The sequence below is a fragment of the Micromonospora sp. WMMD735 genome (assembly GCF_049178995.1).
In the GTDB taxonomy this organism is placed as follows: domain Bacteria; phylum Actinomycetota; class Actinomycetes; order Mycobacteriales; family Micromonosporaceae; genus Micromonospora; species Micromonospora wenchangensis.
In genome coordinates this window covers 6,684,570-6,742,240 of sequence record NZ_JBMHMJ010000002.1, presented here as the reverse complement: position 1 = coordinate 6,742,240, position 57,671 = coordinate 6,684,570, and the positions used below count along the sequence as shown (strand labels likewise).

The 57,671-nt window shown below is 74.7% G+C and carries 48 protein-coding genes and 1 riboswitch (2 of these 49 cut by a window edge); of the genes, 14 read left to right on the top strand and 34 right to left on the bottom strand.

Annotation, left to right across the window (positions count from 1 at the left end; translation table 11 throughout):
- The 7 genes from mnhG to ACN268_RS29530 form a co-directional block, all read right to left on the bottom strand.
- On the bottom strand, positions 1–281 hold the 5' portion of the coding sequence (mnhG, locus tag ACN268_RS29560; RefSeq protein ID WP_421487028.1) for a monovalent cation/H(+) antiporter subunit G. Its footprint begins 67 nt before the window's first position; 281 of the gene's 348 nt are visible here — the first part of the coding sequence; the start codon lies at positions 279–281; its stop codon lies off the left edge, out of view.
- Positions 282–423: 142 nt separating this feature from the next.
- Positions 424–687, bottom strand: a complete 264-nt coding sequence (locus tag ACN268_RS29555; RefSeq protein WP_204923926.1) for a monovalent cation/H+ antiporter complex subunit F — start codon at positions 685–687, stop codon at positions 424–426.
- On the bottom strand, positions 684–1,265 hold the full coding sequence (locus ACN268_RS29550) for a Na+/H+ antiporter subunit E (RefSeq protein ID WP_421486294.1): 582 nt from the start codon (positions 1,263–1,265) through the stop codon (positions 684–686). Before ACN268_RS29550 ends, ACN268_RS29555 begins: the two co-directional genes overlap by 4 nt.
- Positions 1,262–2,767: a Na+/H+ antiporter subunit D gene (locus ACN268_RS29545; RefSeq protein ID WP_421486292.1), complete on the bottom strand. Its 1,506-nt coding sequence runs from the start codon at positions 2,765–2,767 to the stop codon at positions 1,262–1,264. Before ACN268_RS29545 ends, ACN268_RS29550 begins: the two co-directional genes overlap by 4 nt.
- Positions 2,764–3,234: a Na(+)/H(+) antiporter subunit C gene (locus ACN268_RS29540; protein WP_204923923.1), complete on the bottom strand. Its 471-nt coding sequence runs from the start codon at positions 3,232–3,234 to the stop codon at positions 2,764–2,766. Before ACN268_RS29540 ends, ACN268_RS29545 begins: the two co-directional genes overlap by 4 nt.
- On the bottom strand, positions 3,231–6,065 hold the full coding sequence (locus tag ACN268_RS29535; RefSeq protein WP_421486291.1) for a Na+/H+ antiporter subunit A: 2,835 nt from the start codon (positions 6,063–6,065) through the stop codon (positions 3,231–3,233). Before ACN268_RS29535 ends, ACN268_RS29540 begins: the two co-directional genes overlap by 4 nt.
- Before the next feature lie 106 nt (positions 6,066–6,171).
- A complete protein-coding gene (locus ACN268_RS29530) occupies positions 6,172–6,549 on the bottom strand; it encodes a hypothetical protein (protein ID WP_363652117.1) in 378 nt (125 codons plus the stop codon).
- 179 nt (positions 6,550–6,728) lie between these two features.
- Between ACN268_RS29530 and ACN268_RS29525 the strand changes: the two genes are divergently transcribed.
- A complete protein-coding gene (locus ACN268_RS29525) occupies positions 6,729–11,474 on the top strand; it encodes an Lhr family helicase (protein ID WP_421486289.1) in 4,746 nt (1,581 codons plus the stop codon).
- Positions 11,475–11,540: 66 nt separating this feature from the next.
- Here the strand turns inward: ACN268_RS29525 and ACN268_RS29520 are convergent, their stop codons facing one another.
- Positions 11,541–12,086, bottom strand: coding sequence for a hypothetical protein (locus ACN268_RS29520; protein WP_421486288.1), 546 nt, complete (start codon positions 12,084–12,086; stop codon positions 11,541–11,543).
- A 100-nt stretch (positions 12,087–12,186) separates the two neighbouring features.
- On the opposite strand from ACN268_RS29520, the gene ACN268_RS29515 reads away from it, so the two are divergent.
- Together ACN268_RS29515 and ACN268_RS29510 are read left to right on the top strand one after the other, a co-directional pair.
- Positions 12,187–12,981: an SAM hydrolase/SAM-dependent halogenase family protein gene (locus ACN268_RS29515; RefSeq protein ID WP_421486287.1), complete on the top strand. Its 795-nt coding sequence runs from the start codon at positions 12,187–12,189 to the stop codon at positions 12,979–12,981.
- 42 nt (positions 12,982–13,023) lie between these two features.
- Positions 13,024–13,266 carry a CPCC family cysteine-rich protein gene (locus ACN268_RS29510; RefSeq protein WP_088645607.1) on the top strand — a complete coding sequence of 81 codons (243 nt, stop codon included), beginning with the start codon at positions 13,024–13,026 and terminating at the stop codon, positions 13,264–13,266.
- A gap of 43 nt (positions 13,267–13,309) precedes the next feature.
- Here the strand turns inward: ACN268_RS29510 and ACN268_RS29505 are convergent, their stop codons facing one another.
- The gene (locus ACN268_RS29505) at positions 13,310–14,590 is read right to left on the bottom strand and encodes a hypothetical protein (RefSeq protein ID WP_421486285.1); all 1,281 of its coding nucleotides are present in this window, start codon (positions 14,588–14,590) and stop codon (positions 13,310–13,312) included.
- Positions 14,591–14,699: 109 nt separating this feature from the next.
- Here ACN268_RS29505 and ACN268_RS29500 point away from each other — a divergent pair, with 109 nt between their 5' ends.
- The gene (locus tag ACN268_RS29500; RefSeq protein ID WP_421486284.1) at positions 14,700–15,530 is read left to right on the top strand and encodes a DNA-formamidopyrimidine glycosylase family protein; all 831 of its coding nucleotides are present in this window, start codon (positions 14,700–14,702) and stop codon (positions 15,528–15,530) included.
- 152 nt (positions 15,531–15,682) lie between these two features.
- Complete coding sequence (locus tag ACN268_RS29495) at positions 15,683–19,288, top strand: hypothetical protein (RefSeq protein WP_421486282.1); 3,606 nt, start codon at positions 15,683–15,685, stop codon at positions 19,286–19,288.
- A gap of 61 nt (positions 19,289–19,349) precedes the next feature.
- Here the strand turns inward: ACN268_RS29495 and pspM are convergent, their stop codons facing one another.
- The 11 genes from pspM to ACN268_RS29440 form a co-directional block, all read right to left on the bottom strand.
- Entirely contained in the window at positions 19,350–20,138 is a 789-nt protein-coding gene (gene pspM / locus ACN268_RS29490) for a phage shock envelope stress response protein PspM (RefSeq protein WP_421486280.1), read from the bottom strand.
- Between the two features lie 22 nt (positions 20,139–20,160).
- Complete coding sequence (locus tag ACN268_RS29485; protein WP_421486279.1) at positions 20,161–21,033, bottom strand: PspA/IM30 family protein; 873 nt, start codon at positions 21,031–21,033, stop codon at positions 20,161–20,163.
- A gap of 186 nt (positions 21,034–21,219) precedes the next feature.
- Positions 21,220–21,663 (bottom strand): helix-turn-helix domain-containing protein, encoded by a 444-nt coding sequence (locus tag ACN268_RS29480; protein ID WP_145918449.1) that lies wholly within the window; start codon positions 21,661–21,663, stop codon positions 21,220–21,222.
- 166 nt (positions 21,664–21,829) lie between these two features.
- Positions 21,830–22,405 (bottom strand): CinA family protein, encoded by a 576-nt coding sequence (locus ACN268_RS29475; RefSeq protein ID WP_420118093.1) that lies wholly within the window; start codon positions 22,403–22,405, stop codon positions 21,830–21,832.
- 181 nt (positions 22,406–22,586) lie between these two features.
- Entirely contained in the window at positions 22,587–23,252 is a 666-nt protein-coding gene (locus ACN268_RS29470; RefSeq protein WP_421486278.1) for a response regulator, read from the bottom strand.
- The gene (locus ACN268_RS29465; protein ID WP_421486276.1) at positions 23,249–25,513 is read right to left on the bottom strand and encodes a sensor histidine kinase; all 2,265 of its coding nucleotides are present in this window, start codon (positions 25,511–25,513) and stop codon (positions 23,249–23,251) included. Before ACN268_RS29465 ends, ACN268_RS29470 begins: the two co-directional genes overlap by 4 nt.
- A gap of 45 nt (positions 25,514–25,558) precedes the next feature.
- On the bottom strand, positions 25,559–26,020 hold the full coding sequence (locus tag ACN268_RS29460; RefSeq protein WP_421486275.1) for a hypothetical protein: 462 nt from the start codon (positions 26,018–26,020) through the stop codon (positions 25,559–25,561).
- 351 nt (positions 26,021–26,371) lie between these two features.
- The gene (locus ACN268_RS29455) at positions 26,372–29,563 is read right to left on the bottom strand and encodes a hypothetical protein (RefSeq protein ID WP_421486274.1); all 3,192 of its coding nucleotides are present in this window, start codon (positions 29,561–29,563) and stop codon (positions 26,372–26,374) included.
- A 195-nt stretch (positions 29,564–29,758) separates the two neighbouring features.
- Positions 29,759–30,346, bottom strand: coding sequence for a CDP-diacylglycerol--glycerol-3-phosphate 3-phosphatidyltransferase (gene pgsA, locus ACN268_RS29450; protein WP_402892389.1), 588 nt, complete (start codon positions 30,344–30,346; stop codon positions 29,759–29,761).
- Positions 30,347–30,423: 77 nt separating this feature from the next.
- Entirely contained in the window at positions 30,424–31,962 is a 1,539-nt protein-coding gene (gene rimO / locus ACN268_RS29445; RefSeq protein WP_421486273.1) for a 30S ribosomal protein S12 methylthiotransferase RimO, read from the bottom strand.
- An 87-nt stretch (positions 31,963–32,049) separates the two neighbouring features.
- Positions 32,050–32,973, bottom strand: a complete 924-nt coding sequence (locus ACN268_RS29440) for an ornithine cyclodeaminase family protein (RefSeq protein ID WP_421486271.1) — start codon at positions 32,971–32,973, stop codon at positions 32,050–32,052.
- A 92-nt stretch (positions 32,974–33,065) separates the two neighbouring features.
- A riboswitch (guanidine-III (ykkC-III) riboswitch) is annotated at positions 33,066–33,131 on the top strand.
- Between the two features lie 56 nt (positions 33,132–33,187).
- Here ACN268_RS29440 and ACN268_RS29435 point away from each other — a divergent pair.
- Entirely contained in the window at positions 33,188–33,502 is a 315-nt protein-coding gene (locus ACN268_RS29435) for a DMT family transporter (RefSeq protein ID WP_204923907.1), read from the top strand.
- 42 nt (positions 33,503–33,544) lie between these two features.
- Positions 33,545–33,844 (top strand): hypothetical protein, encoded by a 300-nt coding sequence (locus tag ACN268_RS29430; RefSeq protein ID WP_421486269.1) that lies wholly within the window; start codon positions 33,545–33,547, stop codon positions 33,842–33,844.
- A gap of 101 nt (positions 33,845–33,945) precedes the next feature.
- Here ACN268_RS29430 and ACN268_RS29425 read toward each other — a convergent pair whose 3' ends face one another.
- Entirely contained in the window at positions 33,946–36,417 is a 2,472-nt protein-coding gene (locus ACN268_RS29425; protein WP_421486267.1) for a DNA translocase FtsK 4TM domain-containing protein, read from the bottom strand.
- 113 nt (positions 36,418–36,530) lie between these two features.
- Here ACN268_RS29425 and ACN268_RS29420 point away from each other — a divergent pair, with 113 nt between their 5' ends.
- Positions 36,531–37,007 carry a YbjN domain-containing protein gene (locus ACN268_RS29420; RefSeq protein ID WP_421486265.1) on the top strand — a complete coding sequence of 159 codons (477 nt, stop codon included), beginning with the start codon at positions 36,531–36,533 and terminating at the stop codon, positions 37,005–37,007.
- Positions 37,004–38,608, top strand: a complete 1,605-nt coding sequence (locus ACN268_RS29415) for a YbjN domain-containing protein (protein WP_421486264.1) — start codon at positions 37,004–37,006, stop codon at positions 38,606–38,608. The genes ACN268_RS29420 and ACN268_RS29415 overlap by 4 nt, the downstream gene beginning before the upstream one ends.
- Before the next feature lie 108 nt (positions 38,609–38,716).
- On the opposite strand, the gene ACN268_RS29410 is transcribed toward ACN268_RS29415, so the two are convergent.
- Positions 38,717–39,916, bottom strand: a complete 1,200-nt coding sequence (locus ACN268_RS29410; protein WP_421486262.1) for a S1 family peptidase — start codon at positions 39,914–39,916, stop codon at positions 38,717–38,719.
- A 183-nt stretch (positions 39,917–40,099) separates the two neighbouring features.
- Here ACN268_RS29410 and ACN268_RS29405 point away from each other — a divergent pair, with 183 nt between their 5' ends.
- Both ACN268_RS29405 and ACN268_RS29400 read left to right on the top strand, forming a co-directional pair.
- Positions 40,100–40,978 (top strand): helix-turn-helix domain-containing protein, encoded by an 879-nt coding sequence (locus ACN268_RS29405; RefSeq protein WP_421486261.1) that lies wholly within the window; start codon positions 40,100–40,102, stop codon positions 40,976–40,978.
- 203 nt (positions 40,979–41,181) lie between these two features.
- A complete protein-coding gene (locus tag ACN268_RS29400) occupies positions 41,182–42,174 on the top strand; it encodes an SMP-30/gluconolactonase/LRE family protein (RefSeq protein WP_421486259.1) in 993 nt (330 codons plus the stop codon).
- 73 nt (positions 42,175–42,247) lie between these two features.
- Here ACN268_RS29400 and ACN268_RS29395 read toward each other — a convergent pair whose 3' ends face one another.
- From ACN268_RS29395 to ACN268_RS29375, 5 genes are all read right to left on the bottom strand, one after another.
- On the bottom strand, positions 42,248–43,936 hold the full coding sequence (locus tag ACN268_RS29395; protein ID WP_363652156.1) for a ribonuclease J: 1,689 nt from the start codon (positions 43,934–43,936) through the stop codon (positions 42,248–42,250).
- Positions 43,937–43,988: 52 nt separating this feature from the next.
- On the bottom strand, positions 43,989–44,915 hold the full coding sequence (gene dapA / locus ACN268_RS29390) for a 4-hydroxy-tetrahydrodipicolinate synthase (protein ID WP_421486258.1): 927 nt from the start codon (positions 44,913–44,915) through the stop codon (positions 43,989–43,991).
- A 46-nt stretch (positions 44,916–44,961) separates the two neighbouring features.
- Positions 44,962–45,705, bottom strand: a complete 744-nt coding sequence (thyX, locus tag ACN268_RS29385; protein WP_204957321.1) for an FAD-dependent thymidylate synthase — start codon at positions 45,703–45,705, stop codon at positions 44,962–44,964.
- Positions 45,706–45,853: 148 nt separating this feature from the next.
- Positions 45,854–46,525: a DUF2752 domain-containing protein gene (locus ACN268_RS29380; protein WP_421486256.1), complete on the bottom strand. Its 672-nt coding sequence runs from the start codon at positions 46,523–46,525 to the stop codon at positions 45,854–45,856.
- A 4-nt stretch (positions 46,526–46,529) separates the two neighbouring features.
- Positions 46,530–47,759, bottom strand: a complete 1,230-nt coding sequence (locus tag ACN268_RS29375) for a winged helix-turn-helix domain-containing protein (RefSeq protein WP_421486254.1) — start codon at positions 47,757–47,759, stop codon at positions 46,530–46,532.
- 78 nt (positions 47,760–47,837) lie between these two features.
- On the opposite strand from ACN268_RS29375, the gene ACN268_RS29370 reads away from it, so the two are divergent.
- Positions 47,838–48,389 carry a GNAT family N-acetyltransferase gene (locus tag ACN268_RS29370; protein WP_421486252.1) on the top strand — a complete coding sequence of 184 codons (552 nt, stop codon included), beginning with the start codon at positions 47,838–47,840 and terminating at the stop codon, positions 48,387–48,389.
- Here ACN268_RS29370 and ACN268_RS29365 read toward each other — a convergent pair.
- Positions 48,288–49,625, bottom strand: a complete 1,338-nt coding sequence (locus tag ACN268_RS29365) for a glycosyltransferase 87 family protein (RefSeq protein ID WP_421486250.1) — start codon at positions 49,623–49,625, stop codon at positions 48,288–48,290. The genes ACN268_RS29370 and ACN268_RS29365 overlap by 102 nt on opposite strands.
- 36 nt (positions 49,626–49,661) lie before the next feature.
- Between ACN268_RS29365 and ACN268_RS29360 the strand changes: the two genes are divergently transcribed.
- Together ACN268_RS29360 and ACN268_RS29355 are read left to right on the top strand one after the other, a co-directional pair.
- Positions 49,662–50,243: a GNAT family N-acetyltransferase gene (locus ACN268_RS29360; protein ID WP_421486248.1), complete on the top strand. Its 582-nt coding sequence runs from the start codon at positions 49,662–49,664 to the stop codon at positions 50,241–50,243.
- Positions 50,244–50,360: 117 nt separating this feature from the next.
- Positions 50,361–50,741 (top strand): VOC family protein, encoded by a 381-nt coding sequence (locus ACN268_RS29355; protein ID WP_421486246.1) that lies wholly within the window; start codon positions 50,361–50,363, stop codon positions 50,739–50,741.
- A gap of 12 nt (positions 50,742–50,753) precedes the next feature.
- Here the strand turns inward: ACN268_RS29355 and ACN268_RS29350 are convergent, their stop codons facing one another.
- From ACN268_RS29350 to ACN268_RS29325, 6 genes are all read right to left on the bottom strand, one after another.
- The gene (locus tag ACN268_RS29350) at positions 50,754–51,224 is read right to left on the bottom strand and encodes a GNAT family N-acetyltransferase (protein ID WP_421486245.1); all 471 of its coding nucleotides are present in this window, start codon (positions 51,222–51,224) and stop codon (positions 50,754–50,756) included.
- 102 nt (positions 51,225–51,326) lie between these two features.
- Entirely contained in the window at positions 51,327–52,094 is a 768-nt protein-coding gene (gene dapB / locus ACN268_RS29345; protein ID WP_421486243.1) for a 4-hydroxy-tetrahydrodipicolinate reductase, read from the bottom strand.
- 181 nt (positions 52,095–52,275) lie between these two features.
- Positions 52,276–53,562 (bottom strand): M16 family metallopeptidase, encoded by a 1,287-nt coding sequence (locus tag ACN268_RS29340; RefSeq protein WP_421487027.1) that lies wholly within the window; start codon positions 53,560–53,562, stop codon positions 52,276–52,278.
- Between the two features lie 203 nt (positions 53,563–53,765).
- Positions 53,766–56,141 (bottom strand): polyribonucleotide nucleotidyltransferase, encoded by a 2,376-nt coding sequence (locus ACN268_RS29335; RefSeq protein WP_357758742.1) that lies wholly within the window; start codon positions 56,139–56,141, stop codon positions 53,766–53,768.
- Positions 56,142–56,364: 223 nt separating this feature from the next.
- Entirely contained in the window at positions 56,365–56,634 is a 270-nt protein-coding gene (rpsO, locus tag ACN268_RS29330; RefSeq protein ID WP_067302624.1) for a 30S ribosomal protein S15, read from the bottom strand.
- 218 nt (positions 56,635–56,852) lie between these two features.
- Positions 56,853–57,671 carry the 3' portion of a bifunctional riboflavin kinase/FAD synthetase gene (locus ACN268_RS29325; protein ID WP_421486240.1) on the bottom strand. The gene runs 108 nt beyond the window's last position, so 819 of the gene's 927 nt are visible here — the last part of the coding sequence; its start codon lies beyond the right edge, outside the window — the gene reads right to left on this strand; the stop codon is at positions 56,853–56,855.

The following is a 57,671-nucleotide window of genomic DNA, read 5'->3' as shown; positions in this document are numbered from 1 at the left end:
CCGGACCGGTAGGCGGCCCGGCCGATCATCTGGGCGGCCACCGGGGCGGTGGCCAGCTGGAAGACCCCGACCAGCAGGATCATGCCCAGGTCGGCCGCGGTACGCAGCCGCAGCACCAGCCCCAGCAGCAACAGCAGCACCCCGAGCACCTGCGGTTTGGTGGCGGCGTGCATCCGGTCCAGCACGTCCGGGAAGCGCAGCACGCCGATCCCGGCGGCGAGGCTGAGCAGCGCCCCGGAGACGAGGGCGACGGCGCCCAGCCAGTCGATCACCGCACCCACGCTCACGGCCGCCCTCCCCCGGCCGGAACCGGCGCGATCCGGCCGGGAGCCGGCATCAGGCCCCGACCCGGCGTGCGGTGGCGGACCGGCGACCGGTCGTGGCCGGGCCCGGGATGACGGCCCGACCCCGGGACGGGCCGGGTCACGGCTCCTCCCGGGCGGCGAAGCGGACCAGGGCGACCGAGCCGACGAAGCCGAGTAGGGAGAGCACCACCAGCACCGGCAGCGTGGTGGCGTGCCGGTTCACCGCCGCCTCCGCGCCGACCGCGCCGAGCATGGTGGCGAGCAGCAGGTCGGCGGCGATGACCCGGTCCAGCAGCGACGGGCCCCGGTAGATCCGGGCCAGCGCCAGCAGGGCGGTGGTCGACAGCAGCACGGTCAGGACGACGGCGAGGACGACGGTCACGGGGCCTCCGTGGGTTCGGTGGTGAGCTGCCGCAGCTCGGCGGCGGAGCCGACGGCCCGCACGATCCGTTCCTCGACGGCGAGGATGCGGTCGCGGCTGCCGGTCAGGTCGGCCGGGGACCGCACGTCGAGCACGTGCACGTAGAGGACGCCGGCATCCCGGTCGACCTCGACGATCAGGGTGCCCGGCACCAGGGAGAGCAGCTCGGCGGTGAGCGCCAGGTTCAGGTCGGTGCGGACCCGCAGCCGCACCCCGATGATCGCGCCGCGCGGGCGGAAGCCGGGGCGTACGGCGATGGCGGCGACGTGGATGCTGGCGCTGACCAGCTCGACGACGAACCCCCCGGCGAGCCGGAGCAGCGCCCGGGGCCGCAGCCGACCCCCGAAGGAGACCGGTGGGAGCGGGAAGAACACCAGCACCGCCCCGCCGACCACCAGGCCGGCGAGCAGATTGGCCGGGGAGAAGTTCCCCCAGAGCAGGTTCCAGACCAGGACCAGCCAGCCGAGGGCGATGAGCTGGTCGCGGCGGCGTCCCGTACGCGGCGGCGTACCGGCCCGGCGACGCGTCCGGCCGGTCACGACGGGCCGCCGGGCAGGACGGCCCGCACGTACGGGGTACGCAGTCGCAGGTCGTCGGCGGCGTCGGCGGTGACCTGGAACAGCGGGCCGGCGGCGACGGTGAGGGCCAGCCCCAGCACCACCAGGGCGGCGGTCGCCCCGATCATCAGCGCGGGCAGCCGGGGAACCGGGTCGGCGGTGGCGAGCCGCGGGGCCCGCCAGAACGCGATGTTCCACACCCGGGAGGCGGCGTAGAGGGTGAGCAGGCTGGTCAGCGTGCCGGCGACGACCAGCGCCCAGGGCAGCACGCCACCGTGTGCCACCCCGGCCTCGAGCAGGCCGACCTTGCCGAGGAAGCCGGAGAACGGGGGGATGCCGGCCAGGTTCATCGCGGGGACGAAGTAGAGCACCGCCAGCAGCGGGGCGATCCGGGCCAGCCCGCCGAGCCGGCGCAGGTCGGTGCTGCCGGCCCGCTCCTCGACCAGGCCGGCGACCAGGAACAGGGTGGTCTGGATGGTGATGTGGTGCACCACGTAGAAGATCGCGCCGGAGAGCGCGGCGGTGGTGCCCAACGCCACCCCGAAGATCATGTAGCCGATGTGGCTGACCAGGGTGAACGAGAAGAGCCGCTTCATGTCCGACTGGGCGACCGCGCCGAGCACGCCGACCACCATGGTCAGTCCGGCCGCCACCATCAGCAGGGTGGACGCCGCACCGCCGGGGAAGAGCAGCGTCTCGGTCCGGATGATCGCGTAGACGCCGACCTTGGTGAGCAGGCCCGCGAAGACGGCGGTGACCGGTGCCGGGGCGGTCGGGTAGCTGTCCGGCAGCCAGGCGGACAGCGGGAAGAGCGCCGCCTTGATGCCGAAGGCGAGCAGCAGCGTCAACTGCAACGCCAGCCGTACGCCGTCGGGCAGGGCGTCGAGCCGGCCGGCGAGCTGCGCCATGTTGAGGGTGCCGGTGGCCGCGTACACCAGTCCCACGGCGGTCAGGAAGATCATCGAGGAGAGGATGCTGACCACCACGTACGTCGAACCGGTGCGGATGCGGGCCTCGGTGCCGCCCAGGGTGATCAGCACGAAGCTCGCCGCGAGCAGGATCTCGAACCCGACGAAGAGGTTGAACAGGTCACCGGCGAGGAACGCGTTGGTGATCCCGGCGGTCAGCACCAGGTAGGTGGGGTGGTAGATGCTCACCGGCGCGGACTCGCTGGTCTCGGCGCGGCCCTGGCCGATGGAGTACAACAGCACGCAGAGCGTGACCGCCGACGAGACCACCAGCATCAACGCGGCGAGCTGGTCGGCGACCAGCACGATGCCGACCGGCGCGGGCCAGCCGCCCACCTCGGTCACCACCGGCCCGTCCCGGTGGGCCCGCACCAGCAGCAGCACCGCGACCACCAGGTTGGTGGCGAGGGCGACCACGCTGACGGTGCGCTGCAACCGGGGCCGGCTGACCAGGATCAGGGTGAGGGCGGCCCCGAGCAGCGGCACCACCACCGGCAGCGGCACGAGGCGGTTCACCGGATGCCGCCCGGTCGGCGGGGCGGTTCCGGGTCCACCTGTTCGGGGTCGTCGCCGGGCCCCTCGCCGCCGAGGTCGGCGTTGGGCACCTCGTTGCGGGCGGCGAGCGCGACGATCTGCTGGTCCTCCACGTCGTCCTGGACCTCGTCGTCGCCGCCGAGATACCAGCTCCGGTACGCCACGGCGGCGAGGAAGGCGGTCAGCCCGAAGGTGATCACGATGGCGGTGAGCACCATCGCCTGCGGCAGCGCGTCGCTCATCGCGTCGTCCGGGCCGGCGCCCACCACCGGCGCACCGCCGGAGCGACCACCGACCAGGATGAGCAGGTTCACCCCGTTGCCGAGCAGGATGACGCCGAGCAGGATGCGGGTGAGGCTGCGCTCCAGCAGCAGGGTCACCCCGGTGGCGGTGAGCACGCCCACGGCGATCACCAGCACCAGCGTCGGGCCCGCCCCGCCGTCCCTCACCGCCGGTCCCCCTCGTGGTCGACGACGAGCCCCCGGTCGGACTTGCCGGCCGCCTCGATGTGCCTGTCGATCTCGGCGCCGAGACTGCGCAGGATGTCCAGCATCAGCCCCACCACGATCAGGTAGACGCCGATGTCGAAGAAGAGCGAGGTGACCAGGTACGGCCCGCCGAGGCCGGGCAGCGGCAGGTCGACCCGGGTGCTCGCCAGCACGGTGCCGGTGGTCAGCAGGGAGACCACGCCCCCGCCGACGGCGATCGCCAGCCCCGCGCCGAGCACCGTGCCCGCCCCGACCGGGGCCGCCTCGGCCAGTTCGTACCGGCCACCGGCGAGGTAGCGCACGGCCAGCGCCAGGCTCGCCACGAGGCCACCGGCGAAGCCGCCGCCTGGCGCGTTGTGGCCGGAGAAGAGCAGGAACAGCGAGAAGAGCACGATCGTGTGGAACAGCAGCCGGGTCACCACCTCGAAGACGATGGACCGGCGGCGCGCGTGCAGGGTGGTCCCGCCGCGCAGCCACACCGGTCGGTCGCCGTGGCCGGCGGTGGCGGGTTCCACCCGACGCGGTCGCGGCCCGGTGCGGGACCGCTCGAAGATCAGGCTGGCCACCCCGGTGGCGGCCACCACCAGCACCGACAGCTCGCCCATGGTGTCCCAGGCCCGGATGTCCACCAGGGTCACGTTGACCACGTTGCGGCCGTGCCCCTCGGCGACGGCGAGCACCGGGAAGGCGGTCGAGATGGACACGGCGGTCCGGGCCCCGGACGCGACCAGCGCCAGCCCGGCCAGCACCACGCCCACGGCGACGCCGAGCACCCGGCGGGCCCACCGGCTGCGGCGCAGCGGCCGGGCCGAGAACCGTTCCGGCAACCGGCGCAGCACCAGCACGAACACGGCGATGGTGGCGGTCTCCACCAGGAACTGGGTCAGCGCCAGGTCGGGTGCCCCGTAGAGGACGAACAGCATGGCGGTGCCGTAGCCGGTCACCCCGACCAGCAGCATCGCGGTCAGCCGCCGTCGGGCGTTGACCGCGAAGAGCGCCGCGACCCCGATGACCAGTCCCACCACCAGTTGCAGCGGGCTGTCCCAGACCGCGAGCCGGGTCCGCCACGGGCTGGTGCTGAGCAGGGCCGCGCCCGGCACCAGCACCAGGGCCAGCAGGACGGTGCCCAGGTACAGCGGCAGCGAGCCGCGCTGGGTGGCCCCGGTGACCTCGATGGCGAGCCGGTCGAACCGGTGGGTGACCCACTCGTACCCCTGGTTGCCGGTGAACGGCAGCTTCCACCGGGCCAGCGCCGGGGCGAGCGGGCCGCGCGCCGCGTGCAGCACGGCCCCGCCGGCCAGGGCCAGCGCGGACAGGCCGAGGGCGGGGGTCAGGCCGTGCCAGAGGGCGAGCGTGTCGTGCGGCGGGCCGAAGAGTTCCGCGTACGGGTCGAGCAGGCCGTTCAGCGCGGCGGCGGCCGGGCCGGCGACCAGCCCGGCTGTCGCGAGCAGGGCGGGTGGGGCGAGCATCGGCCACGGGACCGGCTCCGGTGCGGCCTCGGCGACCCCGGGGCGGGTGGCGAAGGCGCCCCAGAGGAAGCGGATGCTGTAGGCGACGGTGAGCACGGTGCCCAGGACCAGCCCGACGAGCACCACCGGACGGGTGGCCAGGGCGGTGAAGACCGCCTCCTTGGCGACGAAGCCGAGCAGCGGCGGCACGCCCGCCATCGACGCGGCGGCGAGCGTGGCGATCACCGCCAACTCCGGGGCCCGGCGGCCGAGACCGGAGAGTTCCCGCAGGTCGCGGGTGCCGACGTCGTGGTCGATGATGCCGACGACGAGGAACAGGGCGGCCTTGAACAGGGCGTGGGCGAGCAGCATCGCGACCCCGGCGAGCGCGGCGTCGGCGCTGCCCGTACCGATCGTCACGGTCAGCAGGCCGAGCTGGCTGACCGTGCCGTAGGCCAGCAGCAGTTTCAGGTCGCACTGGCGCAGCGCCGCCCAGCCGCCGGCGAGCATGCTGACCAGGCCGAGGGTGAGCAGCACCGGCCGCCACGGGCCGGTGTCGGCGAGCACCGGGGCGAGCAGGCCGATCAGGTAGACACCGGCCTTGACCATCGCCGCCGCGTGCAGGTAGGCGCTGACCGGGGTGGGTGCGGCCATCGCCACCGGCAGCCAGCCGTTGAACGGCACGATCGCCGACTTGGCCAGCGCGCCGGTCAGGATCAACAGCACCGCGGCGACCAGCGTCCCGCCGCCGGGCAGTGGCGCGGCGGCGATCTCCGACCAGCGGTAGCTGCCGGCGTGCCCGCCGAGGATCAGGAAGCCGAGCAGCATGGCCAGGCCGCCGAGGGTGGTGACGGTGAGCGCCTGGGCCGCCGCCCAGCGGCTGGAGCGGCGCTCGGTGCTGTGCCCGATGAGCAGGTAGGAGAAGACGGTGGTGAGTTCCCAGAAGACGTAGAGCAGCAGCAGGTCGTCGGAGAGGACCAGGCCGAGCATGGCCCCGGCGAAGGCGACCAGCACCGCGACGAACCGGGGCAGGCCCGCCGCGCCGGGCGCGAAGTACCTGCCGCAGTAGACCAGGACGAGCGCGCCGACCCCACCGACCAGCAGGGTCATCAGCCAGGACAGCGTCGTCATCCGCAACGCCACGTCGAGGTCGAGCTGGCCGATCCAGTGGTACGTCTCGACGACCGCGCCGCCGTCGTGGACGGCCGGGGTGCGGGTCAGCGCCCAGCCGAGGGCGGCGGCGGGCACCAGCGCCAGCGGGTAGCAGGCGCGTGGGCCCCACCAGCGGACCAGCAGCGGCGCGACTAGCGCCGCCACCAGGTGGAGGAGCAGCAGTACGAGCACGCGTCCTCCCCGTCGAACTGGCGGCGCGCGCCGGGCGAGTTGTCCGGCCAGCACCGATCACACGCCAGTTCCGCCCCCTATGGGGCGTTTTCGGGAAATCGTCCGGTCAGCCGGTGACCGTGTCACCACCGGGAAGCGCGGGCGTCAGGGCACGCCGGGGCTCGACGAGCAGGTCGGGGCGGCCGAGCTGGAGGGCGACCTTGTCGACCACCCGCTGGGCGACGGCGAGCGAGCGCACCGGCAGCATGGCGCCGCGACTCTCCCGGCGGAGCACGAAGTAGTGCACGGCGACCCGCACCTGCCCCCGGTCGGCGGCGCTGGACTGCGCGGTGGAGACGACCAACTCCCGCAGGCTGTCGGCGAGACGCTCGGCGAGCGCCAGCTCGGGGCCGCGCAGACTGGTCCGCAGGGCGGTGAGGTGACCTTCGACCTTGCGGATGAGCACGTCGGTGCCGGGCGTCGGGCCACGCTCCTCGACGAACATCCGATTCCTTTCACCTGGTGCGGCGTTCCGGGAGAAGTTACTTTATGTTGTGGGCCACAAGCAAGCAGTTAAGTAAGACTTAAGTAGTAAAACGTACAATCAGCGCGCAATTTGCCCTTAGTTGGATAGAACACCGGCGGCTCCGGCGGAATGTCACACCGCCGGGGCAGGATGGGGACGTGACGGGGCGGAAGAACGCGAGGGGGCAGGAGGACGCGACGGGGCAGGAGGACGCGACGGGCGGAGCGACGGTCCCGGCCGGGTTCGGTCCGGCCACCCGGGAGTGGTTCACCGCCGCCTTCGCCGCTCCCACCGCCGCCCAGACCGGCGCCTGGCGCTCGATCGCCGCCGGCCGCAACGCCCTGGTGGTCGCGCCCACCGGCTCGGGCAAGACCCTCGCGGCGTTCCTCTGGTCGCTCGACCGGCTGGCCGACGCGCCACCCCCGGACGACGCCCGGCACCGCTGCCGGGTGCTCTACGTCAGCCCGCTCAAGGCGCTCGCGGTCGACGTCGAACGCAACCTCCGCGCCCCGCTCGCCGGCATCCGGCAGGCCGCCACCCGGCTCGGCGTGACACCACCGGACATCACCGTCGGCATGCGTACCGGCGACACCCCGGCCGACGAGCGGCGGGCCTTCGCCCGCACCCCGCCGGACATCCTCATCACCACCCCCGAATCGTTGTTCCTGCTGCTCACCTCCGCCGCCCGGGAATCACTGCGCGGTGTCGAGACGGTCATCCTCGACGAGGTGCACGCCGTCGCCGGCACCAAGCGCGGCGCCCACCTGGCGCTCTCCCTGGAACGCCTCGACGGGCTGCTGGCCCGGCCCGCCCAGCGGATCGGCCTGTCCGCCACCGTCCGGCCGATCGACGCGTGCGCCCGCTTCCTCGGCGGCGCCCGCCCGGTCGACGTGGTCCAGCCGGCCACCCCCAAGACGATCGAGGTGAGCGTCCAGGTCCCGGTGGAGGACATGACCCGGCTCGACGAGACCGAGCAGCCGCCGGACGACGCTCCCGGCGGCCCCGGCCCCCGCCGGGCGTCCATCTGGCCGGCCGTCGAGGAACGGGTCTTCGCGCTGATCCGGGCGCACCGCTCGACCATCGTGTTCACCAACTCGCGGCGCAGCGCCGAGCGGCTCTGCGCCCGGCTCAACGAGCTGGCCACCGAGGAACGGGAAGCAGCCGGAGCCACCCCGCCCGCCGGGACGGGCGACGGGCCGGGCAGAGCCGACGGGCCGGGCGGAGCAGGCGACGGGCCGGGCGGGGCGGACGAGCCGGGCAGGGCCGACGAGCCGGGCAGGGCACAGCGGTGGGGCGGCCCGGTGGGGCCGTTGCGGACACCCCGCCCGCCGGCCGAGGCGATGGCCCAGTCGGGCACGGCGGCCGGCGCGGAGGCGGTGATCGCCCGTGCCCACCACGGCAGCGTCTCCCGGGAGGAACGCAAGCAGATCGAGGAGGCGCTCAAGTCCGGCCGGCTGCCCGCCGTGGTCGCCACCTCCAGCCTGGAGTTGGGCATCGACATGGGCGCGGTCGACCTGGTGGTGCAGATCGAGGCCCCGCCGAGCGTCGCGGCCGGCCTGCAACGGGTCGGCCGCGCCGGGCACCAGGTGGGCGCGGTGTCCCGGGGCGTGGTGTTCCCCAAGCACCGGGGCGACCTGCTCTCCTGCACGGTGGTCGCCGAGCGGATGGCTGCCGGCGCGATCGAGGAGCTGCACTACCCGCGTAACCCGCTCGACGTGCTCGCCCAGCAGATCGTCGCCATGGTCGCCCTCGAACCCTGGTCGCTCGGCGACCTGGCGGTGCTGGTCCGCCGGGCCGCACCCTTCGCCGAGCTGCCCGACTCGGCGTTGCACGCGGTGCTCGACATGCTCTCCGGCCGCTACCCGTCGACCGCCTTCGCCGAGCTGCGTCCCCGGCTGGTCTGGGACCGGGCCACCGACGTGCTCACCGGCCGGCCGGGGGCCCAGCGCCTCGCCGTCACCAGCGGCGGCACCATTCCCGACCGGGGCCTGTTCGGGGTCTTCCTGGCCGGGGCGGAACGCGCCGCCCGGGTCGGTGAGCTGGACGAGGAGATGGTCTACGAGTCCCGGGTCGGCGACGTCTTCCTGCTCGGCTCGTCGTCCTGGCGGATCGAGGAGATCACCCCCGACCGGGTGCTGGTCTCCCCCGCGCCCGGCCAGGCAGCCCGGATGCCCTTCTGGAAGGGCGACCAGTTGGGCCGGCCGGTCGAGCTGGGCCGGGCCATCGGCAGCCGGGTCCGGGCGTTGCTGCGCCAGGACGACGCCACCGCCCGCGACGCGCTGCGCGCCGGTGGCCTGGACGACTGGGCGGCCGACAACCTGCTGGCCTACCTGCGGGAACAGCAGGCCGCCACCCGCTCGCTGCCTGACGACCGCACGGTGCTGGTGGAGCGGTTCCGCGACGAGCTGGGCGACTGGCGGCTGGCCGTGCACAGCGTGCTCGGGGCCCGGGTCAACGGCCCCTGGGCGTTGGCGATCGGCCGCCGGCTGGCCGAACGCTACGGGGTGGACGCCCAGGTCATGCCCTCCGACGACGGGATCGTGGTGCGGCTGCCGGACACCGCCGACGAGCCGCCCGGCGCCGACGTGGTGGTGTTCGCCCCCGACGAGATCGCCCAGCTGGTCGAGGACTCGGTGGGCACCTCCGCGCTGTTCGCCGCCCGGTTCCGCGAGTGCGCCGCCCGCTCGCTGCTGCTGCCCCGGCGGGACCCGCGCCGCCGACAGCCGCTGTGGCAGCAACGCCAACGCGCCGCCCAGCTCCTCGACGTGGCCCGCGAGTACGCCGACTTCCCGGTCACCCTGGAGGCCGCCCGGGAGTGCCTGCAGGACGTCTTCGACCAGCCCGCCCTGGCCGAGCTGATGCGCGACCTGGCCAGCCGGAAGGTCCGCCTGGTCGAGGTCGAGAGCGAACGCCCCTCGCCGTTCGCCAGGTCGCTGCTCTTCGGCTACGTCGGCGCGTTCCTCTACGAGGGGGACGCCCCGCTGGCCGAACGCCGGGCCGCCGCGCTGGCGCTGGACTCGGCGCTGCTCGGCGAGCTGCTCGGCCGGGTCGACCTGCGCGAGCTGCTCGATCCGGCGGTGCTCGCCGAGACCGAACAGCAGGTGCGCTGGCGCACCGAGCAGCGTCGCCCCCGCGACGCCGAGGACGTGGTCGAGCTGCTGCGGGTCGTCGGCGACCTGACCGCAGCGGAGCTTGCCGAGCGGGGCGTACCGGAGGGCTGGCTGACCGAGCTGGCGGCGGCCCGCCGGGTGCTGCGGGTCCGCATCGCCGGTGCGGAGCGCTGGGTGGGCATCGAGGACGCGGCCCGGCTGCGCGACGCGCTCGGGGTGGCGTTGCCGGTGGGGGTGGCCGAGGCGTACCTGACGCCGGTGGCCGACCCGCTCGGCGACCTGGTCGCCCGGTACGCCCGCACCCACGGGCCGTTCGCCGCCGCCACCTGCGCCGCCCGGTTCGGGCTCGGGGTGTTCGTGGTGGAGCAGGCGTTGCGCCGGCTCGCCGCGACCGGGCGGGTGGTCTCCGGCGAGTTCGCCCCCGACAGCGTCGGCACCCAGTGGTGCGACGCCGAGGTGCTGCGGCTGCTGCGCCGCCGGTCGCTCGCCGCGCTGCGCCGGGAGATCGAGCCGGTGCCGCCCCGCGTGCTGGCCGGCTTCCTGCCCCGCTGGCAGCAGGTCGGCTCGTCGGCGCGCGGGGTGGAGGCGGTGGCCGCCGCCGTCGAGCAGTTGCAGGGCACGGCGGTGCCGGCGTCGGCGTGGGAACGGCTGGTGCTGCCCGCCCGGGTCGCCGACTACTCCCCCGCCCAACTCGACGAGCTGTGTGCCGGCGGTGAGGTGGTCTGGGCCGGTTCGGGGGCGATCTCCGGCGGCGACGGGTGGATCACCCTGGCGTACGCGGACGTCGCACCGCTGCTGCTCCCCCCGCCGGACGACGGCTTCGCCGGCACCCCGCTGCACGACGCCGTGCTGGACGCGCTCGCCGACGGCCAGGCGCTGTTCTTCCGTTCCCTCGCCGACCGGGTGGGCTCCACCGACGACGCCGCCCTGAGCGCGGCCATCTGGGATCTGGTCTGGGCGGGTCAGCTCACCAACGACACCCTGGCCCCGCTGCGGGCGGCGCTCGGCGCGGGCGGGGCGCACCGGTCCCGCCCGGCGGCCCCCCGGACCCGGTACCGCCGCCCGGGTCGGGTGGCGCTGCCCAGCCGGGGCGGTCCGCCCACGGTGGCCGGACGCTGGTCGCGGCTGCCGGAGCGGGACACCGATCCGACCCGGCGGGCCGCCGCCCTGGCCGACCTGCTGCTCGACCGGCACGGGGTGGTGACCCGGGGCGCGGTGGTGGCCGAGCAGGTGGTGGGCGGGTTCGCCGCCGTCTACCCGGTGCTCGCCGCGCTGGAGGAACGCGGCGCGGCCCGGCGCGGCTACTTCGTGGAGGGGCTGGGCGCGGCGCAGTTCGCGGTGCCCGGGGCGGTGGACCGGCTGCGGGCGCTGGCCGAGCCGGCCGACTCCGGGCGCGGCGACGGGCCGACCACGGTGCTCGCCGCCACCGACCCGGCCAACCCGTACGGCGCGGCGCTGCCGTGGCCGGAGCGGGCCGTCGACTCCGGTGACGGCACCGCCCCGGCCAGCGGGCACCGGGCCGGGCGCAAGGCCGGGGCGGTGGTGGTGCTGGTCGGCGGCGGGCTGGCCCTCTACGTCGAGCGGGGTGGCCGGACGATCCTCTCCTTCACCGACGACGCCGACGCGTTGGCCGCCGCCGGTAAGGCGCTCGCCGACGCGGTGCACTCCGGCGCGTTGGGGGCGATGTCGGTGGAGCGTGCCGACGGCGGGGCGGTGCACTCCTCGCCGCTGCACGACGCGCTCACCGCCGCCGGTTTCCGGGCCACCCCCCGGGGCCTGCGGCTGCGCGGCTGACCGGCCGGGCCACCCCGCGTCGCCGGCCGGGTCGTCCCGACCGGCGGCGGCCGGAGCCGGGCGGGCTCAGCCGAGCTTCGCCAGGACGTCGTTGTAGCGCTTCTGCTCGGCGGCGCTGGTCCGGGTGCCCAGGTAGTTGAGCACCACCGCACCGGCCCGGTACGCCTTGGTCCCCCACACCTCGGTCTGGTTGGTGGCGCTCGCCTCGTCGGGGAAGACGTACACCGAGACGGCGTCGGTGACCATCAGTTGGGCGCAGCCGACACCCGTACCGTTGGGGCCGCAGTCCTTGGAACGGTCACGCGGGTCGGGCACCTTGAGGCCGGCGGCCGTGAACGCGTCGACCACCTTGCGGGCGGCGGGGGCGCTGGTCTTCTTGGTCGGCAGCACGAACGGCGGGGTGGAGGGGCTCTCCCGGGGGGTGCTGCCCGACTTCTCGGCCTTCGGCGCACCCTCGGCCGGGGGCGCCTCGCTGGTGGCCGGGGCCTTCGACCGGCCGTCGGCCCACGCCCCGCCGTCGCGTTCGTCGCCGGGGTCGTCGCCGCAGCCGGCGAGGGCCAGCGCGAGCAGGACGGTGGTGGTCACGGGCAGGAGGCGGAGGCGTTTGGTCACCCCGGCAGTCTGCCGAACCGGGTGCGCGCCCGGCACCGGCCGGTCGGTCGATCGGGGTGTCCGGTCAGTGATAGGGCGGTCACCGCACTAGCCTGCCGGCATGACCCCGACCCCCTGGATCTCGCTGACCACCGACTACGGGCTCACCGACGGGTTCGTCGCCGTCTGCCACGGGGTGATCGGCCGGATCGCGCCGGCCGCCCGGGTGATCGACGTGACCCACCTGGTGCCGGCGGGGGACGTCCGGCGCGGTGCGGCGGTGCTCGCCCAGGCGGTGCCGTACCTGCCGTACGGGGTGCATGTGGCGGTGGTGGACCCGGGGGTGGGCACCGCCCGGCGCGGGGTGGCGCTGGTGACACCGGGCGGGCTGCTGGTCGGGCCGGACAACGGGCTGCTGCCGGCGGCGGCGCAGGCGTTGGGCGGGGTCACCGCGGCGGTCGAGTTGACCTCGCCGGGGTGGGTGGCGGCGGAGGTGTCGGGCACCTTCCACGGCCGGGACGTGTTCGCCCCGGTGGCGGCCCGGCTGGCGCTCGGCGACCCGCCGGCCGACGCGGGCCCGCCCGTCGATCCGGCCGACCTGGTGACGCTGCCCGCGCCGGTGCTGCGTCGGGAGGCCGACGGGTTCACCGCCGAGGTGCTCACCGTGGACCACTTCGGCAACGTGCAGCTCGCCGCCGGCGCCGACCTGCTGGCGGCGTTGCCCGGCACGGTCCGGGTCGACGGTCACCCGGCGGTGCGGGGCGTGACGTTCGGGGACGTGCCGGCCGGGGAACTGGTGGTGCTCGTCGACTCCGCCGGCCTGGTGGCGGTGGCCCGCAACGGCGGTCGGGCGGTGGACCTGCTCGGGGTCGCCCCCGGTGCGACGGTGACGGTGCGGGGACGCCCCGGAGGGTGAGCTGCGCTCCCTGTCGGGCGTCCGGTGTGGAATGCTGCTGCGGTGGGTGAAGTGTGGGTTCCGGTGGGCTGTCCCTGTTGTGCGTCCCGGACGGGTGGGGGCACCTGTCCGGTCTGTTTCTGGACCGACGACGGCCAGGGCGACGCCGATGCCGACGTGGTGCGGGGCGGTCCCAACGGTGACCTGAGCCTCACCCATGCCCGGCTGAACTTCGCCGTGTACGGCGCCAGCCACCCCCGCTACCAGGACATGGTCCGCCCGCCCCGCCCGGACGAGCGGCCCTGAGCCGGTCCGCCCCCCGACCCGGCGGGGTCGGGGGGCGGACCGGTCAGCAGCGGGACACGGTGCCGCCGTACACCGTGGACACGTACGCGTGGCTGACGTACTGGCCACCGGCCAGCCGGTTCCACCGGTTGGTGGTCCGGTACGTCCCGGCGACCGTCTGCCCGGTGACGTAGCACTGGATGGGTACGTTGGCGTGGGTGGCGGCGAGTCCCCGCACCGGGTACGAGGTGCCGGGGCCGGTGCGGATGTTGAGCGGCCCGGAGCCGATGACGCCGCGTGGTCCGCTGCCGGTCCACAGGTACGTCACGTCGACCCAGGCGTTGTCGGTGAGCAGCAGGCCGTCCCAGAAGGTGCCGTCGGCGAGGTCGATGCCGGCGGGGTTCAGCACGGTACGCCCGAACTGGTCCTTGCCGCCGTTGTAGCCGTACTGGTAGGCGGCCTGCGCCTCGGGTCGCCCCTGCGGCAGGTCCTTCCAGTTCTCCCGGACGGCGGCGGGGTTCCAGTAGTCGTCGCGGGTGTTCCACGGGCCGACGTCCCAGACGGGTGCGTACTCGCAGCGGCTGCCGCTGGTGGTGCAGACCCGCACGGTGTAGTCGCCGGTGCCGATCGGGGACAGTCCACGCCGGGACGGCAGGGCGACGAAGTGGTCCCGGGTTCGGATCGTGTGCCCGTTGGCGGTGACCCCGCCGACCTCCCCCTCCCGGGTGGCGAAGACCCGGTAGCTGCGTACGGCGGTGGGGGCCGGGGCGGCGGTGGTGGCGGTGTCGGCGGTGAGCCGCACGGCGCGTACCGATGCGGCGGCGTGCGGGTCGCGGGTGGTGAGCAGCACCCGGGCCTGGACCCGGGTGACCGGGCGGTCGAAGACGGCCGGGCCGGTGCCGGCCTCCCGCCACTCGGTCCAGCCGGTGGCCCGCCAGCCGCGCACCTGGACGCCGACGGTGGCGCCGGTGGCCGCCTCGGCGGTGAGGTCGACGCGGACCCGGTTGGCCGGGCCGGTGAGGGTGCGCGCGGGGGCGAGCAGCACCCCCTCGGCGACCGGCGCGCCCAGGGCGGCGGGCCGGGTGCGCCGGGCCGGGTGCGGGTCGGCGAGGCGCAGCAGGCCGGCACCGAAGCGGACGTTGACGTCGTCGCCGCCGGCCACGGCGAGGTCGACGGTCCAGTGCTCCCCGCCGGTGGGTGCGGCCGGGGCGGCGGCGTGGCCGGTGCTCTGGCCGGGGGTACGGGGTGCGGCGGTCGCGGCGGTCGGGACGAGACCACCGGCCAGGGTCAGGGTCAGCAGACCGACCAACAGGGACGACAGGGGACGACAGGGGCCAAAGGCCATAATATTCTCCTCAAGACCACCCTATAGTGCAATTTTTCGTAGATCGACAGGAAGCACGCTACAAATAGCGATACATGCGAATTCTGTTCGGACGAGGGAGAATGCTGGGGTGCCCGAGGGAGACACTGTCTGGAACACCGCCCGCGTCCTGCACCGCGCGCTCGCCGGCGCGCGGCTCACCGGCAGCGACTTCCGGGTGCCCGCGCTGGCCGCCACCGACCTGACCGGCTGGACGGTGACGGAGTCGGCCAGCCGGGGCAAGCACCTGCTGCTGCGGCTGACCGCACCGGCCCCGGTGACGTCCACCACCGCCTGGACGCTCCACTCCCACCTGCGGATGGACGGCGTCTGGCGGGCGTACGCCCCGGGGGAACGCTGGACGGCCCGGCCGGCCCACCTGATCCGGGCGGTGCTACGCAGCGCCGAGGCGGTGGCGGTCGGCTACCACCTGCACGAGTTGGCCCTGCTGCCCACCGCCGAGGAGGAGCGCCTGCTCGGGCACCTCGGCCCCGACCTGCTCGGCACCGACTGGGACCCGGCCGAGGCGGTCCGCCGGCTGGCCGCCGCACCCGGGGTGACCATCGGCGAGGCGCTGCTCGACCAACGCAACCTGGCCGGGGTGGGCAACCTCTACAAGTGCGAACTGCTGTTCCTGCGCGGCATCTCCCCGTGGACGCCGGTCGGCGCGGTGCCCGACCTGCCCGGCACGGTGGCCCTGGCCCAGCGGCTGCTCGCGGCCAACCGGGGCCGGTGGACCCAGAGCACCACCGGTTCGCTGCGCCGGGGCCAGACCAGCTACGTCTACGGCCGGCGGGCCCAGCCGTGCCGCCGCTGCGGTACCGCCATCGCCAAGGAGGACCTGGGTGACCGGGTCACCTACTGGTGCCCCACCTGCCAGCCGGCGCCACCACCGGCCGACCCGGGAACCCCTCCCGTCTGACGGGACAATCCGCAGACACGGACGAATGGGTAATTCCTATCCGGTCGCCGACGTCGCATGCTGCGGTGGAGTGCTCACCGTTCGTGACCATCGGACGCGACCGCCCACCACGCCGGGGTGGGGGCGGCGGGTCCCCGTGCCCGGGGAGAGCCATGACCCTGTTCCGCAGACTGCGACCGCCCTGGACGACCCGGGTCGTCCGCCTCCACCGGCCCGACCGGCCCACCGTGCCGGCCGCCCGCACCGGCGAACCCGATCCCGCCCCGGCGACCCTCGACCCGGCCGCCGTGCCGCGCTGCTTCGGCCCGGTGCCCAACTTCGCCGGCAGCCCGCTGCCCGTGCGCGACCCGCAGGGCCGGGTGGTCACCGGCACCGGACTGCGCAAGTTCGTCGACGCGCTGCCGCTGCCCGGCCCGGCGGGCCGCACCGAACTGGGCGGACACCTGCCGGTCGCCACCCCGGACACGGTGAGCTGGCCGGGCTGCGACTACTACGAGATCGGGCTGGTCGAGTACACCCAGCGGCTGCACCGGGACCTGCCCACCACCCGGCTGCGCGGCTACCGCCAGCTCAACCTGGGCACCGACCCGGACGGCCACAACACCGTCGCCCCACCCGAGCGGCCGTACCACCTCGGGCCGCTGATCATGGCGCGGCGGGGCCGACCGGTCCGGGTCAAGTTCATCAACCAGCTCCCCACCGGCCCGGCCGGGGACCTCTTCCTGCCTGTCGACACCAGCCTCCCCGGGGCCGGGGCGGGGCCGCTGGAGGGGCCGGCGCCCTACCCGCAGAACCGGGCCGTGCCGCACCTGTCCGGCGCGCACACCGGGTGGATCAGCGCCGGCAACCCGTGGCAGTGGGTGACCCCGGCCGGGGAGATCACCCCGTACCCGACCGGACCGGGCCTGACCCACGTGCCGGACATGCCGCCGCCCGGGGCGGGGGCCACCACGCTCTACTACCCGAACGCGCAGAGCGGTCGGCTGATGTGCCTGCACGACAACACCCTCGGCCTGTCCCGGTTGACCGTCCTGTCCGGTCAGTTCGCCCTCTACCTGCTCACCGACCCGGTCGAGGAGGAGTTGACCGCCGACGGGGTGCTCCCCGCCGACCAGGTCCCGCTGGTGATCCAGGACCGGACCTTCGTCCCCGACGACGCCCAACTCGCCGCCGAGGACCCCACCTGGGACCGGGACCGCTGGGGCACCCGGGGCAACCTGTGGCACCCGCACGTCTACCAGCCCCGGCAGGACCCGTACCGGGAGCACGGGCGCAACCCCACCGGCCGCTGGGACTACGGCCCGTGGCTGCCCGGCACCGACGGTGGGGACGGGCCCCGGGTCGGCCCGGTGGACAACCCGCACCACGACCCGGTGGCCGCCCCGCAGGAGCCGCCGCAGGCCCCCGGGGTGCCGCACCCCAGCGCCGTGCCCGAGGCGTACGGGGACACCATGCTGGTCAACGGGGTCGCCTACCCGTACCTGCGGGTGCGGCCGACGGCGTACCGGTTCCGGATCGTCAACGGCTGCGCCGACCGGTCGCTCAACCTGCAGCTCTACCGGGCCCGCTCCGACGGGCCGATGTGGCAGGCCGACGGGAGCCTCGCCGACGCCGACGCCGGTGAGGTGCCGATGGTGGACGCGGTCCGCGCCCCCGGCCGGCCCGCCGACTGGCCCACCGACGGACGCGACGGCGGGGTGCCCGACCCGGCCGCCGCCGGCCCGCCCATGATCCAGATCGGTAACGAGTGCGGGCTGCTCCCCGCCCCGGTGGTGCTGCCCAACCGGCCGGTCGGCTACCGCTACGACCGCCGCGACCCCACCGTGCTCAACGTGGACTCGGCCGCGCTGCTGCTCGCCCCCGGCGAACGGGCCGACGTGATCGTCGACTTCTCCACCCTGCCGCCCGGCGCGACGGTGCTGCTCTACAACGACTGTCCGGCCCCGCTGCCCGGCTTCGACCCCCGCTACGACCGGCACACCGCCGCCGGGGACCAGCGCGCCGCGGGCGGCGGCCCCGGCACCCTGCCCGGGTACGGCCCGAACACCCGTACCGTGCTCCAGTTCCGGGTGGCCGGCACCCCCGGCCGCCGGTACGACCTGGACCGGCTGGCCGAGCGGCTGCCCGCCGCGTACGCCGCCAGCCAGCGACCGCCGGTGGTGCCGCACCCGGTGTACGACCGGGCGTTCGGCACCACCGGCGGGCGGGCGATGGCCGTCTCGGCGCAGGCCACCTCGCTCACCTTCACCCCGCCGGGCGGCACCGCGCCGGTCACCCTGCCGATCCAGGTCAAGACCGTGGGGACCGTCTTCGAGCCGGAGTACGGGCGGTGGGCCGGCCGCCTCGGCGTACCCCATCCGGGGGCCGGCCCGCTGGGTCCGGTGACCCTGCCGCTCGGCCCGACCGACCCGGCGACCGAGATCCTCGTCGCCGCCGACCCGACGGTGGGGCCGGCCGACCCGGCCGACGGCATCCAGGTGTGGCGGATCAGCGGGACCGGCCGGCAGACCCACCCGGTCCGCTTCGACGGCTGCGACGTGCAGGTGGTCAACCGGATCGGCGGGGACGGCACGGTCCGCGACCCCGACGGCGGGGAGCGGGGCTGGAAGCAGACCGTCCGGGTCAACCCGGCCGAGGACGTGGTGGTGGCGCTGCGGCCCGAGGTGCCGCCGCTGCCGTTCAAGGTCGCCGACAGCCTGCGGCTGCTCGACCCGACCCGACCCGCCGGGGTACGCCTCGACGCCACCGGCGTCAGCCCCTGCGACGGCCGGCCGGCGATCGTGGTCAACCAACAGGTCAACCTGGGCTGGGAGTTCCGCTGGGCAAGCGGCGCGGCCGGGCTGCGGGACCTGGGCATGAGCCGGCCGCTGGTGCTGCGGGTCTCGCCCCGCGCGCCGACCGGGCTGACCGCTACCCCGGTGCCCGGCTCGGCGACGGCGCTGCCGGCGATCGCGCTGGCCTGGACGGGCAACGGCAGCCGGCCGGCGGCCACCGGTCACCTGCTCCAGCGGGCCACCGACGCCGGTTTCACCGCCGGCCTGACCACCATCACCGTGGCGGCGACCGCGACCCGGTACACCGACGCCAGCATCACCCCCGGCGTGACCTACCACTACCGCATCCGGGCCGAGAACGCGGCCGGCTGCTCGGCCTGGTCGAACAGCAGCCCGGCGTCGGTACGCCTGCCCGCGCCGGGCGGGCTGGCCGCGACGGTGCCACCGGCGGCCCCGCTGCGGGTGGCGTTGCGCTGGGTGAACCGCTCCTTCGCCACCGGGCTCGACGTGCAGCGGGCCACCAACCCGACCTTCACCAGCGGTCCGGGCACCACCGCCGTGCCGGTGGCCGACCACCACCTCGATCCGGCGGTCGCCCCGGACACCACGTACTACTACCGGGTCCGGACCACCTACCTCGGTGCGGCGTCTCCGTGGTCGACGGTGGCGACGGTGACCACCCCACCGGTGCCGGAGCTGCCGACGAGGGTCGCCGCGACGGTGGGCGTCCCCGCGCCGGACACGGCGACGGTGTCGGTGAGCTGGGCGGCGGACGTCCCGACCGGGCCGGGAGCCGGGTTCGTGGTGCAGCGCGCGGTGGACCCGGCGTTCGACCGGGAGGTGGCCAGCTTCACCGTGACCGGCCGCAGCTTCACCAACACCGGCCTGGCCCGGGGGGTCACCTACCACTACCGGGTCCGCGCGTTCAACGTGGTCGGCAGCTCACCGTGGACCGGCCCGCTGCCGGTCCACACACCCGACTGAGGTCACCCGGTCCGGTCGTGGGCAGCCGCGCGGCAGGCCGGGCCGGCCTGCCGCGCGGCGCTCAGCGGGTGGGGGTGCGTTGCGGTTCGCCCACGGCGCGCAGCTCGGCCAGGGCGGAGGCGACGCCGTGCAGCAGGTCCGTCGCCTCCATCAGGCGGGCGGCGGACGGGTCCGCGACGACCTCCGGGTGGGCGTCCTCGGCGACGTAGCCGGCCGCGGCGGCGACCAGCCCCTCGTAGGCGGTCACCCCGGCGGCCAGCTGGTCGAGCAGGGCCCGGTGGGCCTCTTCGAGCCGGGGCCGGGCCTCGGGTGGGGCGAGCCGCAGGGCGCGTTCCACCCCGGCCGTGCGGTCGGCCAGGTCGCGCAGCGAACGGTCGGCGGCGGCGGCCTCCAGCACGGCCGGCTCGGCCAGGCCGGTCAGCCGGGGCGCGATCCCGGCCAGGGTGAGCGCGGCACGGTCCAGCCGGGCCCACGACTGCGCGGCGGAGGTGCCGCGCAGCGCGAACCGGGAGCGGAACCGGCGGGCCTCGGCCAGCACGCCGGGGCCCACCGGGAGGCGTTCGACGGCGGCGACCAGCCGGGCCCGGGAACGGGCGGCGGCCTCGGCCGGGTCGAGGGCGGGCGGCACCGGGCGGGCCGCGAACGCCCGCAGGTCGATCCAGCGCCAGGCGGCCAGCGCGACGGCGCTGCCCGCGGCGCCGGCCCAGGCCGCGTCGGGCAACCCCAGCCCGGCGTACGGGGTCAGCACCGCCGCCGCGCCGGTGAGCCCACCGGCCAGGACGCTCCACCGGCGGGCGGAGCGCCGCAGCCGGCCCAGTCGACGGAAGTGTCGCGTTCGCTCGTCGGCCACCCGTACCTCCTCGTGCCGGCGGTCAGCCGGCGGTGGTGTCCCCCACGCCGCGGTCGCGGCTCATGCTGGCCCGGAGCTCGTCCAGCCGGGCGGCGGCGGCCGGGTCGGCCGTCGGGGCGGCCGGTTGGGCCTGCTGCTGCACCGCCGGCTGCTCCTGCCGACCGCCGAGCTGGTCGCCGGCCATGCTGGCCCGGATCTGCTCCAGCCGGGACGACCCGGCGCTGTCCAGCGTCGACTTCTGGATCTCCAGCATCCGTCCCTCGACGGAGTTGCCGGCCAGCTCGGCGCGGCCCATCGCATTGGCGTAGCGGCGCTCGATGCGGTCCCGCACCTCGTCCAGGGAGGGGGTGTTGGCCGGCGCGGCCATCGACGACATCGACTCCAGCGACCGGGCCACGCTCTCCTGCATCTTGGCCTGTTCGAGCTGGCTGAGCAGCTTGGTGCGTTCGGCGAGCTTCTGCTGGAGGATCATGGAGTTGTTCTCGACCGCGCGGCGGGCCTGCGCGGCAGCCCCGAGCGACTGGTCGTGCAGGGTCTTGAGGTCCTCGGTGGCCTGCTCGGCGGAGACCAGCTGGGTGGCGAGCACCTGGGCGGACTGCTCGTAGCGGCCGGCCTCGGCCTCGTCGCCCTTGGCGCGGGCCTGGTCGGCGAGGACCAGCGCCTGCCGGGCGTTGCCCTGGAGCCGCTCGACCTCGGTCATCTGCCGGGAGAGCTTCATCTCCAGCTGCCGCTGGTTGCCGATCACCGCCGCCGCCTGCTGCACCAGCGCCTGGTGCTGACGCTGCGCGTCCTCGATGGCCTGCTGGATCTGCACCTTGGGATCGGCGTGCTCGTCGATCTTGGCACCGAACAGCGCCATCAGGTACTTCCAGCCCTTGACGAACGGGTTCGCCATCTCCGCGGTATCCCCTCAGTAGCGTCGCTGCGCCCCGGCCACACCCGGGACCGGGCGGGCCGCACGGCGCTCCCCCATCGTCGCAGGCGGACGCCAGCAGGGCCGTTCGTACCGCGGGGTGCTCCGGCGGCCTGCGATCAACACTACGCGGCGTCGGCCAGCCCGGCCACGGGACGGACGGCGGGGTCAGGCGGCGCAGACCACGTCACGGTCACTCGGGCGGACCCGGGCGCTGCGCAGGGTGGCCTTGAGGGGGGAATCCTGGCGGACCGAGACGGCGACCGCACCATCGGTGGTCACCTGGCGCACGCCGCGCCCGGTGGCCTTGCGCACCCCGGCGGCCGGACCGGCGGCGGCCGGCTCGTCCTGCACGGGCATGAGCACGCCCGGCAGCTGCTCGGCCAGCGCCACGGTGTCGCTCACCTCACGCAGCAACTCGGACAGGCGGGCGCCGAGCGCGTCGCAGATGGCGGCGAGCAGCTCGCTGGAGGGTTCCTTCTGGCCGCGCTCGATCTCGGACAGGTAACCGAGGCTCACGTTGGCGGCGGTGGAGACCTCGCGCAGGGTGCGGTGCTGACCCTGGCGGCGCGCCCGAAGTGCGTCACCGATCACCCGGCGTAGCAGGACCATCGCACCTCCCCCTGACGGGATTTCACGCTCCGGGCGGATGGTCGCCCGCGCCGGACGCGATGGACCGCGCCGCCGCCGACGCCGTACGCCGGAGCCTTCCCGCAACCGTACCCGTTGGTCGGCCCGGCGACATCCCACCCCGCCTGTCGGATCTGGACAACGCCGGTCAGCGCCGACCCGCGCCGGCCGGGGGCACCACCGCCGCCGGCCCGGGGCGCGGGCCGGGCCCCGGCTCGGGAAAGGCCCTGTGGATACGCGTCGCGAGCAGGCGTAACGCCTCGATCACCGCCGCCGCGCGGATGTGGTCGCGACCCCCGTCGAGGTCGAGCCGGCGGACCACCGGGCCGCCCGGCCCGGCCACCGCGACATAGACCAGGCCGACCGGCCTGCCGTCCTGCGGCTCGGGACCGGCCACCCCGGTGGTCGACAGCCCCCAGTCGGCGGCGCAGCGCCGCCGGCCCCCCTCCGCCAGGGCGATGGCCACGTCCGGATCGACCGGCCCGCGTTCGGCCAGCAGGTCCTCGGGTACGTCGGCCAGCCGCGCCTTGAGTTCCGTGGCGTAGGTCACCAGGCCGCCCCGGTAGACGGCGCTCACCCCGGCGATCTCCACGATCGCGGCGGCCAGCAGCCCGCCGGTCAGGGACTCGACGGTGGCCAGGGTCTGCTGCCGTTCGTGCAGGCTGTGCACCACGCCCGCCGCCGGGCTGCCTGCGGGTCGCTCGTGCTGTGCATCGGTCCCCATGTCGTCCTCCTTCCCCGAGGTCATCCTGCTACTCATCCCGACCCGACCGATCGTCGTGTCCGCTCCCGACCCGACGGTGCGGCGGGTCCCCGGGCGGACACCGGTGGGTCCGCTCCCGCCCCGACGGTGCGACGCGCACCCCGTGGCGGGCAGCCGGTGCGTCCGCTCCTGACCCGCCGGGTCAGCCGGTGAGGCCGGCGTCCCGGGCGAGCAGGGCGGCCTGGACCCGGTCGGCGACACCGAGCTTGGCGAAGACGGCCGAGAGCTGGTTACGGACCGTCTTCTCGCTGAGCCCGAAGTGGCGGGCGATCCGGGCGTTGGTGTCACCGCCGGCCAACCGGCGCAGGATGTCCCGCTCGCGCGGGGTGAGCCGGTCGAACGGGGGCGGTAGCTCGACCGGCTGGCGACGCAGGCTGGTCAGCACCTGCGGGCCGACCCGGGGGCCGAGGACGAGCCCGCCGCCGGCCACCGTCCGCAGCGCGTCGACGATCACGTCCGGGTCGGTGTCCTTGAGCACGTAGCCCCGAGCACCAGCCCGCAACGCCCGGCCGACCACGTCCTCGTCGTCGGTCATGGTCACCATCAGCACCCGGGTCTCGGGCCGGCCCTGGACGATCCGCCGGGTCGCCTCCACGCCGTCGCCGTCCGGCAGCGCCACGTCCATCGCGACCACCCCGACGGGCTCGGTCGACGCGATGCCGATCGCCTCGGCACAGGTGGCGGCCTCCAGCACGCCGTCGACCCAGGGCTCGCCCTCCAGCATCGTCCGCAGGCCCCGGCGGACCACCGGGTGGTCGTCCACGATCAGCACCCGGACCGCCCCGCCACGGGCCCCCTCTGCCGTCACTGCCCTCCCCCTCCCGCAGCACCGTCCGCCACCCGACCGCCGTCCGCCCCACCCCGCACCGACTCCCCGGACCCCCCGGCGATCGGCCGGGACCCTCCGGTGGCCACCCGGGAGCCCTCGGTGATCAAGAGGTTCGCGTCATCCTCCGGGCGGATTCTGACGCGAACCTCTTGATCACCGGAAGCGGGCGGGGCGAGGGCGGGGGCGGGCGGGGCGGGGGTGGGCGGGGCGGAGGGGACAGAAGCGGGCGGGGCGGGGGCGGAGGGGGCCGAGCCGGGCGGGGCGGCGGGCGGTGGGGCGGGGGGTAGGGGCAGGCGGACCCGGATCAAGGTGCCGTGCGGGTCCCGGTCGACGATGTCGCTGCCGCCGCCCAGCTCGGCGGCCCGCTCCCGGATCGAGTCCAGGCCGACACCGCCGGGCCTGCGGGCGACGATGCCGGTGCCGTCGTCGGACACCTCCACGACCAGCGCCCGGCCCCGGCGCACCACCACGTCGCAGCAGGTCGCCCCGGCGTGCCGGGCCGTGTTGGCGAGCGCCTCGCCGACGATCCGGTACGCCGCCACCTCCACCGCCGCCGGCAGCCCGTGCAGCGGGTCCGCCACGCTCAGCCGCACGGTCAGGCTCGGGCCGTCGAAGCGCTGGCACTCGGCCCGCAACGCCGACTCCAACCCCCGGTCCAGGGCCGCCGGGCGGAGCTGGTCGACCAGTTGGCGTACCTCGCCGGTGCAGGTGAGCAGGTCGTCGGCGAGCCCGTCGAGGATGCGGGCCAGCCGGGCCTGGTCGACGGCGGCGAGCTTGCGGGCCGCGCGTACCTGCATCGACATGCCGGCCAGGGTCGGGCCGAGCCCGTCGTGCAGGTCCCGGCGCAGCCGGCGGCGCTCCTCCTCCCGGGCGGTCACCAGGCGTTCCCGGGAGTCGCGCAGGTCGCGGATCAGCCGGGCGGTCGCGGCGGCCACCGAGGCGTGCAGCGCGACGTCACTGAGCAGCCGCCGTTCCACCGGGGTGAACCGGGTGCCGGGTGCCCGGCGGGCCACCACCAGCCGCCCCACCCACTCGCCGTGGGTCACCATGTCGAAGCGTTCCAGCTCGGTGGTGGCGTGGCCGTGCGCGGCGTGCACCCGGGTGGGCCGCCCGTCGTCGGGCTCCCCGCCGAGCTCCACCGCCACGTACGGCACCTGGAGCGAGCGGGCGATGGTGCCGGTCAGCAGCGGCAGCACCGCCTCCGGCTGGACCGTCCGCTCCAGCAGGTCACCGAGACGGGCCAGCACCGCGTACGGCTCGTCGCGGTCGCCGTAGAGCAGCCGGTTCACCCCGCGCTGCACCCGCCGCCGCAGCGGTTCGAAGGTCACCGCGATCAGCCCGGTGGCCACCAGCGAGGCGTTCGAGGTGTCCCCGCGCAGCACCAGATCCCGCAGCAGGGCGACCACCCCGACGAACGCGGCGATCACCAGCAGGCTCATCACCAGCCAGACCAGGGTCCGGTTGATCACCTGTTCCAGGCCGTAGAGCCGGTAACGGAGCACCGCCACCGTCATCGCGGCCGGGACCGCGATCACCATCAGCACCCACGCGCCGGAGAGGTTGAGCCAGTCCAGCAGGAAGCCGAGCAGGAACAGCACCCCGGCGGCCAGCAGGCAGGCGAGTTGCTGGCGGGCCTCGCCGACGGCCCGCCGAAAGCGTCGGGCGAGCCCCACCAGCACGGCGGCCACCAGCAGCGACTGCACCCCGACGGTCACCAGGGCGACCCGGACCAGCAGCCGCGCGGTCGGGTCGGTAGCCGTCGTCGCGGACAGCAGCAGCCCCCGGGGGTCGCTGGTCGCGGCCACCGCCAGCGCCACGGCCGCCACCACCGTGGTGACCACCAGCCCGACCGCGACCAGCCGGAAGCCCCGGCCCGGCAGCCGGCCGTCCGGGAAGACCAGCAGGGCCAGGAAGACCAGCCCGTACGGCGGCCACCAGAGCCACTGCCCCAGCCAGGCCAGCGGGGTGACCACGGGCCAGCTCAACGCCAGCACCGCCGTCCCGGCGACGAGTCCGGCGGCCAGCATCAACCGGCCGACCGGGTGACCGGGCAGCCCGGCGAGGACCAGCGCGCCGAGCGCGGTGAACGCGACCGCGATCGTGCCGGTCAGCGCCGCCGGCCCGAGCGCCGCCGGCTGCGGATACCACCACTGCCCGGCCAGGACGAGCCCGGCGACGACCAGGCCCGCCCCGGCCAGGATCCGGCGGGACGGGGACAGCGCGGCGATCGGCGACGGCACGGCGGGCCCTCCCGGGGTTGGTCGTCGGTGGTGGAAGCGGCTGGGTCAGTCGGCCCAGCCGGCGGCGTGCATGGCGTTGTGCAGCCAGTTACCGGTGTCGTGTTCGAGGTGTTCCGGCAGGGCGCCGATGATCTCGGACAGGTCCGGGTCGTCGAGGCGGGGCAGCTCGGACAGCGCCCGCTCCAGCGAGATGCGGGACCGGGCGAGCACGTCCGGATGGTCGTGGATGTACCGCGTCACGTGCGCGATCACCGTGGTCAGCCGCTGCCGGACGACGTCGGGCACCGCCGGGCCGGTGCCGGCCTGCAACTCCTCCAGCCGCCAGTCGGCGGAGAAGACCGGGTGCAGCCGTCGGCCGGTGACGTCGAAGAACTCGACCGCCCCGGCGAGCTTCTCGCCGTGGTCGGCGGTCGACAGCAGGTCGGACAGGTCCTGGTAGACGTGGCAGAACGTGTCGTCGGCCGCGATCAGCACGATCCGTCGGTCGTCGCCAGCGGTCAGGGTCATGATCACTCCTCGGGTGCCGTACGCGGACGGACGGGGCCGGTCCCCCCGGCACCCGTCCGCCGCAGCGTAGGTGGTCGACCGTCCACAGTGGCACCGCCGGGCGGGCCGGCGGGGTGGACGGTCGAGCCATCGTCACCCGCCGGCTGTCCCGCCGACCCGGGTCGGATGTCCCGCCCCGGCGGGACCGATCGGACGGCGACCCCGGCACCCGACGCGGGGGCTCCGGCCGGTGACGCGCGGGAGGGGCCCCGGCCGGCCCGCGATGCGGGGGAAGGGCCCCGGCCGGCCCGGCGGGCGGGGGAAGGGTCCCACCCGTCCGGGCCGACGGGGCCCGTCCCGGTCGACGCGCGGTCAGCCCGCCGGGTGCATGCTCACCGTGGTCGCCCGGGTCATGTCGGTCGCCGCGGTCACCTCCGGCAGCCCCTCGGTGTGCCCGCCGGAACGCACCCGGGACGACCAGTGGTCGTACCGCTGGCCGAGCTGGCCGACCCGGACGAACGCCGCGCTGGCCAGGCAGGCGCTCAGCGGGTCGCGCGGCTTGTCCGGCACGCTGGCCTGGACGCAGGCGGCGCCGTACTGGCCCTGGTCACGCAGCGGGTCGAAGCCCGACCGCTCCCCGTCGCACGGGTTCCAGTCGAACGTCTGGACGCAGTCGGCGTAGTTGGCCACCGCCTGCGTCATCGCGTTGCGCAGGTGCTGGTGGGGCGACTGGTCGCCGTCGCTGCGCGGGCGGCTGTAGTCGGCGGGCAACCCCTGGCCGCCGAAGAGCAGGCCGACGAGGCTATCGTCGAGTTCCAGCGCGGTGCCCCACCCCAGTTCGGTGTACGCCTGGAGCAGCCGCAGCGCGTCCGAGACCGCCTTGCCCTTCTGCCAGAGCACCCGGGACACCTCCCAGGTGTCGCTGCTCGGCGGGTTCGGCCCGGTGCCGGCCCGCATCACCCGGTAGAAGTACTTCTGCCGGCCGGACAGCATCGCGGCGGCCTTGCTGCGGGCGGACGTCGTCTGGCTGGCGACGACCGGGATCGCCGCCGACTCGAACGCCGGCTTGTACGTCCCCGCCCACCGCTCGGTGAGGTACTTGTTCTCGTCGTAGCAGTAGCCCTGCGGGACGGGGGAACGGACGTCCCACGAGCAGAACGTGCCGATGGGGAACACGCGGGTGGCGGTCTGCACCTCCTGCCAGTCCCCGCCGGCCCACTTGACCCGCGACCGCAGGGTGATCTGGAGGTCGCCGGTGGTGGTCTGGAACCGGGGTCCCTCGTGCTCCTCCACGTTGACGAAGTTCGCGTCGTAGCAGGTGGAGAACGCCGGGGCGTGCCCCGGTGGCATCGCGTGGTGGGCCAGGTGGAACGCGTTGGGCAGGTTGCTACGGCGCACCGTCGACGGGATCGGCCGGCTGACCCGGGTCGGGCCGCAGCCGCCGATCGACTCGGTCTCGGGAATCCGGTTCGCGGCCGGGAGTTCCTGGTCCGGACTGCCCCACATGTCGTGCACCGGCAGGGCGTCGCTGCCGTTCCAGACCACCGCCTTACGCACGTTCTCCACCTGGGCGTTCCAGCCGGCGACCGCGGTGCGGTAGTCGGCCATCAGCGCGGTGAACAACGGGTTCGTGCTGCCGTCGGCGGCCGGCTGGCTGAACTGCCGCACCCGCTCGTTGATGGTCCGGCCGGTCTGGGCGACGGCGTCGCCACGCCCGGCGGCCACCTGGGCGGCGAACTGCGGGTTCTCCAGTTGCAGGATGTTGTAGACCCGGGCGGCGGTGGTCCAGGCGGCGGCGTTGGCGACCGGGCCGACGGTCCAGGTGCCACCGACCCGGTTACGCGCCCACTGGCCGAGGTAGTTGATCGAACCGGCGGGCAGGTGGGTGTCGAGCACGCTGACCGGGTCGGCCAGGCTGGTGCCGGCCGGCGCGGTGAAGGTGCCCTCGTCGGAGGCGTTGACGGTGGCGAAGGTGAAGGTGGGCGACTCCGCCTTCGGGTAGTAGGTGCCCAGGTAGTCCGGGATCGGCTGCCCGGTGATCTCCCTGTGGTGCACGTACGTGGTGATCACCTGGTTGAGCTGGCTCTTGGCGATGTTCTCCAGGGCCACGTGGGTGGCGAGCGCCATCGAGTCGACCTTGCGTTCGATGGTCTGCAACTGGGTGGCGATCCGACCCAGGTTGGCGCGTACCTCGTCGAGGCCCTTGGTGAGCGCGTCGAGCTGGGCGACCAGTCCGGCGTACATCTCCTTGAGCGCCGACTCGATCCGGTCGAACCGCTTGTCGATCCCCTTGGCCAGCCGGTCGATCTGCTGGCGCAGCTTGCCGATCTCGGCCTGGATCGCGGCGTTCGGGTCACCGCCCCCGGCGAACAGGCCGATCAGGCTCACCGCCGCGCCGAGCAGGTTGCCGGTCAGCACCGCCGTGCCCATCGCCGTCGCGGCCATGGTCAGCCCCTGCCCGAGCACCGTCGTCACGTACGTGTTGATCGCGGTCACCGAGGTCACCACGGCCTTGCCGATGGTTTCCAGCTGCTTGCCGAACTTCTTGTCGACGAAGCCGACCAGGGTGGACAGCACCGTGACGGTCGAACCGAGACCTTCGAAGATCTTGCGGTTCGACTCGGTCTTCGCCTTCTCCGCGTCGATGACCGCCTGGCTCGGCTTCGGGTCCTGGTTGAGCGGGTACGTGTTGGCGTAGCCGACCACCTCGGTGATCCGGTTGTTGCCGTCGGTGTCGAGCACCTTCAGCGTCGCGTACGCCCGCTCCTGCACCAGCGCCTTGAAGGCGGTCGCGTCACCGCGGACGTCGCGGATCGCGGACAGCGGCACGTAGTAGCCGAGGGTGCCGGTGTTGCCGTCGGCGCGCGGCTCGTGGATCCGCGCGGCCAGCAGCCCGTCGACCGGGGTACGCACCCCGGTGCCGGTGCGCCCGGCGAACGCGCTGTCCCAGCCGGTGGCCAGCGCGTCGTCGGTGGCGGCCCGGCGGTGCAGCTCCCGCCAGGTGTCCTGGACCAGGTCCCGGGAACGGGCGTTCCACGCCGCGTCCTGGTAGCCGCCCCGGACCAGGTTCAGCGCGTCCGGCACCACGTTCGCGCCCTCCGCGCCGACCGTGCTGGTCAGGAACGCCCGCACCGCCGGGCCGGTGGTCACCGCGCCACTGGACTCGCCGAGCCGGGCCAGCACCGCCATCGCCACGGCGAACCGGGACCGGTCCTCGGCCCGCGCGTCGCCGACCGCCGCGTCGGCGACCGCCCGGGTGGTGGCCACGTGCCCGGCCACCTGGGTCGCGTCGGCACCCGGCTGGGCGCTACGCCAGTCCAGCAGCTCGGCGGTGAGCAGGGCGTCCTTCAGCCCGGCCGCCCCGGCGTCGCGCAGCTGCACCACCGCCCCGAACAGCGCCCCGTGCACCGCCTGCTCGTCGAACGGCACCGGGTCGGCGGCACGGGCCGGACTCTGGTGCATGGTGACCGCCAGCACCGCCGTCAGGCCCGCCGCCCACAGCCGGCGGCTGCGCCACCCGCCGCCCGGGGACCGCCCCCGGGTGTGTCTCGTCGCTGTCCCCACCGCTGCTCCTCCCGCCACCGGGCGCAACCCCGCCCGCCGTCACCGGGCGTCGACCCGGCCGGGTCGACGCCGCACCGGGCACAGGGGCCGGTGCGGTGACGACTCTGCGGGGCGGGACGTCCCGACCGGCAGGGACAGCCGTCCCGCCGCACCGGGATTCCGGCGCGGCGGTTCAGCGGGAGCGGTGCGGGCCGGTCAGGGCCGGGGGCGGCGCAGGCGCAGGGCCTGGGCGACGTAGTCGAAGCCGGTGACCACGGTGACCAGCACGGCGGCCGCCATGATCCAGGGCCCGACGGCGGCCAGGGCCGCCGGCATCGGCCACAGGTACCAGGCGATGGCCAGGATCTGCAGCGCCGTCTTGAGCTTGCCGCCCCGGCTGGCGGCGATCACGCCGTGCCGGATCACCCAGAACCGCAGCCCGGTGATGCCCAGCTCGCGGACGAGGATCAGCACCGTCACCCACCAGGGCAGCCGGTCGTAGACGGACAGCAGCACCAGGGCCGCGCCGGTGAGCGCCTTGTCGGCGATCGGGTCGGCCACCTTGCCGACCGAGGTGACCAGGCCGAAGCGGCGGGCGATCCAGCCGTCCACCAGGTCGGTCATCGAGGCGAACGCGAAGATCAGGCAGGCGGCGATCCGCCACCCGCCGTGGGTCATGCCGGAGGCGACCACCGACGCGGCGAAGACCGGCACCAGCACCAGCCGCAGCAGGGTCAGGCCGTTGGCCGCGTTGAGCACCGGCACCCGGGCCACCGGCGGCGCGGACTCCGCCGCCCCGGTCACCGCCGCGCCCCGCTCCGGCCGTCGAGGCCCACCTGGCACCGCCCCACCTGGCTCCCCCGCTCCGTCCGGGCCCACCGTCACCGTTCCGCGCCGGGCGCCGCCGAGATCATCTCATCCGGCACGGCCACCAGGTCGACGCCCTCGGTCGCGGTGACCGTGGCCCGGACGAGGTCGCCGGGGCGCAACGCGGCCAGGTCGACCCCGCCGCCGACCGGGGCGACCAGGGTGGTCGAGCCGTCGACCTCGGGGGCCTGGTGCGCCGCCCGCCCCTCCACCACGCCGTCGTCGACGGTGTCGACGAGCACCTCGACGGTGCTGCCGAGCCGTTCCTCGGCCCGCTGCGAGCACAACTCGTCGGCGAGCGCGGCGAGCCGGTCGTAGCGGCGCTTGACGGTGGCGGCGGAGAGCTTGCCGGGCAGCCCGGCGGCCTCGGTGCCGTCCTCGTCGCTGTAGTCGAACACGCCTATCGCGTCGAGCCGCGCCTCGGTCAGGAAGCGGGTCAGCTCGGCCACGTCCTGCCGGGTCTCACCGGGGAAACCGACGATGAAGTTGCTCCGCGCGCCCGCCTCCGGGGCCAGGGCACGGGCGCTCGCCAGCAGCTCCAGGAACCGGTCGGTGGAGCCGAACCGGCGCATCCGGCGCAGCACCGGCTCGCTGGAGTGCTGGAACGACAGGTCGAAGTAGGCGGCCACGCCGGGGGTGGTGGCGATCGCCTCGACCAGGCCGGGCCGGGTCTCGGCGGGCTGGAGGTAGCTGGCCCGCACCCGGACGATGCCGTCGATCGCGGCGAGTTGCGGCAGCAGCTTCTCCAGCGCCCGCGGGTCGCCCAGGTCCTTGCCATACGACGTCGAGTTCTCGCTGACCAGCACCAGCTCGCGGACGCCCGTCTTGGCCAGCCACTCCGCCTCGGCCAGCAGCTCGTCGGGGGTACGCGAGACGAACGCGCCCCGGAACGCGGGGATCGCGCAGAACGCGCACCGCCTGTCGCAGCCGCTGGCCAGCTTCAGCGAGGCCACCGGGCCGGTGTCGAGCCGGCGGCGCAGCACCTGCCGCAGGTGCGCCGGGGTGTGCGCGTCGGTCTCCGGCGCGACCCGGGTGGGGGTGCCGTGGCCGGGCAGCGACACCGCCGACTCCCGCCGGGCGACCGGGGTCAGCGGCAGCAGCTCACGGCGGTCGCGGGGGGTGTGCGCGCCGATCGCCTCGCCGGCCAGCACCGAGTCGAGCCGGGCGGCGATGTCGGGGTAGTCGTCGAAGCTGAGCACCGCCTGCGCCTCGGGGAGGCTGTCGGCCAGCTCCCGGCCGTACCGCTCGGCCATGCAGCCGGCGGCGACCACCTTCGCCCCGGTGTCGGCGGCGGCGAGCAGGGTCTGGATCGAGTCCTGCTTGGCCTTCTCCACGAACCCGCAGGTGTTGACGACCACCACGTCGGCACCCTCGCCGTCGGTAGTGACCTGCCAGCCGTCGGCGTGCAGCCGGGCGGCCAGCTCCTCCGAGTCGACCTCGTTGCGGGCGCAGCCCAGGGTCAGCAGGGCGACCCGGCGGCCGTCGGCGGGCGACGGCGCCGGGGCGGGCCGCGATGGGCCGGCGTTGTCAGGCGTGGGGGTGGCGGACACCATCCGAGGGTACCGGGCGACGTCGCGGGCCCGACCGACGGCGGCGTGCGGTGTCGGCCGGTTAACGCCGCCGCCCGGCCCGGCCAGCGGTCAGACCGTCGTCGCGCCCACCCGGACCAGGCGGTCCAGCAGGGCGACCTCGGTGCCGGCCAGGCCGGTGGAGCAGAACACCGACACCTGGTCCGCGCCGGTGCGGCCGGGGACCGCGCCGGCCAGCACCGCCCCCAGGTCGCGCAACCTGCCCGGGTACGGCCCGACGGCGGTCAGCATCGGGGGGTCGTACGCCGCCGCCTGGGCCGGCGAGTCGGTGACCAGCACGTCGGCGGCGTCGAGCAGGTCGGTGCCGAACTCGTGCCGGTGCACCTGCTTGAAGCCGACGGTGTTGACGTGGGTGCCCGGGGCGAGGTCGGTGGCAGCCAGCACCGGGGTGACGCTGGTGGTGGCGAGCACCACCACGTCCCGGTCGCGGACCGCCCCGGCGGCCGAGCCGACGGCGCGGGCGGGTATCCCCAGCTCGGCGCGGACCCGGGCGGCGAACGCCTCGCGGCGGGCCGCCGAGCGGCTGTGCACGGTCACCTCGCGCAGGGGCCGGACGGCGGCGGTCGCCCAGACCTGCGTCCACGCCTGCCCGCCGGAGCCGATCACGCCCAGGGTGGCGGCGTCCGGGCGGGCCAGGGCGTCGACGGCCACCGCGCCCAGTCCGCCGGTACGCCGGGAGCCCAGCTCCGCGCCGACGGCGATGGCCCGTACCGCCCCCGTCCGGGCGTCGTGCAGCACCACGAGCTGCTCGCCGGCCGGGTGGCCGAGGGTGTCGTAGGAGCGGAAGCCGTACCACTCGTCGGTGAGCTGCCCGGCGGTGAGCACCATCCGCCCACCGGCCAGCGGTGCGGAGGCCCGGGGTGGGGCGACGAGCCGGCCGGCGTGGGCGGCCAGCAGGGCGTCCCGCATCGCCGCGACGGTGGTCGGCGCGTCCAGGGCGGCGGCGACCTGCCGGTCGTCGAAGAGCAGCGTCATGCCCCCCATGCTGCAACCTCAAGCTGACTTCAACTCAAGGTGTGGTGGGGAGGATCACCCCACCCCGCCGACCGGCGGTGCTAACGTCGGTCGTGGTGGCCCGCGCGGCCGCCCCGGACGAGTCGCGGGCGTACCCGGTCAGGCCAAGACGCCCCGTACCGAACCGACTCGTCCCCGGCCGACGGCCCGGGACCGACCCCCGAGGTGATGCCCGATGGCCTGGATCGTGCTGGTGCTCTCCGGACTCCTGGAGACCGCGTGGGCGGTCTCCCTCGACCGCAGCGCCGGATTCACCAGGCCGCTGCCCTCGGCCGTCTTCGCGGTCACCCTGGTCGCCAGCATGGCCGGCCTGGCGTACGCGCTGCGCGACATCCCCGTCGGCACCGGCTACGCGGTCTGGGTCGGCATCGGGGCGGTCGGCACCGCCGTGGTCGGCATGGTCGCCCTCGGTGAGTCGACGAGCCTGCCCCGGCTGCTCAGCCTGCTGCTGGTGGTGGCCGGTGTGGTCGGTCTCAAGCTCTTCCACTGAGTGGCCCGGCCCCCGCCGGGGTCGATGCGTAGTTTCCGTCCGGTGTGGGTAGTGATCGACCACCACAGCAACCAGCCCCCGACCACGGAGGACGTCATGGCCGACACCCACGCCCCCGCCCGCCCGCGTACCAACGCCGCCCGCATCTGCACCATCCTGGCGTTCGTCTTCGCCGTCGTCGCGCTGCTGATCGCGCCGGTCATCTTCGGCATCATCGGTCTGGCGCTCGGCATCGTCGGCGCGGTGCTCGGCGACAAGCCGCTGGGCTGGTACGCCGCCGCCGCGAACGTGGCCGCCATCGTCCTGAGCCTCGTGCTGATCAGCGCCATGATGAACAGCTGACCAGACGCACCCGCGCGAACGGGCCCGCCGGATTCCCGGCGGGCCCGTCGCACGTCCCGGCCCGGTCGGGGGTACGCCCCCCGGCCGGCGCGCCGACGGGGTCAGTCCACGTCGCCGCGCAGGCCGACCAGCACCTCGTCCAGCTCGTCCGGCTTGACCAGCACGTCGCGGGCCTTGGAACCCTCGGACGGGCCGACCACCCCCCGGGTCTCCATCAGGTCCATCAACCGCCCGGCCTTGGCGAAGCCGACCCGCAGCTTGCGCTGGAGCATCGAGGTCGAGCCGAACTGCGAGGTCACCACCAGCTCCACCGCCTGCACCAGCAGGTCCAGGTCGTCGCCGATGTCCTCGTCGATCTTCTTCTTGCTGTCCTGTGCCGGGGCCAGCACGTCGGAGCGGAACTCCGGCTCGCGCTGGTCCTTGCAGAACTTCACCACGTCGGCGATCTCGCGCTCGGTCACCCAGGCGCCCTGGATGCGGACCGGCTTCGACGCGCCCATCGGCAGGAACAGCCCGTCGCCCCGGCCGAGCAGCTTCTCCGCACCCGGCTGGTCGAGGATGACCCGGGAGTCGGCGAGCGACGAGGTGGCGAACGCCAGCCGGGACGGCACGTTCGCCTTGATCAGGCCGGTCACCACGTCGACGCTCGGCCGCTGGGTGGCCAGCACCAGGTGGATGCCGGCGGCACGGGCCAACTGGGTGATCCGGACGACCGAGTCCTCCACGTCGCGCGGGGCGACCATCATCAGGTCGGCCAGCTCGTCCACGATCACCAGCAGGTACGGGTACGGCCGCATCTCCCGCTCGCTGCCCGGCGGGGCCTTGATCTCGCCGTTGCGCACCTTGCGGTTGAAGTCGTCGATGTGCCGGACCCCGTTGGCGGCGAGGTCGTCGTAGCGCATGTCCATCTCGCGGACGACCCACTCCAGCGAGTCGGCCGCCTTCTTGGCGTTGGTCACGATCGGGGTGACCAGGTGCGGGATGCCCTCGTACCCGGTCATCTCGACCCGCTTGGGGTCGATGAGCAGCAGCCGCACCTCGTCCGGCGTGGCCCGGGTCAGGATGGACACCAGCAGGGTGTTGAGGCAGCTCGACTTGCCCGCGCCGGTGGCCCCGGCGATCAGGATGTGCGGCATCTTCGCGAGGTTGGCGACCACGAAGCCGCCCTCGATGTCCTTGCCGAGGGCCACCACCATCGGATGGTGGTCGCTGGTGGCGGCCCGGGACCGCAGCACGTCGCCGAGGGCGACGTTCTCCGGGTCGGTGTTGGGGATCTCCACCCCGACCGCGCTCTTGCCCGGGATGGGGCTGAGGATGCGGACGTCGGGCGACTTCACCGCGTACGCGATGTTGCGGGAGAGCTGGGTGATCCGCTCGACCTTGACCCCGTGCCCCAGCTCGACCTCGTAGCGGGTGACGGTGGGGCCCCGGGTGAAGCCGGTGACCTCGGCGTCCACCCCGAACTGGTCGAAGACGCCGGTCAACGCGGCGATCACCTCGTCGTTGGCCTTGCTGCGGGTCTTCGGGGCCGCGCCACCGGTGAGCATGTTGGCCGGCGGCAGCACGTAGTCGCCGGCCAGCCCGGTCAGCGCGAGCTGTTCGGCGCGGGTGGGCGGGGCGGAGTGCTCCGGCGGCTCCGCCGGCTTGCGGCTGGCCGGCACCCGGCTCGCCGGCCGGCGGGGCAGCACGATCGTCTCCTGGAGGTCGACCTCCGGGCCGACGTCGTCGAAGTCGTCCGGGTCGGGCGGCGGTGGCGCGGCCTTGCGGGCCGGGCGTTTACGGGCCGGCTTCGCGACGACCTCCGCCGGCTCCGCGTCCTCCTGCTCCGGCGCCTCGGGCGGCGCGACCAGCGTGCCGGCGAGCAGACCGAGCCGCTCCGGGATCTTGTTGATCGGGGTGGCGGTCACCACCAGCAGGCCGAAGACGAGCAGCAGGATCAGCAGCGGCATCGCCACCCACGCGGTCACCGCCCGCTCCAGCAGGTCGCCGACGCCGGCACCGACGAGGCCACCGGCGTAGTCACGCTGCACCGGGTCGACCGGATTCTGTCCGATGTGCAGCATCGCCGCCGTGGCGACCAGCATGGAACCCCAGCCGACCAGGCCCCTCCCCCGGTGCTCCGGAGCCACCGGGGTCCGCATCAACCGCCACGCGCCGATCATCAGCAGCACCGGCACCACCACCGCGATCGCACCCAGGAACAGGCGTACGGTGTCGGCCAGCCGCGCGCCGAACGGGCCGGCACCGGAGAACCAGATCGCCACCGCGCTGAGGATGGCCAGCCCGAACAGCAGCAGACCGGCGCCGTCGCGGCGGTGCTCCGGGTCCAGCTCCCGGGCCGAGGCGGCCTGCCGACCGGCGGCCCGGAAACCCCAGCCGACCCCGTGCGCCAGCCCCATCCACAGTGCCCCGACGGCCCGGCCCACGTACGCCGCCGGGGCTGGTCGGGGGGCCGGTCGCCGCCGGGCCGTCGCCCGGGTGGTCTTCTTCGCCGGCTGACGGGCACGACTGTTCGTGGTGCCGCGCGGCGACGCGCCGCGTCGCCGGCTCGCCTGAGAGGTACGGCCCGCCATAGAGTCACCGTAACGGCGTTACCCGGCAGATCGCCGCTTTTCCGGGTCGTGTCCGCGCGTCGCAGCGCGGACCACGCCCGCAGACGTGTTATTCGCCTCAGAAGGGATGCCCGATGGCGTCGCCTGCTTTCGCGGACCGTCCCGACCCCCTCGCGGGTGACCCGCAGGCCCTGCGTCCGCTGACCGCCGACCTGGTCGCCGCCGTGCTGGGCACCCGGGGGTACGTCGTGGTCGCCGACGGGGACGGGGACCTCGTGGGTCGCTGGGACGACAGCCTGATCTGGTTCCTGCGTCGGGGTGGCCGTGGCGAGCTGCTCCAGGTCCGCACCCTGGCGGCGACGACCTTCGGCATCGAGCACGTGCCGGCGCTCTACGCCTTCTGCAACTCGTGGAACCACGAGTGGTTCTGGCCGAAGGCGTTCGTGCACGTCGACGACGACGGTCGGGCCCAGGTCTGTGGCGAGGTGATCACCGACCTGGAACGCGGGGTCACCCCGCACCAGCTCGACCGGCTGCTCGACCGTGGCATCACCGAAGGCTGCCGGCTCGCCGCCGCCGTCGGCCAACTGCCCGGCCGGACGCCCGGATGACCGGCGGGTTCGCTCCCGGGGCGGACGGGTCGGCCGCGCCGCGCGACCCGGTCCTTTCCGCCGCGTTCGCCGACGCCGGGGACCTGCCCGACGGGGAGGCCCGGCTGGCCGAACTCGACCGGATCGCCGCCCGCGCCGACGCGCTCGGCGACCCGCACTCTGCCCTGGACGCCCGGTTCGCGCTGGTGGCGGCGTACCTGCGGCACGGTGGCCGGTGGCGGATCATCGAGCCGGTGCGCCGTCTGCTGGCCACCGTGGACCGGTCCCCCGACCTGCTCGACGCCCGCCCCGGCGACGCGGAACTGCTGCGGCGGCACCTGCGCCAGGCGGTGGAGGCCGCGATCGGCACCCCCCGGATCGGGCTGGACCAGGCCAACGCCCTGCTCGACGCGCTGGCCCGCCGGGTCGGCGCGGAGGCCGGGGTGGTCGCCCAGCTACGCTGCCGGCTCGCCGACCACGCCGGTGACGAGCCCACCGCCCGCCGGTGGTACGACAGGTGGACGGCCGCCGAGGCGGACCCGGAGGGTGGCTGCCCCGCCTGCCTGGCGGTACGCCGCGCCGAACTGCTCGCCGGCTGGGGCGACGACCGGGCCGCGTTGGCGGCGCTGCGTCCCGCGCTCGACGCCGGGGTCGACTGCACCGACCAGCCGGAGCGGGCCCTCGCGGTGGGGCTGCTGCCGTGGCTGCGCACCGGGGCGGCCGGTCGGGCCGCGACGGCGCACCTGCGGGCGTACCGGCGGCACCGGCGGGAACGGGCCGCATTGCCGTACCTGGCCGCGCAGTTGCGGTTCTGCGCGCTGGCCGGGCACCCGGACCGGGCGCTGGACCTCCTCGCCGAGCAGTTGCCCCGGCTGGACCACCCCTACGACGACCTGTCGGCGATGGAGTTCGCCGCCGCCGGGGCGCTGGTCTGCGCGCTCGCCGCCGAGTCCGGCCGGGACGCCCGCCGGGTCCGCCGCCCCGGCCACGCCGACCGGCCCACCGCCGACCTGGACGTGGCGACCCTCGGCACCGACCTGCTGGCCGAGGCGACCCGGCTGGCCGGCAGCTTCGACGCACGCAACGGCACCGGGCACCACGCCGGGCGGATCGCCGCCTGGCTGGCCGAACGGCCGACGGGTGACCCGGTGCCCCTCCCGGCGCCGGAGAGCGTCGACGACCCGGCCGACGAGCCGTTCCTGCCCTCGGCCGAGGAGCCGGCCCCGCTGAGCCTTTCGCAGCTCACCGCCGTGCTGGACGCCCGGGGCGACGTGTACGCCGTCGACGCCGCAGGCGTGGTGGTCGGCCGCTGGGACGAGGCGGTCGTGCAGTTCCGCCTGCTGGGCCGGGACGGGGAGATCCTGCACGCCCGGGTGGTGGCGGCCCGGCGGCTGGCGGCGGGACGGCTCGCCGAGGCGTACGAGTTCTGCAACGCGTGGAACCACGACCGGCTGCTGCCGAAGGCGTACGTCCACGAGTTGCCCGGCGGTGAGCTGGTGCTGGCCGGCGACGTCACCACCGACCTGGCGCACGGGGTGGCCCCGGCGCAGCTCGGCATCCTGGTCGACGCGGCGGTGAGCACCGGCGTCGCGTACGCCGAGGCGGTCGCCGCCCTGCCCTGACCGCCGCCCTGCCCTGACCGCCACCGGCCGACGGGGCGTGCACGCGCGAGCGGTCCCCGACCTCCGGGCGGTGGAGGTCGGGGGCCGCGGTACCGGGGGCCGGGGTGGTTACCGACCGCGTCGCGTCGCCTGCTGGCCGCCGTTCGCGGTGACCAGGGTCAGGTTGTTGCGCTGGAGGATCTCGTTGACCGGCTGGAAGAAGGTGACGCCGCCGACGGTGCAGTCACCGGAGCCGCCGGAGGTGACGCCCTGCGCCTGGTCACCGGCGATCCACGAGCCACCGGAGTCGCCAGGTTCGGCGCAGACGTCGGTCCGGGTCAGGCCGGTCACCGTCCCCTCCGGATAGTTGACGGTGGCGTTGCGGGCCTGCACGACGCCGCACCGGGCACCGGTGGTGGAGCCGGAACGGCAGATCGACGCGCCGGGCGGCACCTCGACGGAGCCGTTGACCGGCACCGTGCCGCCGTTGAAGTCGCTGACCACCCCCTGCGGGGTCCACTGGCCGTTGGTACGCACGAACGCCCAGTCGTCACGCGGGAACGACGACGCCGCGAACACCCCCTGCCGGGCCTGGTTGAACCCGGTGGTGCGGTCCCCGACCCGGCCGCAGTGCCCGGCGGTGACGAACCCGCCGACCACCGCGAAGCCGATCGAGCAGCGCCCGACGTCGTTGATGAAGAACGGGTCGCCGCCGACCAGGTCGAACAGCGGGCGCGGCTGCTCCCGGGAGGTGGTGACCCGGACCGCGTCCGCCGGGGCCCCGCTGCCCGCCGCCCACCGGCGGGCCCGCGCCTCGGCGCCCGGCTGGGCGAGCACCACCACCGAGTTGGTGGCGACGTCGACGTACCAGCCGGTGATGGCCGGGGACGCCTGCCGCCCGACCGCGTCGAGCCGGGTCTTCGCCGCGTCCAGCTCGCTGACGGCCCGGTCGACCGCCTTGGGCACCGCACCGGCGGCCCGGACCCGGTCGGCCTTCGCGGGGTCGGCGACGGCCACGTTCAGGGTGGACCCGTCGCCGCTGAGCCAGGCCCCGCCGTAGTCGTTGCCGAGCGCGGCCCGCAGCCCGGTCAACCGGGCGGTCGCCTGCTGCTCGGCGGTCAACCGCCGGACCGCCTGGTCCCGGCTGATCCGCAGGTCCCGGCTGAGCGCGTCCACCACCTCGGGGGCCGGCCCACCGGCCGCGCGGGCGTCGGTCCCCCCGGCGCGTGGCGCGCCCTGGTCACCGGCGAACGACGGCAGGGTCACCGCCGCCGTCAGTCCCGCTGCCGCCAGCACGACGCCGATCGCTGTCATCCGTCTGCGGTCCATCCGCCATGCTCCTCCCGGCCGACGCGGGGTACGCCCGCCGGACGGAGGTACGCAGACGGCCGCCGAACGGATGAGCCGATCCGCAGTTATCGACGTACGGTGACCGTCGGGTCACGCATTCCCGCGCTGCCTGTCCCCCGTAGGGTGTGGTTGGCCGGGTGGCCGCCGCCGATACTGGGAGTCATGCAGGCGCAACGACAACTCGGCGAGTTCCTCCGCTCGCGACGCTCCCGGCTCAGCCCTCAGGAGGCCGGGGTGGCCACCTACGGCGGCCGACGGCGGGTGCCGGGGCTGCGCCGGGAGGAGCTGGCCCTGCTGGCCGGGGTGAGCGCCTCGTACTACGCCCGGCTGGAGCAGGGGCTGGCCACGAACGCCTCACCCGAGGTGCTGGACGCGCTCAGCCGGGCGCTGCGGCTCGACGCCGCGGAACGCCGCCACCTGTCCGGGCTGGCCGCCGGCCCCCGCCGCCCGGCCGTCCGCCGGCCGCCGCCGGAGCGCGTCGACCCGGCCGTACGCCAGCTCGTCGCCGCCCTCGGGGACGTGCCCGCGCTGGTGCTCGGCCGCCGGCTCGACGTGCTGGCCTGGAACACCGCCGGCCACGCCCTGTTCGCCGGTCACCTGGAACCCGACGCGGTGCACCGACCGGACCGGCGGCCCAACATGGCGCGGCTGGTCTTCCTCGACGCGCACACCCGCGACCTGTACGTCGACTGGCCGGCCAAGGCCCGGGCCGTGGTGGCGACCCTGCGGATGACCTCCGGACAGCACCCGACGGACCCGCTGCTCGCCGCGCTGGTGGGCGACCTCGCGGTGGGCAGCCCCGAGTTCGCCGCCCGGTGGGCCGACCACCGGGTCAAGGCCGGCGGCACCGCCGCGTACGCGATGCGGCACCCGCTGGTCGGCACGCTGACCGTCACCCAACAGAGCCTGCGCACCGAGGACGACCAGACGGTCGTCGTCGCCACCACCGCACCGGGTTCCCCGTCGCAGGCGGCGATGACCCTGCTGGTGCACGCCGCGGTCACCGGCCGTGCCGCCGCCCGGCAACCGCTGCCCGGCTGACCCTCCCCTCCCGATCCCGGCGGCGCCGACAGGGTGCCGCCGTCCCACCCGGCCGCGCCGGGCCCGCCACCGGACCGTGTGGTCCGGCGGGGGTCGGCGCTGCCCGACACCACGCGACGACGGCGCTCCGCACGGGGCGTCCGGTCGTCCGCGCCCGAAACCGGACCCGCTCGGCGGGTCCGCACACCCACGAAGGACGAACCATGCGCAGAAGAATCCGTACCCTCGCGGTGGCCGTCGCGGCAGTCGGCGTCCTGGCCGCACCGGCGACGCCTGCGGCACCGGCGGTGGCCGGCCCGACGGCGGGCGTCCCGGCCGCCCCCGTCGCCCCGGCGGCCCTGCCGGCCCGGATCGCGGTCCACTTCGACCCGGCGACGGGTCAGCTGCCGGAGAACATCACGTGGGCCCCCGACGGCACCGCCTACCTCACCTTCGCGGCGGCCCGGCAGGTCGTCGCCGTCGACCCGGCGGGCCGGACCCGGGTGCTGGCCACCCTGCCCGCCCCCGCCGACGGCGGCGTGCACACCCCGGTGCTCGGCTTCGCCCTGACCACCGGGATCGTCCGGACCGGCGACGGCACCCTGTACTTCCTGTACGCCAGCGGCGACGCCGCCAGCACCGGCCTCTACCGGCTGACGCCCGGTCAGCCGCCCCGACGGATCGCCGCGCTGCCCGCCGCCGGGCTGCCCAACGGGCTGGCGCTCGACCCGACGGGCCGGACGTTCTACCTGACCGACTCGGTGCTCGGCACCATCTCCACGGTGCCGCTGGCCGGCGGCCCGGCCCGGGTCTGGTCGTCGGCGTCCGCCCTCGCCGCGACGGGCTTCCTCGGCGTCAACGGCGTCAAGGTGCGCGGCGGCGCGGTCTGGGTGACCAACCTGGACCAGGGCACCCTGCTGCGGATTCCGCTGCGGCAGGGCCGGCCGGGAGCCGTCGAGGTCAGGGCGACCGGGCTGGTCGGCATCGACGACTTCGCGTTCACCGCCGACGGCCGGGTCGTCGCCGCCCTCAACGGGCCGAACACGGTGGTGGGCATCGACCACGACGGGCGGAGCCGGACCCTGCTGACCGGTGCCGACGGGCTGCAGAACCCGACCTCGGTGGCCGTACGCGGGCACACGGTCCTGGTGGCCAGCGCCGCCTACGTCACGGCGACCGACCCCAACCTGATCGTGGCCACCCTGCGCCACCGCTGAACCGACCGGACAACGGGCCGGCCACCGTCGTCACGACGGTGGCCGGCCCGCGGCGTCCGGGTGGGTGACCCGCTCAGACCTCGACGACGGTCGGGACGATCATCGGGCGGCGGCGGTACGCGTCGTTGACCCAGCGGCCCACGGTGCGCCTGACGATCTGCTGGAGCTGGTGCGGGTCGGTGACACCGTCCGCGGCGGCCCGGTTCAGCGCCTCGGTGACCAGCGGGATCACCGGGTTGAACGCGGCCGGGTCCTCGGAGAAGCCCTTCGCCGACAGGGTCGGGCCGGCGACCACCTTGCCGGTGACCGAGTCGACGACGACGGTGGTGGCGATGAAACCGCCGTCGCCGAGGATCCGCCGCTCGGTCAGCAGCGACTCGCTGACGTCACCCACGGCCAGACCGTCGACGTAGACGTAGCGGCTCTTCACGTGCCCGACCACACTGGCCCGGCCCTCGACCAGGTCGACGACGTCGCCGTCCTCGCAGATCACCACCCGGTCGGGGGCGACGCCGGACTCGATGCCGAGCCGGGCGTGCGCCCGCAGGTGCCGCCACTCGCCGTGCACCGGCATCAGGTTGCTCGGGCGCACCACGTTGAGCAGGTAGAGCAGTTCACCGGCCGGGGCGTGCCCGGAGACGTGCACCTTGGCGACGTCCTTGTGCACCACCACCGCGCCCGCCCGCGCCAGCCGGTTGATCACCCGGTAGACCGAGGTCTCGTTGCCGGGGACCAGCGACGAGGCGAGCACGACCGTGTCGCCGGGGGCGATGGTGATGTGCCGGTGGTCGCCGCTGGCCATCCGGCCCAGCGCGCTCATCGGCTCGCCCTGCGAACCGGTGGACATCAGCACGATCTGGTCGGGCGGCAGCGTGGTGGCCTCCTCGATGCCGATCACCAGACCGGCCGGGATGTTGAGCAGGCCGAGATCCCGGGCGATGCCCATGTTGCGGACCATCGAGCGGCCGATCAGCGCCACCTTGCGGCCGTGCTCCAGCGCCGAGTCGAAGACCTGCTGCACCCGGTGCACGTGCGAGGCGAACGAGGCGACGATGATCCGCCCCTTCGCCTTCGCGAAGATCGAGTCGAGCACCGGCCCGATCTCCCGCTCCGGGGTGACGAAGCCGGGGATCTCGGCGTTGGTGGAGTCCGACAGCAGCAGGTCGACGCCCTCCGCGCCGAGCCGGGCGAAGCCGGCCAGGTCGGTGATCCGGCCGTCCAGCGGGAGCTGGTCCATCTTGAAGTCACCGGTGTGCAGCACCAGGCCGGCCGGGGTACGCACGGCCACCGCCAGGGCGTCCGGGATCGAGTGGTTGACCGCGAAGAACTCGCACTCGAACGGGCCCAGCCGCTCCCGGCCGCCCTCGCGGACGGTGAGCGTGTAGGGCTGGATGCGCCGCTCGGCCAGCTTCGCCTCGACCAGGGCGAGGGTGAACTGGGAGCCGACCAGGGGGATGTCCGGCTTGTGGGCGAGCAGGTACGGCACCGCGCCGATGTGGTCCTCGTGACCGTGGGTCAGCACGATCGCCTGCACGTCGGCCAGCCGGTCCAGGATCGGTGCGAAGTCGGGCAGGATCAGGTCCACCCCGGGCTGCTCCACGTCGGGGAAGAGCACCCCGCAGTCGACGATCAGCAGCTTGCCGTCGTACTCGAAGACGGTCATGTTCCGACCGATGGCACCGAGTCCGCCGAGTGGGATGATCCGCAGCCCGCCCTCGGGCAGCGGCGGGGGCAGTTCACCCTCGAATTGCGCCTCGGTCACGCGTCCACCTCATTCTGCGACGCCGTAACCCGGCGTCCGTCGTGTCGTTCGATCATTCGGGCAGGTCCAGGCCCGCCGCCGCGCAGTCCGCGCGCAGCAGGGCCAGTTCGTCGTCGGTGGCGTCCGCCAGCGGCGGACGCACCGGGCCGGCGGGCAGGCCCAGCACGTTCAGGCCCGCCTTCACCAGGATGGTGCCCGGGCTACGGAAGATCCCGGTGAACAGCGGCAGCAGCCGCCGGTGCAGGGCCAGCGCCGTGCCGGTGTCACCCGCGTCGTACGCCTCGATCATCTGCTTGGCGAGCGCGCCGGTGAAGTGGGTCGACGTGCCGACCAGCCCGACCCCGCCGACCGCCAGGGTGGGCAGGGTGAGCGCGTCGTCGCCGCTGTAGAAGGCGAGGTCGGTGCGGCTGGTCACCCAACTGGTGGCGGTCAGGTCGCCCTTGGCGTCCTTGACCGCGACGATCCGCTCGTGCGCGGCGAGCCGCACCAGCGTCTCGGTCTCGATCGGCACCCCGGCGCGGTGCGGGATGTCGTACATCATGATCGGCAGGCCGGTGCCGTCGGCGACGGCGGTGAAGTGCGCCACCAGCCCCCGCTGCGGCGGCTTGCTGTAGTACGGGGTCACCACCAGCAGGCCGTGCGCGCCGGCCTTCTCGGCCGTGGCGGCCAGCTCGATGGTGTGCCGGGTGTCGTTGGTGCCGACGCCGGCCACGATCCGCGCCCGGTCACCGATCGCCTCGACCACCGCGCGGATCAGGGTCTCCTTCTCCGCGTCCGAGGTGGTCGGCGACTCGCCGGTGGTGCCGTTGAGCACCAGCGCGTCGTTGCCCTGCTCGTCGACGAGGTAGGTCGCCAGCCGGACCGCCCCGTCCAGATCGAGGGAGCCGTCGGCGGTGAACGGGGTCGCCATCGCGGTGAGAAGCCGCCCGAACGGGCGCGACACGCCCCGGTCGGGGGCGGCAGGGTGGTCGTGCGTCATGCTCACAACCTAGCGGACGAGCACCGGACAGCCGGTGGGGAAGGGCTCAGGACAGCTGCGCGTGCGGACTGGTAGCCACCTCGGTGCCGTCGGGCAGCGTCGAGACGACGAAGTCGGCGAAGACGTTCGGGGCGACCCGCTGGAGCTGCCGCAGGCACTCCACGGCCAGCTCACGGATCTCCACGTCGGCGTGCTCGGTGGCCCGCATCCCGATGAAGTGCCGCCAGGCACGGTAGTTGCCGGTGACCACGATCCGGGTCTCGGTGGCGTTGGGCAGCACCGCCCGCGCCGCCTGCCGGGCCTGCTTGCGGCGCAGCGTCGGGTTGGGCTCGTCGGCGAACCGCTGCTCCAACCCCTCCAGCAGCTCGGTGTACGCCCGCACGCTCGCCTCGGCGGCCTCGACGAACCGCTTGTGCAGCTCCGGGTCGTCGGCGATCACCGCCGGCTCGACCATCGCCGCGTCCCGCTCCGGCACGTAGCGCTGGGAGAGCTGGGAGTAGGAGAAGTGCCGGTGCCGGATCAGCTCGTGGGTGAACGAGCGGGACACCCCGGTGAAGTAGAACGTCACGCTGCCGTGCTCCAGCACCGACAGGTGCCCGACCTCCAGGATGTGCGCCAGGTAGCCGGCGTTGGTGGCGGTCGCCGGGTTCGGCTTCTTCCAGCTCTGGTAGCAGGCCCGGCCGGCGAACTCGGCGAGCGCCTGGCCGCCCTCGGCGTCGGTCGACCACGGCACGTCGTCGGGGGCCTGGAACTGGGTCCACGCGATCAACTGCACCTGGGGCTGCACCATCTCCGGCATTCCTGCGACTGTAGTGGCCCGGTGGGCTGCGGGGAAACTCGGGCCACCGCGCTGACCAGCGAGATCATGGACAGTTCCGGCCCGGGGCGGCGGCGGGTGGCCAACGTCTCCCACCCGGCCCGCCGCGCGCCCCGGCCGGTCAGACGTACAGCGCGGTGAACGGTGCCCAGGGCAGGTTGCGCAGCACCGAGAAGGCCATCCAGACGGCGAGGAACCCGCCGATCACCGGGGAACTGAGCCGCAGCTCGGGCAGCCGCCACCCGAACGCCTGCCGGCCCGCCCAGGCGACGAAGAGGTATGCCAGGAAGGGCACCGCGAAGACGAACACGGCGTGGTGGCGGGCGGCGGCCGGCAGGTCGGCGTGCAGGAGGTACCACAGCGCGCGGGTGCCCCCGCAGCCCGGACAGTCCAGTCCGGTGGTCAGCTTGAGCAGGCAGCTCGGCGCGGCGTCCGGGTCGCTGGTGGTCGGGTCACTGACCAACGCGTACGCCATGCCGGCGGCGACGCAGCCGAGCGCGGCCAGCGGGGCGGCCCAGCGCGGCGACCGGGCGTGCAGGCGGAGCACGAACCGGGTGAGCCGGTCCGGCTCGGGCGGCTGCCACACCACCGGCGACCCCGCCGACCACGACCCGGGCGGCAACCCGTCGACGCCCGCGCCCGTCACCGGGTGGGGGTACGGGTCGGTCGGCGGGCCGACGGGGGGCGGGTCGCTCAGCGTGTGGGTGGTGCCGGCCGGTGCGGCACCGGTCGACGTCGGATCGGTGCCCTGCCCCGACCGGGTCGGCCCGGTCGGCCCGTCAACGCTCGTCACGGCCTCACGGTACACCGGTGAGGCTGCGCAACGCGGCGGTCAGCGGGGCGGCCAGGTCGCCGGCCGCCGGTGGGGCGACCGCGTCCAGGCCGAGCCAGCCGGCGAGCCGGTGCAGCTCGGCGGCGAGCGCGACGGCGGTCTCCCCCGGGTCGACACCGGGCTCCTGCCAGGCCGCCGGCACCAGCAGCACCCCGGCCCTGCGGTCGGCCTTCAGGTCGACCCGGGCGGTGAACCGCTCGCCCTGCAGGAACGGCAGCACGTAGTAGCCGTGCACCCGCTGCGCGGCCGGCACGTAGATCTCGATCCGGTAGCCGAAGCCGAACAGCCGCTCGGTGCGGGCCCGTTCCCAGACCAGCGGGTCGAACGGGCTGACCAGGGTGTTGCCCCGCACCCACCGGGGCAGCCGGGCGTCGACGTGCCGCCAGGCCGGCAGCCGCCACCCCTGCACCGTCACCGGCACCAGCTCACCGGCCTCGACCAGCTCGGCGACCGCCTGCCGGGCACCGGCCAGCGGGAGCCGGAAGTAGTCCCGCAGCTCCGGCTCGGCGGCCACCCCCAGCGACCGGGCGGCCACCGCCACCAGGGTGCGGTACGCGTCGGCGTCGGTCGGCGTGGGCGCGTCGAGCGCGGCCGCCGGCAGCACCCGTTCGGGCAGGTCGTAGCGGCGGGCGAAGGAGGGCGTCCGGTCGGCGGCGGTGACCTCGCCGGCCCAGAACAGGAACTCCAGCGCCCGCTTCACCGCCGACCAGTTCCAGCCCCAGTTGCCGGTCTCCCGGGGCGCGTCGTGTTCGATCTCGGCGGCGGTCAGCGGCCCGGCGGCAGCCACCTCGTCGCGCACCCAGGCGACCAGTTCGGGCTGCTCGGCGGCGATCCGACGCATCCCGCCCCAGGCGTCGTCGCGGGCCTTGGCCATCCGCCAGCGCAGCGCGGCGTGCAGCCCCACCGGCACCAGGGACGCCTCGTGCCCCCAGTACTCGAACAGCTCGCGGGGGCGGCGGTAGGCCGCGGTGTCGAGCAGGGTGGTCGGGTAGGGCCCGAGCCGGCTGTAGAGCGGCAGGTAGTGCGCCCGTTGCAGCACGTTGACCGAATCCATCTGGATCAGCCCGACCCGGTCGAGGACCCGACGCAGGTGCCGGCGGGTGGGCACCCCGGCGGGCGCGGGGTCGGCGAAACCCTGGGCGGCGAGCGTCATCCGCCGGGCCTGGGCGAGCGAGAGCGATTCCGGTGCGACCATCGCCGACGACCCTAGACCAGCGGTACGACACCGGAGCGGACACTGGACCGACCGCCCGTCGGGGCATAGAACGGACGCATGCTCACCATCCGCCGCGAGGAACCCGACGACGCCGAGGCGATCGCCCGGGTGCACATCCACGGCTGGCAGGCCGGATACGCCGGCATCATGCCCGCCGAGGTGCTGGCCCGGCTCAACCCGGTGGCCTGGGCGCAACGCCGGCGGGACGTGGGCACGGCCGACCCGGAGCACCCGTTCACCACCCTGCTCGCCGAGGTCGACGGGCTGCCCGCCGGGTTCACCACCTTCGGGCCGTACCGCAACAACCAGGACCGGGGTGACCTGGACCCGACGTACGGCGAGGTGCTGGCGATGTACGTGGAGCCGGCCCACTGGGGCGACGGCACCGCGCAGGCCCTGTTCGCCGCGGCCCGCGACGGGCTGGCGGCGCGCGGCTGGCGGGAGTACCGGCTCTGGGTGCTCGCCGACAACGCCCGCGCCCGCCGGTTCTACGAGCGGGCCGGTCTGTCAGTCGACGGCGAGCGGTCCCGTTACCCGGTGCCGCTGGCCGGTGGCGGTCCCCCGGTCCACCTCGACGAACTGCGCTACACCGGCCGGTTGCCCGGCTGAGCCCGCCGGCCGCCGCCCGACGGCGGGGTCGACCGGTCCGCCCGGGTCGCCCGGCCGACCGCCGACCGGCGTCGCCCAGGTGCGGATCGGCAGCAGCACCAGCAACGCGAGGCTGATCCAGACGTAGGTGTTGCTGCCCAGGAAGCCGGCGACCCCGGTGAAGTCCTTCTCCCAGGCCCAGACGATCCGGCTGCACAGCAGCACGTAGGAGACCACCGCGAGGGCCGACAGCGCACGCCGCCGCAGGCTGCCGGCGGGCGCGGCGACCGCGTTGTCGACCAGCAGGATCAGCGCCGGGATCAACCAGACCAGGTGGTGCACCCAGGTGACCGGGCTGACCAGGCACATCAGCGCGCCGGTCAGGGCCAGCCCGGTGGCCTCGTCGCCGACCGCCACGGCGGCCCGGCAGCGCCACGCCCAGACGGCCAGGGTGACCAGCACCAGCGCCAGCCAGGCCAGGGTGCTCGGGTGTTCCGGGTCGAGCCGGGCCACCACACCGCGCAGCGACTGGTTGGACACGAACGCCAACTCGCCCACCCGGTCGGTGTTCCACAGCGCCGACGTCCAGAACTCCCGGGCGGCGTCGGGGAAGAGGGCCGCGGCGAGCAGGGTGGCGGCGGCCGCGGCGGCGACGGCGGTGCCGGCGGCCCGGAACCGCCTGGTGATCAGCAGATAGACGATGAAGACGCCCGGGGTCAGCTTGATCGCGGTGGCCAGCCCGATGCCGACGCCGGCCCACCGGTTGCCGGCCGGCAGCAGCCGCAGCAGGTCCACCGCGACCAGGAACAGCAGCAGCATGTTGACCTGGCCGAAGTTGACCGTCTCCCGCATCGGCTCGAACGCGGCGGCCAGGCAGAGCGCCACCGCCAGGACGAACCACCGGGTCCAGCCGGCCCGCCGGGCGACCGGGTCGAGCAGCCACCAGACCAGCACCGCGCTGACCAGCACCGTCGCCGCCACGCTGACGGTGATCGCGACCGGCCACGGCAGGTAGGCCATCGGCAGCATCACCAGCGCGGCGAACGGCGGGTAGGTGAAGCCGTACTGGGTGCCCGGCTTGAGGTAGTCGTAGATCTCGCCGTGGTCGTGGACCCAGAAGGTCAGCGCGCCGTAGTAGACCTTCAGGTCGAAGAAGCCGTGCCGGACGGCCGCCACGGAGAGGAAGGCGGCCACCGCGACGGCGAGCACCACCACCGCGACGACCTGCCCGGTCGTCCGCCTGGCCCCCTGCGCCACCGTCGTCTCCCTCGCTGTGGCCTAGGCTTTCGTGCCATGGCTCTGGGGTACGTCCGCCCGGCGCGTCCCGAGGACGCCGCCGAGATCGCCCGTGTGCAGCTCGCGACCTGGCGGGTCGCGTACCGTCGGCTGCTGCCCCGGCACGTGCTCGACAACCTGGACGAGGCGTGGCTCGCCCGGCGGTGGAGCGCGGCGGTGCAGGAGCCGCCCTCGGCTGCGCACCGGGTGCTCGTCGCCGTGGAACAGGCCGAGCAATCCTATCTGGTGGGGTTCGCGGCTTCCGGGCCGGCGGACGCCGAAGCGCTCGCCCCGGGCGAGCCGGCCACGGCGCTGGACGCCGGGGTGGTCGCGGTGACCGACCTGCTGGTCGAGCCGCGCTGGGGTCGGCGCGGGCACGGCAGCCGGCTGCTCGCCGCCGCCGTGGACGCCTGGCGCGGCGACGGGTTCACCCACGCGGTCGCCTGGACGTTCGACGGCGACGAGGCGACCCGTAAGTTCCTCACCAGCACCGGCTGGGAGCCGGACGGCGCGGCCCGCGCGCTGGACGTCGACGACATGCTCGTCCCCCAGGTGCGGCTGCACGTCGCGGTCCCCACCGAACCGGACGACACGCCCTGAACCCCGCCGTGGCGGCAGCGGTCGCGCGGCCCGGTCGACGCGTCCCGGCCGGTTCTGTCGGCCCGCCCTGGTAGACCGGAGGCGGCGGCACGCCACCGACGGTGAGGGAGACACGGCATGTTCCGGGAGACGAAGGCGTTCAGCGGGTTCTCGGCCGACGACACCGACCGGGCCCGGGAGTTCTACGCCGACACCCTCGACCTGCGGGTGTCGCAGCTCGGCGGCCCCGGTGGGCTGCTGATGCTGCACCTGGCCGGCGACCGGGACGTGGTGGTCTACCCCAAGGCCGACCACGTGCCGGCGACGTTCACGGTGCTCAACTTCCCGGTGGCCGACGTCGACCGGGCGGTCGACGAGCTGACCGCACGCGGGGTGCGGTTCGCGCGCTACCCGGGGCTGCCGCAGGACGACCGGGGAATCATGCGCGACAACGGGCCGACCATCGCCTGGTTCACCGACCCGGCCGGCAACATCCTGTCCGTCATCGAGCAGGAGTGACCCCGCGCCGGGTCAGCGGCGCAGCTCGACGACCAGCTCGTCGTTCTCCACCGCACCCGTCGGGGTGAAACCCAGCGAGGTGTAGAGCCGGGCGGCGGCCGTGTTGTCCGGGTGGTACGACAACCGGACGGGGTGCTCGCCGTCCGGCCCGGCCAGCCAGGCGGCGAGGGTGCGTACGGCGGCCCGGCCCACCCCCCGGCCCTGCTCGGCGGCGTCGACGAGCATGCCGCCGATCCACCGCGACCCGTCGTCGTCCACGCCCCACATGACGTGGCCGGCCACGGTCTCGTCGGCGTGGACCGCAAGCGACGTCCAGACCTCGGAACGCGCGGTCAGCACCAGGTAGCGGGCCGCCAGCGCCGGCACCCAGTCCCGTTGGTCGTCGCGGGGGGCCAGGTCGGCCACCGCCCGCCAGTTGTCGTCGTCCACCGGGCGCAGGGTGACCCGCCGCCCGAGCCGATCGATATGTCCGGAATCCAGCACCGGGGCAGCCTAGGGCGCACCCCGGCGCACCGCCAACGAATTCGCCGCCACCGCCGCACCCGGCGTCGGCGCGACACCGACCGTCGTGCCCGGCGGGCGGGGCTAGTCGAGCAGGGCGTCCAGGCCGACGGTCAGCCCCGGCCGCTGCCGGACCGCCCGCACCGCCAGCAGCACCCCGGGCATGAACGACACCCGGTCGTACGAGTCGTGCCGGATGGTCAGCGTCTCGCCGAGGGTGCCGAACAGCACCTCCTGGTGGGCGAGCAGGCCGGTGGCGCGGACCGCGTGCACGCGTACCCCGTCGATGTCGGCGCCCCGCGCGCCGGGCACCTCGTCCTTGGTCGCGTCGGGGGCCGGGCCCAGGCCGGCCTCGGCGCGGGCCTGCGCGACCAGCCGGGCGGTGTGGGTGGCGGTGCCGCTCGGCGCGTCGAGCTTGCGTGGATGGTGCTGCTCGATGATCTCCACGGACTCGAAGTGCCGGGCCGCGCGGGCGGCGAACTGCATCATCAGCACCGCGCCGATGCCGAAGTTGGGGGCGATCACCACCCCGACGTCGGGCCGGTCGGCCAGCCAGCCGCGCACCTGCTCCAGCCGCGCCCGGGTGAAGCCGGTGGTGCCGACCACCGCGTGCACGCCCCGGTCGATGCACCAGCGCAGGTTGTCCATGACCACGTCCGGGGTGGTGAAGTCGACGACCACCTCGGCGGAGGCGGCGGCGGACAGCTCGTCACCCTGGTCGACGGCGGCCACCAGCGCCAGGTCGTCGGCCCCGTCGACCGCCCGGCACACCTCGGCGCCCATCCGGCCCCGGGCACCCAGCACACCGACCCGGACCGGCCCACCCGGGCCCTTCTCCTGCTCGTCAGTCACGCGGCACAACCTATCCCAATCGGGACGCGGGCCACCGCCGGACCACCGCCGTCCCACCGGCCGGTCCCGGAACGGACGGACCCCGGACCCGACCGTGAGCCGCCGACCACCCGGACGCCGTCCGGTCGGACCACCGCCGGGACGACCCGCCTCGCCGGGAACGGGTCGGCGGGCGGCGGGCTCAGCCGGCGAAGTCGTGCTCGCCGAACGGGCCGACCACCGCCAGCGACATCGGCCGGCCCAGCAGCTCGGCGGCGAGGGTGTTCACGTCGGCCACGGTCACCGCGTCGACCCGGGCCAGCAGCTCGTCCACCGGCATCAGGTCGCCGTAGAGCAGCTCGCCCTTGGCCAGCCGGCTCATCCGGGAGCCGGTGTCCTCCAGGCCCAGCACGAACGAGCCCTTGCTCATCCCCTTGCCCCGGGCCACCTCCGCCTCGGTGAGCCCGTCGGCGGCCACCCGGGCCAGCTCGGCGCGGGTCAACTGGAGCACCTCGTCGACCTTGCCCGGCGCGCAGCCGGCGTAGACGGCGAACAGGCCGCTGTCGGCGTACTGGCTGGCGTAGGAGTAGACCGAGTAGGCCAGGCCACGCCGTTCGCGGATCTCCTGGAACAGCCGGCTGGACATGCCGCCGCCGAGGACGTTGTTGAGCACCCCGAGGGCGAACCGCCGCTCGTCGACCCGGTCGATGCCGGGGCAGCCGAGGATGACGTGCGCCTGCTCGGTCTCCTTCGGCTCGACCAGGACGGCGGCCGGCTTCGTGCGTACCGCCGGGGTGTTGCGCCGGGGCGTGCCCGGCGCGGCCGGGTCGGTGTCCAGCGGGGTGCCGCGCAGCGCCTGGCGGACCAGTCGGACCACGGTGGCGTGGTCGAGGTTGCCGGCGGCGGCGATCACGATCTGCGGCGCGGTGTAGCGGCGGCGGTAGAAACTCTGGATCTGCTTGCGGGTCATCGGGGTGACCGTCTCCTCGGTGCCGGAGATCAACCGGCCGAGGGGGTGGTCGCCGTAGACGGCGCGGGCGAACAGGTCGTGCACCTCGTCGCCGGGCTCGTCGTCGTGCATGGCGATCTCTTCGAGGATCACCCCGCGTTCGGTCTCCACGTCGGCCGGTTCCAGCAGCGAGTCGGCGACGGCGTCGCACATCACGTCGATGGCCAGCGGCAGGTCCTCGTCGAGCACCCGCGCGTAGTAACAGGTGTATTCCTTGGTGGTGAAGGCGTTGGTCTCGCCGCCCACCGCCTCGATCTCGGCGGAGATCTCCAGCGCGGTGCGCTTGTGGGTGCCCTTGAACAGCAGGTGTTCCAGAAAGTGTGCGGCACCGGCCTGCGGGCCCGTCTCGTCCCGTGAGCCGACGGTGACCCAGATGCCGAACGAGACGCTGCGCATCGTCGGGATCGCCTCGGTGAGCACCCGCAGCCCGCTCGGCAGCACGGTGCGCCGCACGGTGCCGCCCAGCGGGTCGTCACTGATCGTGCGGGTGACCGCCCGCGACGGTGCCCCGGCGCGGCCGGGCTGCCCGGCGACGGCGTGCCGGACGGGCGACGCCGGCCGCCGGCCCGGGGGAAACGACGAACGCTGGGCGCGGCTCACGCAGACCTGCTTCCCGTGCGACGAGGGGTGGAGGGAACACACCGGCCGGGTGACGACGTCGTCGTCACCCGGCCGGTCACTGCTCAGCTGTGCCGGGTACGCCGACGCGGACGCTCGCCGCCGTCGCCACCCTCGCCGCCACCCGGGCCACGCTCGCCGCGCTCCGGCGCGCGACCACCCCGGTCGCCGCCCCGGTCACCGCGGTCACGCGGACCCCGGTCGCCGCCTCGACCGGCCGGCCGGTCGCCACCGGCGGCCTCACCGGCGGCCGGCGCCTCGGCGCCCTCCGGCCGGACCTTGTCCAGGTAGATCTTGCCGCGGGCGTCGATGTCCGCGATCTCCACCTCGACCTTGTCGCCGACGTTGAGGAAGTCCTCGACCCGCTCGACCCGCTTGCCGTCGCCCACCTTGGAGATGTGCAGCAGGCCGTCGCGGCCGGGCAGCAGCGAGATGAACGCGCCGAACGCGGCGGTCTTGACCACCGTGCCGAGGAACCGCTCACCGGCCTTGGGCAGGGTCGGGTTGGCGATGCCGTTGATCCGGTCCACGGCGGCCTGCGCCGACGGGCCGTTGGTCGCGCCGACGTAGATCGTGCCGTCGTCCTCGATGGAGATCTCGGCGCCGGTCTCGTCCTGGATGGCGTTGATGGTCTGCCCCTTCGGGCCGATCACCATGCCGATCTTGTCCACCGGGATCTTGACGGTGGTGACCCGGGGCGCGTAGTCCGACATCTCGGCCGGGGCCTCGATCGCCGCCTGCATCACCCCGAGGATGGTCTGCCGGGCCTCGTTCGCCTGCTGGAGCGCGGCGGCGAGCACGTCCGACGGGATGCCGTTGAGCTTGGTGTCGAGCTGGAGCGCGGTGACGTACTCCGGCGTGCCGGCGACCTTGAAGTCCATGTCACCGAACGCGTCCTCGGCACCGAGGATGTCGGTCAGCGTCACGTACTGGGTCTTGCCGTCGACCTCGTCGGAGATCAGGCCCATCGCGATGCCGGCCACCGGTGCCTTGAGCGGCACACCGGCCGACAGCAGCGCCAGCGTCGAGGCGCAGACCGACCCCATCGAGGTCGAGCCGTTGGAGCCGAGCGCCTCGGACACCTGCCGGATGGCGTACGGGAACTCCTCGCGCGACGGCAGCACTGGCAGCAGCGCCCGCTCGGCCAGCGCGCCGTGGCCGATCTCCCGCCGCTTCGGCGAGCCGACCCGGCCGGTCTCCCCGGTCGAGTACGGCGGGAAGTTGTAGTTGTGCATGTAACGCTTGCGGTTCTCCGGGGAGAGGGTGTCCACCATCTGCTCCATGCGCAGCATGTTCAGCGTGGTGACGCCGAGGATCTGGGTCTCGCCCCGCTCGAACAGCGCGGAACCGTGCACCCGGGGCAGCACGCCGACCTCGGCGGTGAGCGGCCGGATGTCGCGCGGCCCCCGGCCGTCGATGCGGACCTGCTCGCGCAGCACCCGGTTGCGGACCTCGGACTTGGTCAGCGAACGGAAGGCGGCGGAGAGTTCCTTCTCCCGGCCCTCGAACCGACCGGTCAGCTCCTCGGCGACCTTGGCCTTGACCCGGTCCAGGGCCTCCTCGCGGTCGGCCTTGCCGGCGATCTGGAGTGCCTCGGCCACCTCGGCGCGGACCAGCTCGGCCACCGCCTGGTAGACGTCGTCCTGGTAGTCCAGGAACACCGGGAACTCGGTGACCGGCTTCGCGGCGACCTCGGCCAGCTCGCTCTGCGCGCGGCACAGCTCGCGGATCGCCGGCTTCGCGGCCTCCAGGCCGCTGGCGACGATCTCCTCGGTCGGGGCGGTCGCGCCGCCCGCGATCAGGGTCACCGCGTGCGGGGTCGCCTCGGCCTCGACCATCATGATCGCGACGTCGCCGTCCTCGAGGGCCCGGCCGGCCACCACCATGTCGAAGGTGGCCCGGGACAGCTCCTCCAGGGTCGGGAACGCCACCCACTGGCCCTCGACGTGGGCCACCCGGGTCGCCCCGATCGGGCCGGAGAACGGCAGGCCGGACAGCTTCGTCGACATCGAGGCCGCGTTGATGGCGACCACGTCGTACGGGTGCTGCGGGTCGAGCGCGAGGACGGTCTCGACGACCTGGACCTCGTTGCGCAGGCCCTTGACGAACGACGGGCGCAGCGGCCGGTCGATCAGCCGGCAGGTGAGGATCGCGTCCTCGCTGGGCCGGCCCTCACGGCGGAAGAACGAGCCGGGGATGCGGCCCGCGGCGTACATCCGCTCCTCGACGTCGACGGTCAGCGGGAAGAAGTCGAACTGCTCCTTCGGGTGCTTACCGGCGGTGGTGGCGGAGAGGACGACCGTCTCGCCGAGCTGGGCGATGACGGAGCCGGCGGCCTGGCGGGCCAGCCGGCCGGTGGAGAAGGTGATCTCACGGGTGCCGAAGGACCCGTTGTCGATCACGGCGGTGCGGGATTCGGTGCCGAGGTTGGTCTCGGTCATGTGCTGCGGTACTCCTTCGCGTCGTGGGCCCACGACACCGGAGCTGCTCAGACGGCCGGTCTTCGATCGAAGCGCCCGGGTGGCCGGCATGATGCCGGGATGCCCGGGGGCCACTACCGGAGACCGGTACGCTGACCGGCTCCCTCTCGGGTGGTCGCGCGGCCCTCTTCTTCTGGTGGTGCGCGGGGCGGGGGAGCGACCCGGTGGCCGCTCCCCCGTCACGTCATCGGCGCAGGCCGAGCCGCTCGATCAGCGACCGGTAGCGGTTGATGTCCTTCTTCTGGACGTAGTTGAGCAGCCGACGGCGCCGACCGACCAGCAGCAGCAGCCCACGGCGGCTGTGGTGGTCGTGCTTGTGCACCTTCAGGTGCTCGGTCAACTCCGCGATCCGCTTGGTGAGGACCGCGACCTGCACCTCCGGCGAACCGGTGTCGCCCTCGGCGGTCGCGTACTCCGAGCGGATCTTGGCCTTGGCTTCCTGGTCGAGCGCCATGTTCTCCCTGTTTCGGTGGGTTGACAACTGGTGTCCGTCGTTCGGGTCCGCATGGACCGGAGACGGACGAACCTCGCACCCGCGGCGTCGTGCAGGCACGCGAGGCCCCGCGTCGGTCATCCGACGTCACCGCCACACTACCAGCCCGTCGCGGAACCGCCCGGTCAAGGCCCGCGCGGCGGGCGTCGGCGGCCCGCCGACCCCGCCCGCCGGGCCGGTCAGGCGACCGCCAGCCGGGTCCGCGCGACGTCCTCGGTCATCTGCGCCAGCAGCGGCTCGATCGCGTCGTACCGGATCTGACCGCGCAGGTGGGCGGCGAAGTCGAGGGCGACGTGCTCGCCGTACAGGTCGCCGGCGAAGTCCAGCACGTGCGCCTCGACCCGGCGCTCCCGGCCGGCGAACGTCGGGTTGGTGCCGATCGAGATGGCCGCCGGCAGCCGCTCGACGCCCCCGCGTACCAGCCAGCCGGCGTACACCCCGTCGGCGGGCACCGCCGCGTGCGGCGGGCAGCGCAGGTTGGCGGTGGGGAAACCCAGCTCCCGGCCGCGCTGGTCGCCCAGCACCACCACCCCTTCGAGGCGGTGCGGCCGGCCGAGCACGACGGTCGCCGCCGCCACGTCCCCGGCCTCGATCCGGGCCCGGACGTACGTCGAGGAGAAGACGGTGCCGTCGGCGGCGACCAGCGGGGCGTTCTCCACCCCGAAGCCGTAGGTGCGGCCGAGCTGTTCGAGCAGTGCCACGTTCCCGGCGGCCCGGTGCCCGAACCGGAAGTTGTCCCCCACCACGACCAGCGCCGCGTGCAGGTGTTCGACCAGGATGTCGTGCACGAACGCCTCGGCCGGCAGCCGGGACAGCTCGGCGGTGAACGGCACCACGCACAACACGTCGACCCCGAGCGCCTCGACCAGCTCCGCCTTGCGGGTGGGCTCGGTGAGCACGGCCGGGTGCGCGCCCGGGCGGACCACCTCGGCCGGGTGCGGGTCGAAGGTCACCACCACCGACCGTACGCCCAGCTCACGGGCCCGCGCCACGGCGTG

What these genes read in the sequence shown, in the direction of transcription:
- ACN268_RS29530 (WP_363652117.1), bottom strand. Translation starts at nt 6,549, where the DNA reads ATGTTCGTCGAGGAGCGTGGCCCGACGCCCGGCACCGACGTGCTCATC.
- ACN268_RS29515 (WP_421486287.1), top strand. Translation starts at nt 12,187, where the DNA reads ATGACCCCGACCCCCTGGATCTCGCTGACCACCGACTACGGGCTCACC.
- ACN268_RS29505 (WP_421486285.1), bottom strand. Translation starts at nt 14,590, where the DNA reads ATGGCCTTTGGCCCCTGTCGTCCCCTGTCGTCCCTGTTGGTCGGTCTG.
- ACN268_RS29495 (WP_421486282.1), top strand. Translation starts at nt 15,683, where the DNA reads ATGACCCTGTTCCGCAGACTGCGACCGCCCTGGACGACCCGGGTCGTC.
- ACN268_RS29485 (WP_421486279.1), bottom strand. Translation starts at nt 21,033, where the DNA reads ATGGCGAACCCGTTCGTCAAGGGCTGGAAGTACCTGATGGCGCTGTTC.
- ACN268_RS29480 (WP_145918449.1), bottom strand. Translation starts at nt 21,663, where the DNA reads ATGGTCCTGCTACGCCGGGTGATCGGTGACGCACTTCGGGCGCGCCGC.
- ACN268_RS29475 (WP_420118093.1), bottom strand. Translation starts at nt 22,405, where the DNA reads ATGGGGACCGATGCACAGCACGAGCGACCCGCAGGCAGCCCGGCGGCG.
- ACN268_RS29460 (WP_421486275.1), bottom strand. Translation starts at nt 26,020, where the DNA reads ATGACCCTGACCGCTGGCGACGACCGACGGATCGTGCTGATCGCGGCC.
- rimO (WP_421486273.1), bottom strand. Translation starts at nt 31,962, where the DNA reads ATGGTGTCCGCCACCCCCACGCCTGACAACGCCGGCCCATCGCGGCCC.
- ACN268_RS29440 (WP_421486271.1), bottom strand. Translation starts at nt 32,973, where the DNA reads ATGACGCTGCTCTTCGACGACCGGCAGGTCGCCGCCGCCCTGGACGCG.
- ACN268_RS29435 (WP_204923907.1), top strand. Translation starts at nt 33,188, where the DNA reads ATGGCCTGGATCGTGCTGGTGCTCTCCGGACTCCTGGAGACCGCGTGG.
- ACN268_RS29425 (WP_421486267.1), bottom strand. Translation starts at nt 36,417, where the DNA reads ATGGCGGGCCGTACCTCTCAGGCGAGCCGGCGACGCGGCGCGTCGCCG.
- ACN268_RS29420 (WP_421486265.1), top strand. Translation starts at nt 36,531, where the DNA reads ATGGCGTCGCCTGCTTTCGCGGACCGTCCCGACCCCCTCGCGGGTGAC.
- ACN268_RS29415 (WP_421486264.1), top strand. Translation starts at nt 37,004, where the DNA reads ATGACCGGCGGGTTCGCTCCCGGGGCGGACGGGTCGGCCGCGCCGCGC.
- ACN268_RS29410 (WP_421486262.1), bottom strand. Translation starts at nt 39,916, where the DNA reads ATGGACCGCAGACGGATGACAGCGATCGGCGTCGTGCTGGCGGCAGCG.
- ACN268_RS29405 (WP_421486261.1), top strand. Translation starts at nt 40,100, where the DNA reads ATGCAGGCGCAACGACAACTCGGCGAGTTCCTCCGCTCGCGACGCTCC.
- ACN268_RS29400 (WP_421486259.1), top strand. Translation starts at nt 41,182, where the DNA reads ATGCGCAGAAGAATCCGTACCCTCGCGGTGGCCGTCGCGGCAGTCGGC.
- dapA (WP_421486258.1), bottom strand. Translation starts at nt 44,915, where the DNA reads ATGACGCACGACCACCCTGCCGCCCCCGACCGGGGCGTGTCGCGCCCG.
- thyX (WP_204957321.1), bottom strand. Translation starts at nt 45,705, where the DNA reads ATGGTGCAGCCCCAGGTGCAGTTGATCGCGTGGACCCAGTTCCAGGCC.
- ACN268_RS29375 (WP_421486254.1), bottom strand. Translation starts at nt 47,759, where the DNA reads ATGGTCGCACCGGAATCGCTCTCGCTCGCCCAGGCCCGGCGGATGACG.
- ACN268_RS29370 (WP_421486252.1), top strand. Translation starts at nt 47,838, where the DNA reads ATGCTCACCATCCGCCGCGAGGAACCCGACGACGCCGAGGCGATCGCC.
- ACN268_RS29360 (WP_421486248.1), top strand. Translation starts at nt 49,662, where the DNA reads ATGGCTCTGGGGTACGTCCGCCCGGCGCGTCCCGAGGACGCCGCCGAG.
- ACN268_RS29355 (WP_421486246.1), top strand. Translation starts at nt 50,361, where the DNA reads ATGTTCCGGGAGACGAAGGCGTTCAGCGGGTTCTCGGCCGACGACACC.
- ACN268_RS29335 (WP_357758742.1), bottom strand. Translation starts at nt 56,141, where the DNA reads ATGACCGAGACCAACCTCGGCACCGAATCCCGCACCGCCGTGATCGAC.
- rpsO (WP_067302624.1), bottom strand. Translation starts at nt 56,634, where the DNA reads ATGGCGCTCGACCAGGAAGCCAAGGCCAAGATCCGCTCGGAGTACGCG.